Here is a 56959-nt window from a genome sequence, read left to right as displayed (position 1 = left end):
CCGATTCCAGGCGTACTCCTCGACCGCCACCCGGGCGTGCGCGACCGCCGGCTGCGCGTCCACGAAGTGCCGCGCCAGCCGCAGCCCGAAGTTCTCGATCTCCCCGACGCCGTACCGCTTCGCGAACGCGAACACGGTGTTCTTCTGCGTGTCCGTGGGCAGCACCGCCGCGTTGTCGCCGGTCAGATGCACGTCCTCCATGTCGCCCGACAGCAGCACGCTCACGTTGACGTCCTTGATCCGGTGGACGTCGCCGTCCCGGGTGACGCGGACGACCCGCGTCTCCGCCTTCCCGTACCGGTTGTCGCCGAGCACGATCGTCATGCGGTCTAGCTCCCTCGGTAGGTCGAGTACGCGAACGGGCTGAGCAGCAGCGGGACGTGCAGGTGCGCGTCCGGGTCGGCGACCGTGAACGCGACCGTCACCTCGGGGTAGAAGTCCGACAGGCCGGCCGTGTCGAACGTCAGCCGGTGCACGCCCGCGCCCGGCGTGATCCCCCAGTCGCGGACGCGGCCGTCGTCGTCCGTCCGGGTCTCCACCAGGCCGGTCCAGGTCCCGTCCGGCTCCCTGCGCTCCAGCCGCACCCGGACGTCCCGCGCGGGCAGCCCGCGCGACGCGTCCAGCACGTGCGTCGAAAGGCTCACGTCGACTCCTCGATCAGCTTCGCCAACCGCAGATCCACGATCGCGGCCAGCTCCTCCCGGACGACCGCGCGCTCGGCCTCCGGGTCGTTGCCCAGCCGCTCCCGGAGGGCGGCCAGCATCTCCGCCGCGCTCAGGCCGGTCGCGCAGATGAGGAACACATGCCCGAACCGCTCCTCGTATGCGCGGTTGCCCTCGATCAGCGCGTCCCGCGGCCCGGCCGCGGCCGCGTCCATCCCGGACTGCTCGCCCCGCGACCACGCCGACTCGCGATCGTCGCCCGTCACCCGGTCGCCGATCCGCGGATGCGCCGCGAGCGCCTCCTCGACGCCGGCCCAGTCCAGCCCGTCCAGCGCCCGCGCCGACGCCGCCCGCAACTCCGCGGCGCCGAGGCCGCGCACCGCCTCGAGCCACGCGCGGGACGCGCAGCAGGCCCGCAGATCGTCCTCGGTGATCGGCACCCGCACCTCCTCTCGTCCGTCCTGACAGCAGTAGACACAGCGGCGCGCGGCCGGGTCGAGGGACAAGACCTCCGAGATGTGACCCCGATCACGGTCCCGATTTCGTGCATTGCTCCAAGCGCCCCCGCGCCCCCTACACCCCGGCCCGTCCCCCTGGGTTAACTGGCCGTATGAGACTGCGTTCCCTCCTGGCCATGCCCCTGCGGCTGGAGGTCGTCACCGGGGAGGACGAGCTGGACCGGACGATCCGGTGGGTCGTCACCACCGACCTGCTCGACCCCGGCCGCTACCTGCGCGGCCGCGAGCTCGTGCTGACCGGCCTCGTCTGGCGCACCGGCCCCGCCGACTCCGAGACCTTCGTGTCGGCGCTCGCCGCGGCCGGCGTCTCCGCCCTCGCCGCATGGGACCTCGCGTCCGGCACCGTCCCGGACGACCTCGTCGCGGCGTGCGAGCGGCACCGGATCCCGCTGTTCAAGGTCCCCGAGGACGTGGCGTTCGCGACCGTCACCGAGGAGGTCGTCCGGCAGCTGTCGGGCGCCCGCGCCGCCGACCTGACCGCCGTCCTCGACCGGCACCGCCGGCTCGTCGCGGGCCAGGGCGCGGGCCTGGACGCCGTCCTCGACCTCCTCGACCGCGACCTCGGCATGCGCTGCCGGGTGCTCACCCCCACCGGCCGCGTCGTCGCCGGGCCGCCCGCGCCCGCACCGGACGCCCTGGCCCGCGCGTTCCTGACCGCGCCGCGGCTCCCGCACCACCTCGCCGACAGGGGCGTCTCCCTCTTCCCCGTCGCCGAGGACACCACCTCACGCGTCGCCGACTGGTTCCTCGCCTGCGAGGGCGACGCCGCCGAGTGGCCCCCCGAGCGCCGCGCCGTCGCCACCGAACTCGCCGCGCTCGCCGCGCTCGAACGCGCCCGCCTCGACGACCGCCTCAGCATGGAGGGCCGGCTGGCGCAGGAACTCGTCCGCCTCGTCGTCGCCGCCGCGCCCCCCGACGAGATCGTCCCCCGCCTCGAACTCGCCGGCCTCGACCCCGCGGCGTCGTTCGTCGCGGTCGCCGCCACGGGACGCGGGTCGCTGCGGCCCGGCGAGCTCCGCACGCTCCTCGCGGAGGCCGCGCCGGTCCCCCACCCCCTCGTGGGCCTGCTCGACGACGAGGCCGTCGCGCTCGTCCCCACCGCACCGGGCACGGACGTCGCCGCCGGCGTCCACGCCACCCTGCAGGCCCTCGCCCCCGGCCTCGCGGGCTCCGGCATCGCCGTGGGCGTCAGCGACGTCGCCCCGGCCGCCGAACTGCGCGGCGCCGTCGAGGAGGCCCGCTACGCGCGCCGCCTCGCCACCGGCCGCACCGCCCCCGTGTGCGTCGTCCGGCACGACGAGCTCGCCACCCACGTCCTGCTGCTCGCGAGCGTGCCGGACGACGTCCGCCAGATGTTCGAGATGCGGCTCCTCGACCCCCTGCGGACCTACGACGACGTGCACAAGGCCGACCTGATCCGCACCCTCGAGACGTTCCTGCAGAACTCCGGGTCCTGGACCCGGTGCGCCGAACAGCTGCACCTGCACGTGAACTCCGTCCGGTACCGCATCCAGCGCATCGAGGACCTCACCGGCCGCGACCTGTCCCGCCTGGAGGACCGGGTCGACTTCTTCCTCGCCCTCCGCCTCGCCTAGGACCGTCCGGAGCACAGCGCGCGGTCGATGAGCGCGGCGGACGCCTTGGCCTGCTCCAGCGGCGACTCGTCCGGCTCCAGCGCGCTCGCGTAGAACACCGTCACCGAGCGGCGGCCGTCGGCCGTGACGGCGTTGTCGGTCATCGCGTTCCAGCCGCCGCCGCCGTGGAACCAGACCTTCTTCCCGCACGACGTCGTGCGCTGCATCAGCCCCAGCCCGTACATGGGCTCCTTGTAGTACATCTCGAAGCCCGTGGCCTCCACGGTCTTCTGCATCTCCCTCAGCTGCGCCGGAGCCAGCAGCCGCCCGCCGAGCAGCGCCCGGAAGAAGCGGTTGACGTCCTCGGTCGTGCTGATGAGGGACCCGTCGGCCTGCCCCGCCGCGAACGTCGACACGTCCGTCAGCGGGCCGCCCGGGGTCCAGCGCTTGTACGCGGCCAGGCGCGGGGACGGCAGGTGCGGCGAGGCGCCGGGCAGGATCGTGCCCCGCAGGCCGAGCGGCTCGATGACGCGGTCGCGCACCTCCTCCCGCCAGGACCGGCCGGTCGCCTTCTCGATGATCATCCCGGCGAGCACGTAGTTGGTGTTGGAGTAGCCCCACTGCCGGCCGTCCGGCTTGAACACCGGTTCCTTCTGCAGCGCCATGGCCACCAGCTCCTCGGGCCGGAAGGTGCGGAACCGCTCCTGCAGGAACTCCTCGTACGTGGTCGCCCGCTCGAGCGGCACGGAGTCGGCGTACTCGGGGAGCCCGCTGCGGTGCCCCAGGAGGTACTGCACGGTGATCTTCGACCCGTCGTACTCGCCGACGTCGAGGAGGCCGGGCAGCCACTGCTCCACCGTGTCGTCGAGCCCGATCCGGCCCTCGCCCACCAGCTGAAGGACGGTGGTGGCCACGAACGCCTTCGTCGTGCTGCCGGCCCGGTGCCGCGCGTCCCACGGCACCGGGCGGTTCGACTCGAGATCGGCGACCCCGGCGCGCGCGGCCGTCCGTCCCGCGGGCGTGCGCACCTCGGCGAGGACCCCGGTCGTCCCGGTCGCCGCCAGCGCGTCCACGTCCCGCTGCAGCCGCGCCCTCCCGTCCCGGTCCTCCGCGGCGACGGCGACCGACGGCACCGTCACCCCCGCCAGCAGGGCGACCCCGGTGACGGTCAGCCGGCGCCACGTGCGCTTGGCCTTCGTACTGTTGGCCTTCGTACTGTTGGACTTCGTGCTGTTGGACTTCGCGTGGTTCGTCATGCCGCAAGAGTCGCCCGGTCCGCCGCCCCGGGCCATAGGGGATCACCCCGGCATTCCGCGCGCGAACCCCGGTTCGTCCCCGGGGTCGCCCTCAGGGTGCGTCCCCGGCGCCCCGGGCGACTCAGGGCCGCCTCCGGGGCGGAGCCAGACCCGGTAGGCGGTCTGGAGGGCGGCCCGGCGGGCAGGGTCCATGAGGACGTCGACGCCGTCGACCCCCGGACCCGAGCACGTCCGAGCCGGAGCCGAGGCGCGCCGCCGCGTGCGGCAGCGGGTTACGCCGATCATTTTCCGGCGAAGCGGTACCTCGTCTGTCCGTGGGGGTCCTTGGCGAACGCGAAGGCCGTGGCCGGCTCGATCCGGTACACGGCCGCGGCGTCGTCGCCCGCGCCGAAGACGCCGTCGCCGACCTCGAAGCGCCAGGTCTCGCCGTACTTGTCCACGTACGCGTCGGCGAGGCGCCGCAGGGACGGACCGTCGGTCACCTGCACGGCGACGCCCTCGACGACGACGTCGAGGCCCTGCGCCCACGCGTTGTTCCCCGTGGTCAGCGTCACCTGCCGGCTGTGGTCGAGGTTGCGGGCCTTCTGCTCGCGCAGGCCGGTGCAGAAGTGGACGGCGTCCTCGTGCAGCACCCCGATGAGGGGCGTCACGTGCGGCCGCCCGTCCCCTCGCACGGTGGCGAGCCAGTACAGTTCCGCGTCCTGCAGCACGCGCCGGGCGTCGGGCCACGGAGTCGCGCGCGCGGACGGGTCGCTGAAGCGGCCGTCGAACTCGGTGACGGGTGCATCGCCGTTCATGGGATTCCTCGCTTTCAGGCGGTGTGGCGGGCGAGGGCGGGGACGACCGTGTCCCACGTCCGGCCGGGCAGACCCTGGCCGGTGCGCGGGAGGATCAGCAGTTCGGCGCGGGGGATCTCGGCGGCGAGGGCCTCGGCGTTGCCGAGCGGGAAGAACGGGTCGTCCTCGCCGTGGATCACGAGGGTCGGGGCGGCGATGGCGGGGAGGCGCTCGCGCCAGCGGTCGCCGCAGTCGAGGGCGGCGAACACGGTGCCCATCTGGTTCGCGCGGTGCGCCTTGCCGGGGTCGGCGCCGGGGAGCGTGCGGTCGTGGATCCGTTCGATGGCCGCGCGGGCCTCGTCCTCGTCGAAGTCGCGGCCGCCCATGGCGCGGGCGCTCGCGAGCTGGAAGGCGACGACGGACGACCGGTCGGTCCAGTCGACCGGCGGGGCGTTCGTGAAGTGCTCCATGAGCTCGGGCGCGTGGTCGGGGAGGTCGGGGTCGACCGGGCCGGGGGCGACGGGCCGGGTGCCGATGAGGGTGAGGGTGGCGACGCGGCCGGGGTGGTCGAGGGCGAGGAGCTGGGCGATCCAGCCGCCGGGGCCCGCGCCGACGACGTGCGCGCGGGGCAGGTCCAGGGCGTCGAGCAGGGCGGCGGCGTCCGCGACGAGGTCGCGGAGGGTGTAGCCGGGGGCGTCCGGGTCGACGGTGGTGGAGCGGCCCACGTCGCGCAGGTCGTACCGGACGACGAAGCGCCGCAGGGCCGCGAGGCGCGCGCAGAACGCGTCGGGCCACGTGAGCATCGTCCCGCCGATGAGCAGGATCGGCGGGTCGGCGGGGTCGCCGAAGGTCTCCGTGCACAGTTCGACGCCGTTGGCCTTGATGAGTTCTTCCATACCCGTTCGGACCCGCGCGGCGTCCGGAACTCATCGGCCGGCGGCGCCGGGCGGCGCCACCGGCCGGAGCGGTCAGGACTTGAGGGCGTTGAGGGCCGCGGCGATGTTCTCCTCGGCCGCGTCCCGGCGGACGCCGAGGCCGGACAGGACGCCGTCGCCGTCCTCGAGTTCGAGAAGGGCGAGGAGGAGGTGCTCGGTGCCGATGTAGTTGTGGCCGAGCCGCAACGCCGCACGGAACGTCAGCTCCATCGCCTTCTTCGCGTGCGGCCCCATGGGGATCTCGTCCGGCCGGCCGCCGCTCTCGGGCGGCAGCGTCTCCCGGGCGGCCTGCCGGACGGTGTCGAGCAGGACGCCCTGCGCCGTGATCGCCTTCGCGGCGAGCGCGTCCGGTTCGGCGAGCAGCCCCAGGACAAGGTGCGCGGGCTCGATGCGCTCGTTGCCCGCGGCGCGCGCCTCCGTCATGGCCGCCACGACGACGTTGCGGGCGCGCGGGGTGAAGCGCTGGAAGTTCTCGGCCGGGTCGAGCGGCGTCCCCTCCTTCGGGACGAACCGCTTCTGCGCCGCCTGCTTGGTGACGCCCATGCTCTTGCCGATCTCGGTCCAGGACGCCCCGGACCTGCGGGCCTGGTCGACGAAGTGGCCGATGAGGTGGTCGGCGATCTCGCCGAGGTGGTCGGCGGCGAGGACCGCGTCCGTCAGCTGCTCGAGGGGGTCGGTGTGGACCTTCTTGATGGCGTCGATGAGCTCGTCCAGCCGGACGTCGCCGATCGGCCGTCCCGATTCCGTCATACGTCAACCATAGGTTGACGACCTCGGACCGTCAACCGCGCGTTGACGATCACCATCCGGCGGCCCCCGCGAAGGACGTCCCGTGCGGCCGGTACCCGAGGAACGCGCGGGCCGCCGAGATGTCGAGGGTCCGCTCGACCGCGAGATGGCTGATCGCGTACCGGGTGATCCGGGGCGGTTCGGGACGTCCGGCCAGCAGGAACGCGCCCTCGGCGACGGCGGCGACCGGACGGGCGAGGGCCGCCGGGACGTAGACCGGCCTGGCCCGGACGCCGCGCTCGCGCAGGATCTCCCGGAACGCCGCGTCGATCGTGACCGGTTCGGCGTCGGCGACGTTGAACGCGCGCGGGACGACGCCCGGGACGGTCGCGGCCAAAGCGCAGGCCAGGACGAGGTTGCCGATCGACGTGAGGCTGATCCGCTGCCCGCCCGTCCCGACCGCGGGCAGGACCGGCCCCCGCACCGCCGAGAGCACGCGCGGGAGCAGGGTCGTGTCGCCGGGCCCGTAGACGGCGTGCGGCCGCAGGACGATCGCGCCGCGGGCGAGCGCGACCCGTTCGGCCGCCGCCTTCGAGGCCCCGTAGGCGTTCATGTAGCGGCGGACGGGCGCCTCGTCCTCGGTCGCCATGACGCTCGGCCGGAACGGGTCGTACACGCTCGCCGTGCTGACGTGCACGAACCGCGCGTCCGGGAACGTCGCGAGGGCGCTGCGGGTGCCGGTGAGGTTCGCGGCGAACAGGTCGGCCGGGCGTCCCCAGTCGGTGACGCTCCCCGCGCAGTGGATCACCGCGTCCACGCGGGGCGGGCCGGGCAGCGGGCCGCGCACGAGGTCCCACGGCCGGTAGGGCGCGCCGCCCAGGTGCCCCGGGGACACGGCTGGACGGCGGCCGAACGCGAAGACCGTCACGCCCTCGGCGGTGAGCGCGCGGCACACCGCGCCGCCGACGAACCCGGACGCACCGGTCACGGCGATCCTCATCGGGCCACCAGCTCCCGCAGACGATCGCGGTCGAGCTTGCGCGTGCGTCCGGACCGGGGCAGCTCGGGGAGGACGACGACGCGGTCGGGCAGCGCGTCGTGGTCGATGACGCCCGGGAGCGCGCGGCGGAGCCGTCCGGGCAGGTCGGGCGGCCCCACGACGGCCAGGACCACCTCCTCGTCGCCCGTGGACGGGTCGGGGACGCCGACGATCGCGGCCTCGGCGACGTCCGGGAGCGCGGCGATCGACGGCTCGTACAGGCCCGGGTACAGGTTGAACTTGCCGCGGATGAGCATGTCCTTCTTGCGCCCGGTGAGGACGAGCCGTCCGCCGTCGAGGCGCGCGAGGTCCCCGGTCGGGAGTTCGGCCAGGGGGTCGGCGCCGAGGTAGCCGCGGCACAGGTTCGGTCCCGCGAGGTGCAGTTCGCCGTCGTCCGCGAGGCGCGCGGCGACGCCCGGCAGCGGCGCCCCGAGCAGGTCGCCCGGCCCCGCGAACGCGAGCTTCTCCTCAGCCGACGCGATCGCGACCGGGAGGATCTCGGTCATCGCGTACACCGACGCGACCTCGGCCGACGGCGCCGCCGCCATGGCCCGCCGCAGGATCGCGGGCGGCGCCGGGGCCGCGCCGAGCAGGACGTGCCGCAGCGTTCCCGGCAGTTCCGGCGCCGCGTCCAGGATCTCCGCGAGGTGCACGGGGACGCAGAAGGTGTGCGTCGCCCGGCGGTCGCGCAGCAGCCGGGCGAACTCGGCGGGCGGGCGGCCGAGCGGCGGCAGCGACCAGCGGGCGCCGGAGATCAGCGTGGGCAGCCCGAGCATGAGCTGGTCGGTGTGGACGACGTCGCCCGGGCCGAGCGGCAGCCGCGCCCGGAACAGGTCGAGCGCCGCCGCGAGCGAGCCCTGCGTGTGGACGACCGCGCGCGGGTCCGCCGTCGTCCCCGACGTGAAGATCACGGCGGCGGGCGCGTCCGGGTCGGCGTCCGCGCCGGGCTCGGGCGCCGGGCCGGACGCGAGCCGCGCGAACGCGAGGGACCCGCGCGGGACGCCCGGGAGCCGCCGGCCGACGTGGACGTGCCGCATCGGCCCGGCGCCCGGTATCCGCAGGTCCCCGAGGTTCGGCAGCAGCAGCCCGCGGCGCCGCGCGTAGGCCCGGACGGGCCGCAGCCGGCTGCCCGCGTAAAGGACCGACTCCGCCGCCGACCAGCGGGGCCGCGCCAGCCGCAGCCGCGCGGTGAACATCTCGGGCCCGGCGCCCGGGTCGGCGAACACCACCACTCCCCCGGCCGCGACGGCCCCGAGCGCGAGGACGAGCGAGTCGGGCGACGGCCGCACGGAGAACAGCACGCCGTCCCCCGGCGCCATCCCCGCCGAGATCAGCCCGTACCGGACGGCCAGCACGCGCCGCCGCAGCTCCCCGTAGGCGAGTTCGGCGCCGTCCCCCGCGACGAGCGCCACGGCGTCGGGCGTCCGCGCCGCCTGGTCCAGCAACCGCCGAACGAGCGTCATCGTGGGGCCTCCGAGCGGATCGTCAGACGTCGGTAGGTCGGGATCAGGACGTTCCGGGCGGCTGCTCGGTCGACGACGTGCAGGGGCGCGGCGTCCAGGACGGTGCGGGCCACGCGGCGGATCTGGGCCATGGCGAGGGGGTAGCCGATGCAGAAGTGCGGGCCCGCGCCGAACCAGAGGCGGCGCAGTTCGGGCGGGTGCGGGCGGTCGGGGTCGAAGGGGCCGAGGTCGCGGCAGCAGTTGTGCGTGGCGATGAGGATCCGGTCGCCCGGCCGGACGGCCGCGCCGCCGATCCTCGACGCCCGGTGCACGCTGCGCAGCATGACGGGCGTCGGGGTGGTGAACCGCATGGCCTCGTCGATCGCCCGGTCCAGGAAGCCGTCCGAGGCGGCGGCGTCGGCGAGCAGCCCGGAGTCGGCGAGGAGGGCGACGAGGCGGGGGGTGAGCGTCGCGACGGTCTCGGTGCCGGTGAGGAAGAACGCCCCGGCGGCGCCGCGCGCCTCGTCCTCGGACAGGCCGAGCGTCCGCATGCGTCCCATGACGGTCGACTCGTCCCCGGCGGCGTACGCCTTCGCGGCGGCGTCGCCGAGCGGGTCCAGCACCGCGCGGGCGCGCCGGACCTGCGCGGGCGACAGCCGCCGGGTCCGCAGCGAGACGGCCGAGACGACGCGCTCGCCCTGCTCGAACAGCCGCCGGAACTCGCGTTCGGTGCTCAGGTCCAGGCCGATGACCTCGCTGATCACGGCGCCCGCCATGACGCGCGCGGCGTCCACGAGGTCGACGGGCGCGCCGCCCGCGAGCCGGTCGCGCAGCCGGTCCAGCGGGCCCGCGAGGACGCGCGCGCACAGGTCGTCCGCGTAGGCGGGGGTGAACAGGTCGGTGAGGCGGCGCCGGAGCGCCCGGTGCGCGTCGCCCTCCATGTTGAGCAGGACGGACGGCCCCAGCACGGGCGTCCACAGTTCGCCGGGCGATCCGGGGCCGTCCTTGCGGAACGTCTCGCCGTCCATGAGGACGCCGCGCGCGAGGGCCGCGTCGTTCACCACGACGCCCACGCCGGGCACCCGGACGACGGGGCCGCGCCGGGCGAGGCCGCGCAGCAGCGGGTACGCGAACGGGTGCGCGGAGAGGTAGAGGCGGCGTTCCCGGTTCTCTGGACGACCGTTCATCGGATGTCGACCTCCGCGGGCCGGTACCGGTGGTCGGCGTACCAGCCGAGGGTCCGGACCAGGCCGAACGCGCGGAGCCGCCGCACCGACCCGTAGACGATCACGTCGTCGCGCAGCCCGTAGGCGGGGGTGAGGTACCGGACGCGGTTGACGAGCGCGCGGTCCTCGTGGACGTCCTCGATGCGGGTGCGCGGGAAGCCGCCCGCGCGCTCGTACAGGTCGGCGGTGACGGCGACGTTGCAGCCCGGCATCATCACGTAGGGACCGAGGTAGAGGGGGTCCTGGTTCCCCGGGCGGAACCGGCCGAACAGGGCGGCGACCTCGATGACGGCGGGCAGCAGCCGGCGTTCCCAGAGCTTGAGGGGGAACTCGTCGGTGCGGGGCCGCAGCGGCCCGCTGACCAGTTCGAGGCCCTCGGCGAACGCCCGCTTCACGGAGGCGATCCAGCCGGGGTGCGGCAGGCAGTCGGCGTCGGTGCGCGCGATGTGCGTGGCCCCGGCGGCGGCGGCGTGCCGGAACCCGGTGTCGGCGGCGGCGCCGGTGCCCTTCTCCTCCTCCCGGACGATCCGGACGCCGAAGCCCGGGCCGTCCGCGGCGAACTCCTCGACGATCTTCGCGGTGGCGTCGGTGCTGGCGTTGTCGACGACGACGAGCGTGAACGCGGTGTCGGTCTGCTCGGCGAGGCGGCGCAGCGTCGCGCCGATCGAGCGCTCCTCGTTGTAGGCGGGGACGACGACCCAGAGGTTCATGGTCACAGCTCCGCGAAGAGGACGCCGAGGCTGAGGCCGCCCGCGAGCCCGACGAGCGCGACCCGGTCGCCGGGCCCGCAGCGCCCGCCGGCGATGGCGGTGGCCAGTTGCAGCGGGAGGCTCGCGGACGCGACGTTGCCGTGGTCGGGCAGCGTCACGACGAGCTTCTCCGGCGGGATCCCGAGGGCCGCGCGCAGCACCTCCAGGTACGGGACGGTCACCTGGTGGACGCCGACGAACGCGAAGTCGTCCCACGTCAGGCCGGTCTTCTCGAGGGCGGTCGTGAACAGTTCGGTGCCGCCCGCGAGGAACGCGTCCTTGAGGCGGCGGCCGTCCCCGCTGAAGTAGGAGCGCTCGGGGTCGCGGGGGTGCATGGAGCCGCCGCCGGGGAGCGTCCCGATCTCCCACGACGCGGAGATGGCGGCGAAGTCGCGGTAGAAGATCCCGCCGTCGGGTGCGGCCTCGACGAGCATCGCGGCGCCGCCGTCGGAGAGGGTGTAGCCGGCGAACGCGTCGACGAACTGCGCGCGGTCGCGGACGTTCCAGCGGATCGCGCGGGACGGGCTCTCGCCGGTGCAGACGAGCACGCGCTCGTGCTGCCCGGTGCGGATCAGCGCGTCGGCGGTCTGCAGGCCGTTGAGGAAGCTGTTGCAGGCGTTCTTGACGTCGAAGACGGGGCAGGTGGCGCCGAGTTTCGCCGCGACGATGTGGGCGGTGGCGGGCTCGACGAGGTCCTGCGACGCCGACCCGAAGACCAGCAGGTCGACGCCGTCCGGGCGGAGGCCGCGGGCGGCGAGGACGCGGCGGGCGGCGGCGACGGCGAGGTCGGACGCCTGCTCGTCGTCGCGCATGACGTGCCGGGCGCGGATCCCGGTCATCCGCTCGACGATCGTGGGGTGCGGCCGGTAGCCGCGGCTTTCGGCGGCGACGCGCGCCTCGACCTCGGCGCTGGTGACGGTCCGCTCCGGCAGGTGCGCGGCGACGGCGGTGATGCGGGCTCTCATGGGGGTCCCCCGGTTCCTCGTGCTCGGTCGGCGGCCAGGACGGCCAGGTTCGCCGACGTGGGCGCCCTCCGGACAGCGAGACCTTACGGAAAGGCCACCGGGGAAGTAGCCCAGTTCGAGGTGAGTACTACCACTTATCCCGAATGAGCGATACGGGCGGTCCGTCCGGTCGCACCGTCCGCGACAATCACCTGGTGACCAGGACAAAGACGACCAGGCCGACCACGGGGCCGACCACGAGGGCGACCGTGCGGGCGGCGAGACGGACGGCGGCGGAGGCGGAACGGCACGAGGCGCGGCTGCTGTGGCACGGCAACCGGGGGCTCTTCGCGCTCCTGCAGGCCGGGCGGCGCACCGGCCCGGTGACGCGCGTGCCGCGGCTCGGCTGGGTGGTGACCGACCCCGTCCTGGCCCGCCGCGTCCTCAACGACCACGAGCACTTCGGCATGAACGGCGAGGGCGGCGTCGGCCACCTGTGGACGCAGCTGTTCGGCGCGGAGATGGGACAGTTCTTCGGCGGCGCCCGGCACGCCGAGGTCCGCACCGCCGCCCGCGACCTGTTCACCGAGGACGCCGCCCGCGCGCTGATCGACCGGTCGCAGGGCGCCCACCACGCCGACCTGGCCCGCCGCCTCGCCGCCGGCGGGACCGTCGACGTCGCCGACACCGCGCGCGTCCTCGCCGGCCGGATGGTCGCCGACGTCCTCGGCCTCCCCGCGGACCGGCCGGACGGGACGTACCGGGCGCTGTTCGGCGCCGGGGAGCGGCTCGCCGCCCTCGCGCTCGGCACCACGGCCTCCACCGAGCTCGACCCGGCGACCGTCGAGCGGGCCCGCGCGATCGTCGAGGGCATCACCGCGGACGTCCCCGAGGCGTACCGGACGGGCGGGCCGGACACCCTGCTCGGCCGCTGCCGGGAGATCGGCCTCGGCCTGCCGATGGCGCGCGGCCTCGCGACCCTGCTGGTGATCGCGGGCACCGAGACCGGCGCGTCCGGGACCGTCCGGACGGTCGCGCTCGTGCACGACACCGGCGGCCAGCGCGCGCTGCTGGACGACCCGTCCCTCATCGACGGCGCGGTGCGGGAGGGCCTGCGGGTCGCCGCGCCCGCGCCCGTCATCGGACGGCACGTCGTGCGGGACGCGGACGTGGCGGGGCGGACGCTGCGCGCCGGCGAGCGCGTGCTGGTGCTCACGTACCTGGCGACGAACGGCGCGGGGCCGTTCGACGTGCGCCGCCCGTACGTGCCGGAGACGCGGCAGCTGTGGTTCGGCGGGGGCCGCCACCTGTGCCTGGGCGCCGCCGTGGCGCGCGTCCAGGTGGCGCGGATGCTGGCGGCGCTGCTGGCGGACGGGCGCCCGTACGCGATCACGCACCGGCGGGCGGCGCGCCGGGTGCTCGTCCCGTCGTACGCGGAGCTGCGGGCGACGCTCGTCCGCTGACGTCCCCCGCGTCCCGGCGACCACGGGGGCCGCCGGGGCGCGGACGGGACGGACGTGCGGAGCGGGCGGGTCAGACGCGCGGGGGCACCAGCTCGCCGGACGGCTCCGGGGAGGGCGGGGACGGCGCGGGCGGCGACACCGTGGTCGTCGGCGGGGCGGGCTCGCCCCGTCCGGGCGCCTCCATCTCGCGGGACGGCGAGTTCCACCACCACAGCGCGACCGAGATCGCGAGGAGCACCAGGATGCCGCCGACGAGCTGCGCGACCGCCATCCGGTGGCTCGGGTCGCGGAACCGGCGGCCGCGCGGCGGGCGCGCGGCGCGGCTCCGGCGGCGCTGGGCGCGGCGGGTCTCCCGCCGTTCGCGGCGGCTCGGCGGTCGGGCCCGTTCACGTGCCGAGGGCTCGGTGAACGCGGCACCGCGGACGAAGTCTTCGTCGAACACGGGCTCGTCGAAATCTGCGGGCATCGGACGCTCCGGCGCGGGGGGCGGACGCCTCCACGGTAGTTGACTCCGGCACCCATCGGACACCGCGCCGTTTCCGAACGCCGCACAGAACCGATAGTCGACTATCGATTGATAGGGTGAGCAGGTGCCGAGCGAACCCCCGAGACCGCTGCGCGCCGACGCGGCCCGCAATTCCGCGAAGATACTGCGGGCCGCGCGGCAGGTCTACGCCGAGCAGGGCCCCGACGCGCCGCTCGAGGAGATCGCCCGCCGCGCGGGCGTGGGCATCGCGACGCTGTACCGCCGCTTCCCCGACAAGGCCGTCCTCATCCGCGCCGCCCTCGACCAGAGCTTCACCGAGGAGCTCGCGCCGGTCATCGAGGAGGCGCTGGACGACGCCGATCCGCGGCGCGGGCTGGCCCGGGTGATCGAGACGGCCGTGGCGCTGACCGCCCGCGACCACAACATGGTCACCGCGGCTCGGAACGCCGGCGGCTTCCCGATGGACGCGGGCGCCCGGTTCTTCGCGTCGCTGGCCCCGCTGATCCGCCGCGGCCAGGACGCCGGGCTCGTCCGCGCCGACCTGGTGCTCGACGACGTCCGCAGGATCATGTCGATGCTGGTCAGCGTGCTGTGGACGCTCGACCCGCGGGAGGACGGCTGGCGGCGCTACGTCGGGCTGCTCCTCGACGGGCTCAAGCCGGAGGCGGCGAGCCCGCTGCCGCCCCCGGCTCCGCTGCTGATCCGGCGCCCGGGCGGCTGACGAGCCGCCCGGACGGGCCGGGGCGGCGGCTACCCGTCGCCGTGCGCGAGGTCGATGTCGTGGCCGTCCAGCCCGGCCCCGGAGACGGTGACCGCGGTCGCCCGCGGCGGGTAGCCGGTCGCGATGACCGTGTACGCGCCGCCGTCGAGGTCGGAGAAGGCGTAGGCGCCGTCCGGGCCGGTCGTGGTCGTCGCGACCGCGTTCCCGGCCGCGTCGATCAGCGTCACCCGCGCGCCGCCGAGCGGCGCCCCCGCGCCGCGCACCGTGCCCCGCACGTGCGCGCCGGGGCGCAGCTCCACCTCGACCCGGGTGACGCCGCCCGCGCCGACCTCGACGGGGACGGCCTGCGGCCGATGCCCGGGCGCGTTGACCGCGAGGGTCATCGCGCCCGGCACCAGGTCCGTGACGGCGAACTCCCCCGGCGGGCCGGTCTCCGCCGTCGCGAGGACGTCCCCGCGGACGTCCGTCACGATGACCACGGCACCGGCGACCGGCGCCCCGCCATGCGCGGACCGCACGATCCCCGACAGGCCGCTCGTCCCGCCCAGCAGGACGTCGTGGGCGACCGGCCCGTCGCCGACCGCGATCGACGCGGCCTGCGGCTGGTGGCCGTCGGCGGAGGCGATCAGCACGTAGGAGCCGGCCTCCGGCGCGGTCAGGGCGTACGCGCCGTCGCGGTGCGCGACGGCCCGGCCCACCTGGCGTCCCGCCTGCGAGATCAGCGTCACGGCGGCGCCCGCCACGGGCGCGCCCTCCACCCCGCGGACGTGCCCGGTGACGGGGACCCCGGTCGCGCCCGGCCCGTCCGGCGCACCGTCGTGCGCACTACCCGAGGCCGCCGGGGCCGCCGGGGCGGCGGCGCCGGACCCCCGGGCGGCGACAAGCGCCTCCTGCTTCACCTCGGCCGCGGCGACCGGCTCGCGGGCCTCGCCGCCGGGCGCCCCCTCGGCCGCCGCCCCGGGCGCGGGCGGTTCCGCGGCGGGACGGCGGCGCGGGATGAGGGACGCGATGGCGAAGGCCAGCAGGGCGGCGCCCGCCCCCGCGCCCATGACCACCTTGAAGCCGTCCTCGGAGGGCACCGGGACGCCGCCGAGGCTCACGACCATCTCGGCGAGGACGACGCCCGCGGCGGCGCTGGCGATCGACGTGCCGATCGACCGCATCAGCGTGTTGAGGCTGTTCGCCGCGCCCGACTCGGACGCGGGCACCGCCCCCATGATGAGCGTGGGCATCGCCCCGTACGCGAAGCCGATGCCGGCGCTGATGACGCAGGTGGCCAGCACGAGGTGCCAGATCTCCTCCATCAGCAGGATGTTCACCCCGTACCCGGCGGCGACGATCAGCGCGCCGATCATCAGCGTGACCTTCGGCCCCGCGCTCCTGGAGATCGCGGCGGAGACCGGGGCCATCGCCATCATCACCAGGCCGCCGGGCATCATGACCAGGCCCGCGACCAGCAGCGACTCGCCGAGGCCGTGCCCGGTCGCCGTGGGCAGCTGGACGACCTGCGGGATGACCAGCGACATCGCGAACATGGAGAAGCCGATCGCGATCGACGCGATGTTGGTGACGAGCACCTGCCGGCGCGCGGTGGTGCGCAGGTCGACCAGCGGGTCCCGGACGCGCAGCTCGAACGCGCCCCACACCAGCAGGACGGCGGCGGCCGCACCGAACAGGCCGAGGGTCGTGCCGCTCGTCCAGCCCCAGTCGGCGCCCTGGGAGATGGCCAGCAGCAGGCAGACCAGGCCGATCGCCATGCCGGCGGCCCCGACCAGGTCGAACCGTCCGCCGGTCCGCATCCGCGACTCCGGCACCAGGGTCAGCACGAGCAGGAACGCGACGGCGCCGAGGCCGGCCGAGAACCAGAACAGGGCGTGCCAGTCGAAGGTGTCGGCGATGAGCGCGGCGGCGGGCATGCCGAAGGCGCCGCCGACGCCGAGGGAGGCGCTCATCAGCGCGATGGCGGACGGCAGGCGCTCGGCGGGCAGCTCGTCGCGCATGATGCTGATGCCCAGCGGGATCACGCCGGCCGACAGCCCCTGGAGCACCCGGGCGACGATCATCGGGAGCAGGGTGTCGCTGAGCCCCGCCGTGACCGAGCCGACCACCATCGCGGCCACGCTGATCAGCAGCATGAGGCGCTTGCCGTACATGTCCCCGAGCCGTCCGCTGACCGGGGTGGCGACGGCCGCGGCGAGCAGCGTCGCGGTGACCGCCCAGGCGGCGTCCGACGCCGACGCGTCCAGCAGCCGGGGCAGGTCCGGGACGATCGGGATGACCAGGGTCTGCATCAGCGAGACCACGATCCCGCTGAAGGCGAGGACCGCCACGACCAGGTTCACCCGCACGGGCGCGGGCGCCTCCCGCCCCGCGGCCCGGGGTTGCGCATGGGACATGTATCGAGCCTCCGTAGGAGCTTTCGGATGATCACGACGGATCGCGCTCGGTGGATCGGGTGGCGTCCGTCCGGGGACGGCCACAAGTGATACGCAACTATCACTTAATGCTCTGGCGAGGCTAACACGACCGAAAGTGAACTCTCGGTTGTTCCGCCGCAGCGTGTCCGACGCCACACCCTGACTAGAACGTGTTCTATCTAAACCTCGACCGCCCGGTGACGAAGCTCACCGGCACTCCCCCTTGAGATCGACCGTGCTTCCATGGCAGCACACTCGCCGCCCGTTTCGCCTGATGAAAGCCCGTCATACCAAGCAAGCGATTGAATAAGACTCCTGATTAGACTCGAGTCTCATTTTCTCTTGTCGGGCCCGTGGAACGCGTTCTACGGTGGGCTCGAGCAGCAGCGTCGTCGCAGGCAAGGAGCGCCGCCATGACCGCCACCGCACCCGAGACCGCCGCCCCGGAAACCGCCGCACCCGGGACCGCCGTGCCCGCCGGGTTCGACTTCAGCAGCCCCGACCTGATGGCCGAGCGCGTCCCGCTCGCCGAGTTCGCGGCGCTGCGCCGCACCGCCCGCCCGTGGTGGAACCCGCAGCCCCGGGGCACGACGGGCTTCGCCGACGACGGCTTCTGGGTGATCAGCAAGCACGCGCACATCAAGGAGATCTCGCGCGACCACGAGCTGTTCTCGGCGAACGCGAACGGGTCGGTGATCCGGTTCAACGAGCGGTTCGCCCCCGAGGAACTGGACGTCCAGCGCGAGAACCTGCTGCTGCACATGGACCCGCCGACGCACGCCAAGCTGCGCCGGATCGTCTCCCGGGGCTTCACCCCGCGCGTGATCAACGGGCTGCACGACGCCCTGCGGGACCGCGCGGAGCGGATCGTGGCGGACGCGCGGCGCCGCGGCGGCACCGGCGACTTCGTCACCGAGATCGCCGCCGAGCTGCCGCTGCAGGCGATCGCCGAGCTGATGGGCGTCCCGCAGGAGGACCGGCGGCGGCTGTTCGACTGGTCGAACCAGATGCTCGGCTACGACGACCCCGAGTACGACGGCGACCCGGCGTGCGCCGCAGCGGAGATCATCGGCTACTCGATGGAGCTGGCCGAGCAGCGCCGCGGCTGCCCCGCGCACGACATCGTCACGAAGCTGGTCGAGGCGGACGTGGACGGCCGCGGCCTCACCGACGACGAGTTCGGCTACTTCATGATCCTGCTCGCGGTGGCCGGGAACGAGACGACGCGGAACGCGATCACGCACGGGATGATCGCGTTCTTCGACCACCCGGAGCAGTGGGAGCTGTACCGGGCCGAACGTCCCGAGACGGCGGCGGACGAGATCGTCCGGTGGGCGACGCCGGTGACGGCGTTCCAGCGCACGGCCGTCCGCGACACCGAGCTCGGCGGCGTGGAGATCAAGGCCGGGCAGCGGCTCGCCATGTACTACAGCTCGGCGAACTTCGACGAGGACGTCTTCGACGCCCCGGCCGCGTTCGACGTGCGCCGCTCCCCCAACCCGCACCTCGGGTTCGGCGGCACCGGCGCGCACTACTGCATCGGGGCGAACCTCGCCCGCCTGGAGATCGGGCTGATCTTCGACGCGCTCGCCGACCAGATGCCGGGCATCGCCCGGGCCGGGGAGCCGCGGCGGCTGCGCTCGGCCTGGCTGAACGGGATCAAGGAGCTTCCGGTCCGCTTCTGCTGACCCGCGGCGGCGCCGCGCCGCCGCGCCGCCGCGATCTCACTCTCCGGGACCGCCCTTCCGACCCGAACTAGAACGCGTTACATTCGAAAGCGAATCTCGTTCTAGAAGGAGATCGCATGGGGAACCCGGTGATCGTCGAGGCCGTGCGGACGCCGCTCGGCAAGCGGAACGGCGTGCTCGCCGGCCTGAAGGCGCAGGCCGTCCTCGCGCACGTGCTGACCGCCGCCGTCGAGCGCTCCGGCATCGACCCGGGCCAGGTGGAACAGGTCTTCGCCGGGTGCGTCACGCAGGCGGGCGAGCAGGGCGGCCACGTCGGCCGCTACGCCTGGCTGTACGCGGGGCTGCCCTGGCAGACGGGCGTCACGACCGTCGACGCCCAGTGCGGCTCCGCGCAGCAGGCCGTCCACCTCGCCGCGTCGCAGGTGGCGGCCGGGGTCGTGGACGTCGCCATCGGCTGCGGCGTCGAGGTGATGAGCCGCACGCCGCTCGGCGCCAACGTCTACCCCGCCGACCCGCGCCCGGACGACTGGTCGCTCGACATGCCCGACCAGTTCGGCGCCGCCGAGCGGATCGCGGCCCGCCGCGGGTTCACCCGCGCCGACATCGACGCGTTCGGCGCCCGGTCGCAGCAGCTCGCCGCCAAGGCGTGGGCGGACGGCCGGTTCGAGCGCGAGATCGTCCCGATCGAGGCGCCCGTCCTGGACGCGGAGGGCAACCCGACCGGGGAGACCCGCACGGTGACCCGCGACCAGGGTTTGCGCGAGACCACCGTCGAGGGCCTCGCGAAGCTCAAGCCCGTCCTCGGCGAGGACGCGCTGCACACCGCCGGGACGTCCTCGCAGATCTCCGACGGGGCCGCGGCCGTCGTCGTCATGTCCGAGGAGAAGGCCGAGGCGCTCGGCCTGCGCCCGCGCGCGCGCTTCAAGGCCCAGGCCCTCGTGGGCGGCGAACCGTACTACCACCTGGACGGCCCCGTGCAGTCCACCGAGCGGGTGCTGGCCCGCGCGGGGATGACGATGAACGACATCGACATCACCGAGGTCAACGAGGCGTTCGCGTCCGTCGCGCTGTCGTGGGCGTCCGTCCACGAGCCGGACATGGACAAGGTCAACGTCAACGGCGGCGCGATCGCGCTCGGCCACCCCGTCGGCGCGACCGGCGCCCGGCTGATCACCACCGCGCTGCACGAGCTGGAGCGCCGCGACGCGGGAACGGCCCTCGTCACCATGTGCTGCGGCGGGGCCCTCTCGACCGCGACCATCCTCGAGCGCGTCTGACCTCGGACGCATCCGCGCCCGGACGCGTCCGGGCGCGGAGACAGTTGCACCGCCCGCGTCCGGCCCCGGACGCGGGCGTCCCCAGGCGCGAAAGGCGGTCTGCCATTGCAGCCGGAACCGGAGGACCTCGGCGGGGGCCTGTGGAGCGTTCCCGTGCCCATCCCGGGCAACCCGCTCGCGTACACGCTGGTGTACGCGCTGGACGGCCCGCGCGGCCCCGTCCTGATCGACGCCGGCTGGCAGCACGAGGACGCCTGGGCGGCCCTGACGGGCGGCCTCGCGACCTTCGGGATCGACGTCGCCGACGTGCGCGGCGTGGTGGTCACGCACTTCCACCCCGACCACGCCGGCCTCGCGGGCCGGGTGCGGGAGGCGTCCGGCGCGTGGATCGCGATGCACCGCGCGGACGCCGACATCGTGCGGCTGTTCCACTCGGTCGACCGCGCCCAGCGCACCGGCATCGAGCACGACTCGATGAAGCGCGCCGGGGCGTCCGCGGCCGAACTGGAGGGCTTCGTCGGCGGCGGCGGCCGGGTCGACCCGCCCGCCATCCCGGACCGTGAGCTGTCCGACGGCGACCTGATCGACCTGCCGGGACGCAAGCTCCGCGCGATCCACACCCCGGGGCACTCCCCCGGCCACATCTGCCTGCACCTGGAGGACGCGGACCGCATCTTCACCGGCGACCACGTCCTGCCGCGCATCACCCCGCACATCGGGCTGTACCCCTACGACATCCCCGACGTCGACCCGCTCGGCGCGTTCCTCGGCTCGCTCGCCCGCATCGGCGAGATGACCGTGGACGAGGTGCTGCCCGCCCACCAGTACCGGTTCGCCGACCTGTCCGCGCGCGTCCGCGAGATCGTCGAGCACCACGAGGAGCGGCTCGGCGAGGTCACCGCGCTGCTGTCGGCGTCCCCGACCTCGCTGTGGGACGTGGCGGCGGGCCTCACCTGGCGCCACCCGTGGACCGAGATGCCCATGGAGGCCCGCCGGATGGCGACCGGCGAGGCCGCGGCACATCTGCGCACGCTGGAGAACCGCGGCCTCGTCCGCCGCGCGGACGTCGACGGCGTCCTGAGCTTCACCGTGGCAGGCTGATCCGGCGGCTCTCCAGCCACTCCTGGTCGGCCTCGGTCCACAGCATCGGCTCGAGGGTCTCCAGCCCGTCCGCCCACGCGGCGGCCGCCGCCTCGGCGGCCGCCACGGCGCGCCTCCGCCGCACGACCGTCCGGACGACGTCGAACAGCGCGTACACGAGGACCCCGCAGACCAGCACTCCGACGACCACGGCGGGACCTCCCCTCAGGTCGCCCACCGTACGGACGGCCCGGTCGGAACCGGCCCCGCATGACCGGAAGCGCGGAAACCGGCGACGGCTTCTTTACCCAGGGGATCCCCGCAGCGGCGGACTCGAACCTTCCATGATCATGTCCGCTTCCCCCGACCGCCACCCGCACGCCCCGGCGCTCCGGACGCGTCGCGCGTTCCCGCGCGCGCGTCCGGGGGCGATCACCGCCGGTGCGTTCCCGGTCAGTCCGCGCGCAGGTCGAGGCGCGGCCAGGGGGCGACGTCCTTCTGCAGCCGGCGGTCGTGGGTGGCGAGGACGACGGCCGCCGGGGTCGCGTCGAGGGCCTCGGTGAGCTCGTCCACGAGGGCGATCGACAGGTGGTTCGTCGGCTCGTCCAGCAGGAGGACGTGCGGGCGCGCGGCCAGCGCCATCGCGAGGTCGAGGCGGCGCTGCCGGCCCATCGACAGCTCGCGCACCGGCCGGCCCGCGTCCGCCGACGGCAGCAGGCCGAGGTCGCCCAGCGCGACCGCCTCGCCCTCGGCGAGGACGCCCGTGCTCACCAGCCGCCCGACGTGCGCGGCGAACACGTCGCGGGCGCGGCGGCCGCTCGCGCTCGGCGACTCCTGCGCGAGCAGCGCCACCCGCGCCTTGCGGGCGCGCCGCACGGACCCCGACGTCGGTTCCAGGGTCCCGGCCAGCACCGCCAGGAGCGTCGACTTGCCCGCGCCGTTCGGGCCGGTCACGACCAGCCGCGAGCCCGACTCCAGCGCGACCGACGCCTCCCGGTGCAGCCGCCCGTCGACCCGGACGTCCGTCGCGGTGAGCAGCCGGGCGCCCGGCCGCGCCGGGAGGTCCGGCATCCGGAACCGCAGCGGCGGCACCGGCGCGGTCACCGCGTGCCGCTCCAGGTCGTCGCGGCGGCGGTGCACGGACCGGACGAGCGCGGGCGCGCGCGTCGCCCGCTGGTGCTTGCCCGTGCCCTTGTCGGGCCGCCACCCGGTGACGAGCCGGTTCTGCGCCTCCGACAGGTCGCGGGTGAGCCGCGCGTGCTCGGCCCGCTGCCGGTCGTACTCGTCCTCCCAGCGCCGCAGCTCCGCCTCGCGCCCCTCCCGGTACCCGGCGAAGCCGCCGCCGTACACGGCGGGCCGCCCGTCGCGGCTCGGGTCGAGATCGAGGATCGTCGTGGCGACGTCGGACAGCAGCGCCCGGTCGTGGCTCACCACCGCGACGCCGCCCGCGTGGGCGCGCAGCCGCGCGGTGAGGAAGTCGAGCCCGGACGCGTCCAGGTGGTTCGTCGGCTCGTCCAGCAGCAGGAAGTCGTGCTCGGCGCCGAGGAGGCACGCGAGCCGGACCCGGTAGCGCTGCCCGACGGACAGCGCCGCGAGCGGCCGGGTCCGGTCGGTGACGGCGCCGAGGTGCTCCAGGGCGAGGTCGACGCGGCGGTCGGCGTCCCAGGCGTCGAGGGCCTCGGCCGCGTCGAGGGCGGCGGTGTAGGCGTCGTCGGCGCCGGGCCGCCCGTCGGTCAGCGCGGCGGTCGCGTCGTCGAGGGCCCGCAGCGCGGCGCGCGCGTCCGCGAGCTCGGCGTCGATCGCGTCGCCGACCGTGGCGCCGTCCCCGGCGGGCATGGCCTGCTCGGCGATCCCGAGGGTGCCGACGCGCTGGACGTCGCCCTCGTCGGGCGTGAGAACGCCCGCGAGGACGTGCAGCAGGGTCGTCTTGCCGCGCCCGTTCTCACCGACGATCCCCCAGCGCGCGCCGGGCGAGACGGTCATGGTGACGCCGTCGAGGACGGTGCGCCCGCCGCGGGCGACGCGGACCTGTTCTGCGACGAGCTGGGCGCGGGCGCGCGCGGGCAGGGTGATGGAAAGGGTGTTCATTCTTCCTCCGGACGGAGGCGCGCACGTGCGGACGGCACGTGGAAGCGGCGCCTTCGAGCTGGCTGATGGCAGCGTCAGACCGCCCGTGGCTCGCGCTGCGCGAGGGACGGGCCGTCCGGAAGGGGATCAGAGGAAGAACAAGCGTGGCACGGGATCGACGCTACCAACCGTGCCCGGATGCCGCACAACCGAATTTCCGCCCGGCGGATCCGGAAAGCGGCGACGATCGTCGCACTGGGGAACGCGACGATCAGGAGGGTGCGGATGTCAAAGGAATGGCCCGGTTGGCTTGTTCAGCGGCTGGACGGGGCCGTGGCGCGGGCCGCGGAGGACCCGCAGGGCGCGCGGGCGGACGTGCTCCGGGCGGCGGGGGCGCTCGCGGCGGGCGCGGTGCCGGAGTTCCTGGAGCACGCCGCCGGCGTCTTCGCGGCGGCGGCGCCGCCGGAGGAGGCGGCGTTCCTCTTCGGCCGGGCCCGCGACGTGGCGGACGCGCACGCGCGGCTCCTCGGCCTGCCCGCGGACGCCGCGCGGACGCACCGGACGCTCGTGGCGCTCGTCCCGTCCGGGGCGGTCACGGCGAGCCTGCTGCACGACCACCTGCGGCGCCTCGCGATCCTCCCGGAGCGGGAGACGGCGCACCGGTGGGCGCGCGAGGCGGTGGGCGCGTTCTTCGACGCGGGCACCGTCCCCTACCCGAACGTCGTGGGCGACCTGCTGCCGGTGGCGCGGGCGGCGGGGGCGGACCCGGCCGCCGAGGAGCGGTTCGTCGCCGGGCGGCTGCTGCGGGACGGGCTGCTGCCGCGCGCGCCGCTGCCGGTGTGGGAGGCGCTGGACGGGGCGCTGCGCGGGCTCGCCGCGGACGACGAGCCGCTCGACCTGCTGATCGCGGCTCGCCCCGACCCCGCCCTGTACGACGACCCGGAGCCGCGCGCCGCGCACCACCGGCACTGGCTGCGGCTCCTCGGGCTGGTCGGCGCGGGGCGGCGGCTGTCGCGCTCCTGGTTCCGGGACGCGGGCCCGCTCCCGGCCGCCGAGCTGCTGCGGCTGGCGTCCGCCGCGGGCGACCGGCTGTTCCCGCCGCCCGGCCCCTGGTTCGACCCCGCCGCCGACCCGGTCGTGGGCCGGGCCGCCCCGCACCCGCTGACCCCCGTCAAGCCGAAGAGCAGGTTCGACGAGGAGGCGCCGCGCTGGTGGGGCGACACCGACTTCGCCGCGATCGCCGAGACGATCGAGGGATCCCCGGAGGAGCGCCGGAAGCTGGACGCGTTCGTCCGCGCCCTCGGGCACTACGGCAACATCGACTACCCGGCCGTGATGCGCGCGATGCTGGAGCACGGCCCGATCCGGCGGGTGCTCGCGGAGCAGTTCGCCGAGTGGCGCGACGAGTGCGCGGCCGACCTCGACGGGCTGGAGCTGTCGCTGCCCCGGCTCGTCCCGCTGGCCGAGACGGTGCCGGACGCCGAGGTGCTCGCCGGCCTCGAGGTCGCCGACCCGGTGGACGCCGCGTGGCGGGCGCTGCGCGCGGGCCTCCCGGAGGAGCTGCGGTTCCCGAACGCCGGGAAGGGCGCGGTGACGGCCGTCCTGCACGGGGACCTGCTCACGCTCGGGCTGGACGGCGAGCGCATCGTCGTGCACGGCCCCGGCGGGATCGTGCACGAGCGGCCGACGCCCCTGACGCCCGGGACGTTCCCGTGGTTCGACGGCACGGACGCCTACCTGTCGCGGCTGCACGACGGGCGCCCGGAGACGTACCGGATCGTGGACGGCGGCCTCCTCGAGGTCCCGGACGGCGAACGGCTGCGCTGGCCGCAGAGCCCCGCGTCCGTCCCGGTGACGTTCCCCGGCGCCGCCGAACCGGTGCAGGTGACGCTCGACCGGGGCGTCCTGCGGCTGCTCGCGGACGGCCGGACGGTCGCCCGGCGGCGGTTCCCGCACGGCCCCGTGGACGGCGCCGTCCTGCCCCCGCCGGGCTTCTGGCCGCACCTGCCCCCCGCCGACCCGGACGGCTCGGCGGCGCTGCGCCGGCTGGACCGCGACGGCTTCGTCCGGCTCGTCGACGCGGCGCTCGTCAACGCGCGGGAGCTGGACGCCGCGCTCGCCCGCGTCCTGCCCGACGTCACCGACGCCCGGCTCCGCGGCGCCGTCCGGACGCTCGCCGACCGGGCCGCCGCGGCCCTGCGCCGCGCGCTGCGGCTGCGCGACGCGCTCCGCCTGCCGCGCCCGGCGGGCACGCCGGGCCGGGTCGCGAGCGCGGGCGGGCTGCGGCACGGGCGGTACATCGGGGAGGTCCCGGCCATCCGGCACCTCGCGGAGGTGGTGGCGGAGGCGGCCGGGTCCGGCCCGGCCTACGACACCCCGCACCCGCTCGGCCGCGTCGACCTCCCCGTGCCGAACTACCTGCGGTTCGGCGCCCTGGGCGGCGAGGCGCTGCGCGCGTCCCGTCCGTGGACGCCGGAGTACGAGCGCGCGCGGGCCCGCGACCTGCTGGGCGCGCTGGGCGACACGCCGTGGGGCGACGGCAGCGGCCGGTGGCGGCGCCTGTCGTTCCGGGCGAAGGCGACGCAGGACCCGGTCGGGCAGGTCTGGCGGACCCCGAACGGCGCGATGGTGATCCTGTCCTTCCAGGACCACCCGCACAAGGAGGCGGTGGCGATCGAGTACTCCCCCGACGCGTCCTTCCGCGACTTCGTCTTCCCCGGCTGGACGACCGGGCACGAGCCGCGCCCGCAGGGCTGGGGCGGCGCCGACCGCGTCGCCCGCTTCCTGCGCCTGCTGGACGAGCGCGGCCCGGCCCCCTACGACGTGCGGGCGGTCCACCGGCTGGCCGAGGCCACCGGACTGCGCCTGCACACGGCGGCGTCCGCGGCGTACGGGTTCTCGTACACGGTCGGCCGGGACGACGAGTCGTCGGGGTTGCCGGCCGAGGTCGCCGCGCTCTACCGCGACCCGGAGACGGGCGAGCTCGCGAAGCACGAGTCGTGGCAGCTCGACGACGCGCTCCGCGAGGTCCTGATGCCGGACGAGCCCGAGGACCTGTGGTTCGACGGCCTCGCCGTCGACCGGGCCGTCGAGTGGTGGGACCGCGTGGGCCGCCACCAGAACTGGCCCCGCGCCGCCTGACCGCCCCGACCTGTCGGCACCGACCGGCACCGACCGGCACCGAACGCCCGTGAGCGCATTGTGCGCTTACGGGCGTTTTGCGTGGTGACGGTGGGGTGAGAGGGGCGTCACGGCGCGGACGATTCCGGGTTGAGACTCTTGATGAGACTGGAGTCTCATGCTAGAACGTGTTCTAGATCTACGACCGAGCAAGCGCTCAGTCAGAGTCCCGTGCGGCGCGACGCGGGGCCGGCTCTTCACGAAGGGACGACCGTGACGCAACAGGACGTGGCCCTCGCCTCCACCGGCCGGGAGATCGACGTCATCGATCCCGGCGTGTACGAGCGGGGCGGCATCCCGCACGAGCAGTTCAAGTGGTTGCGCGAGAACGACCCGGTGCACTGGCACGCCGACCCGAACGAGGGCGTCCCCGGCTTCTGGGCGATCACCCGGCACGAGGACGTGGTCCGCGCGTCCCGCCGTCCCGACCTGCTGTCCTCGCAGACCCGGACGGCGATGTTCGAGGAGTTCACCGACGACGACATCGCCCTCTACGGGCAGATCATGCTGTTCCAGGACCCGCCGGACCACACGAAGCTGCGCGGCATGGTCAACAAGGGGTTCACGCCCCGGATGATCGGCCGGCTGGAGCAGCACATCCGCGACATCTGCAACAAGCTGATCGACGAGGCGGCGCCGCTCGGCGAGTGCGACTTCGTCGAGAACTTCGCGGCCCCGCTGCCGCTCTACACGATCTGCGAGCTGCTGGGCGCGCCGCTGGACCAGCGGCAGCAGATCTTCCACTGGTCGAACCAGCTCGTGGCGTTCAACGACCCCGAGTTCATCGGCGACCGGTCCGAGTCGCAGATGTACGCGGCCGAGTTCGCCGGGTGGGCCGGCGAGCTCGCCCGGGAGCGGGCGTCCACCCCCCGCGACGACATCGTGACGAAGCTCCTCACGCCGGACGAGAACGGCGAGCGGATCAGCGAGGACCAGTTCGCGATGTTCGTGATCATGCTGTCGATCGCCGGGAACGAGACGACCCGGACGGCGACGGCGGGCGGCATGCAGGCGTTCTTCGAGCGTCCGGAGCTGTGGCGGAGGCTGCGGGAGGACCGGAGCCTGCTGCCGACGGCCGTCGAGGAGATCGTCCGCTGGGTGAGCCCCATCAACCAGTTCCGCCGGACGGCGACGGCTGACGTCGAGATGGGCGGCAAGACGATCAAGGCCGGGGACAAGGTGGTGCTGTTCTACAGCTCCGCGAACATGGACGAGACGGTCTTCGACGACCCGTTCACGTTCGACATCGCCCGCGACCCCAACCCGCACATCGGCTTCGGCGGAGGCGGCCCCCACTTCTGCCTGGGCACCCACCTCGCCCGGATGAACCTGAAGGTCGTGTTCGACACGATCCTGGACCGGATGCCCGACATCCGGCCCGCCGGCGAGCCCCGCCGGCTGCGCTCCAACTTCGTCAACGGGCTGAAGGAGCTGCCGGTCCGGTTCACGCCGTCGGCTCAGCGTGCTTGACTCCACCCGAGACCTGCCCCTGGGACTGGAGGCGCGACGATGACGGTCACTCCCGACATCGACCTGGTCGAGCCGGGCTCGTACGAGCGCGGCGGCATCCCCCACGAGCAGCTGGCGTGGCTGCGCGAACACGATCCCGTCCACCGGCACAAGGGCGACCCGGAGCGGGGCGGCCCGCCGTTCTGGGCGGTGACGCGGCACGCGGACGTCGTCCACGTGTCTCGCCACCCGGAGGTGTTCTCCTCGTACGAGCGGCTCGCGCTGTTCGAGGAGCCGGACGAGGAGCACCTGGCGCTGCAGCGGCTCATGATGCTCAACCAGGACCCGCCGGACCACTCGCGCAAGCGGAGCATCGTGAACCGCGGGTTCACGCCGCGCGCGATCGGCGCGCTGGAGGAGCACATCCGCGACATCTGCCGGCGGCTCGTCGCGGAGACGGTGGCGCGCGGGGAGGAGGCGGAGTTCGTCCGCGACCTGGCGGCGCCGCTGCCGCTCTACGTGATCTGCGAGCTGCTCGGCGCCCCGCCGGAGGACCGCGACAAGATCTTCCACTGGTCGAACACGCTGATCGGCGCGGACGACCCCGACTTCCAGCGGAGCCCGGAGGAGGGGCAGCAGGCCGCGACGGAGCTGTACGCGTACGCGGCGGAGCTCGCGGCGGAGCGGCGGCAGAACCCGCGCGACGACATCGTGACGAAGCTGCTGCAGCCGGACGCCGACGGCGAGGTGCTGGACGGCGACGAGTTCGAGCTGTTCGTGATGCTGCTGTCGGTCGCGGGCAACGAGACGACCCGCAACGCCGCGTCCGGCGGGATGCTCGCACTGCTCGAGCATCCCGAGCAGTGGGCGCGGCTGCGGGCTGACCCGTCGCTCGTCCGGACCGCCGCGGACGAGATCGTCCGGTGGGTGACGCCGGTCAACCTGTTCAAGCGGACGGCCGTGCGCGACGTCGAACTGGGCGGCAAGAAGATCGCGGCGGGCGACAAGGTCGTGGTGTTCTACGCCTCCGCGAACCGGGACGAGGCCGTCTTCGACGACCCGTTCGCGTTCGACGTCGGCCGCGACCCCAACCCGCACATCGGCTTCGGCGGAGGCGGCCCCCACTTCTGCCTGGGCGCCCACCTCGCCCGACTCGAGCTGAGTGTGCTCTTCGAAACACTCTTGGACGCTATGCCCAATATCGAACTCAGCGGTAACGTACGGAGGCTAAGGTCTAGTTTCATCAACGGCATAAAGGAGATGCCGGTGCGTGTGCGACCGGTGTCCCGGGACTGACGGGAGTGGTGCGTGGGCAGGGGCTGGCGTGGGTGAGGCAGACGAGCCGGGCGGTCCACTGCGGGTGGCCCTGCTCTCGTACCGGAGCAAGCCGCACTGCGGGGGCCAGGGCGTCTACCTGCGGCATCTCAGCAGGGAACTGGTCGATCTCGGGCACACCGTGGAGGTGTTCTCCGGGCAGCCCTATCCCGAGCTGGACCGCGACGAGATCGAGCTGACCAAGCTCCCGAGCCTGGACCTGTACCGGGACGAGGACCCGTTCCGCACCCCGGCCCTCGGCGAGTTCCGCGACTGGGTGGACGTCCTCGAGTTCGCCCACATGCGGACCGGCGGGTTCCCGGAACCGCTGACGTTCAGCATCCGCGTCCTGCGGGAGCTGCGGCGCCGCCGCCGCGACTTCGACGTCGTCCACGACAACCAGGTCCTCGGCGTCGGCAACCTCGGCATCCCCAAGCTCGGGCTGCCGCTGGTCACCAGCATCCACCACCCGATCAGCGTGGACCGGCGGATCGAGCTGGAGGCGGCGCAGGGCGTCCGGCAGAAGTTCGGCAAGCGCCGCTGGTACGGGTTCGTGACCATGCAGTCGCAGGTGTCGCGGCGGATCGGGCCCGTCCTGACGGTGTCGGAGTCGTCGAAGGTCGACATCGTCAAGGACTTCAAGGTCGACCCCCGCGACATCGACATCCTGCCGCTGGGCGTCGACACCCGGATCTTCCACCCGCGCGGCGAGCGCGTCCCCGGCCGGATCGTGGCCATGGCCAGCGCGGACGCGCCGATCAAGGGCGTCGACGTGCTGCTGCGGGCGGTCGCGAAGCTCGCCACCGAGCGGGACGTGCACGTCGTCATCGTGAGCCGCCCGCAGAAGGACGGCCCGACCGAGAAGCTCGTCCGCGACCTCGCCCTCGGCGAGCGCGTCCGGTTCGTGAGCGGCATCAGCGACGACGAGCTGGGCGAGCTGCTCGCGTCTGCGGAGATCGCGGTCGTCCCGTCCCGCTACGAGGGCTTCTCGCTGCCCGCGGTCGAGCACATGGCGTCCGGCACGCCGCTGGTGGCGTCCCGCGCCGGGGCGCTGCCCGAGGTCGTCGGGGACGCGGCCGTCCTCGTCGAGCCGGGCGACGTCGAGGAGCTCGCCGCCACCCTGCGCGGCCTGCACGACTCGGCGGACGAGCGCGCCCGCGCCGGCGCCGCCGGTCTCGCCCGCGTCCAGGAGCGCTTCGCCTGGCCCGCCGTCGCGCAGGCCACCGTGCGGCACTACCGCGAGGCCGTCGCGCAGCAGAACTACCTGCGGCTGGCGCGGCGCGGCTGAAGACCCCACCCCAACAGCAAGGCCCGTGGGAACGCCCGCCGGGCGTTCCCCGCATGGAAGGAGCACGACCCTGCTGACCGTGGATTTCCAGCGGTTCCGCGTCGCACCCGGAGACCGCATCCTGGACATGGGCTGCGGAGCGGGACGGCACGCGTTCGAGCTGTACCGCAGGGGCGCGCACGTCGTGGCCTTCGACCAGGACGCCGACGAGCTGGCCGGCGTCGAGAAGATGTTCGGCGCGATGCGGCTCGCCGGCGAGGTCCCCGAGGACGCCGCCGCCGAGACCGTCCGGGGCGACGCGCTGGAACTGCCGTTCCCCGACGACCACTTCGACGCGATCATCGCCTCCGAGGTGCTCGAACACATCCCGGACGACATGCGGGCGATGCGCGAGCTGCTGCGCGTGCTGCGGCCCGGCGGGCGGCTCGCCGCGACCGTCCCGTCCTGGCTGCCGGAGCGGGTCTGCTGGGCCCTGTCGGAGGACTACCACACCGCCCCCGGCGGCCACGTGCGGATCTACACCCGCGCCGAGCTGGAGGCCAAGCTGAAGTCGACCGGCTTCACGATCGGCGGGCACCACCACGCGCACGGCCTGCACGCCCCCTACTGGTGGATCAAGTGCGCCGTCGGCGTGGAGAACGACGGCAACCCGCTCGCCAAGGCGTACCACCGGCTCCTGGTGTGGGACATCATGAAGCGCCCCCTCGCGACCCGGGTCGCCGAGCAGGTCCTGAACCCCCTGATCGGCAAGAGCGTCGTCGTGTACTGCAACAAGCCCGTCAAGACGGGCACGTCGGAGACCCCGGCGGAGGAGACCGCCGATGCGGTCTGACATCCCCGCCGTCCCGGGGGTCCTGACCCGCGGCGACATCGTCGAGACCGCCCGCAGCATCGCCCGCCAGCAGGAGCCGTCCGGCGCGATCCCCTGGTTCGCGCCGATCGACGGCATCGCCGGGCACGTCGACGCCTGGAACCACGTCGAGGCGGCGATGGCGCTGACCGTCGCCGGGATGGGCGACGCCGCCCGCCGCGCCTACGCGTGGCTCGCGGACGTCCAGCGGCCGGACGGGTCGTGGCCCGCCAAGTGGGTGCTCGGCGAGGTCACCGAGCCCGGCGGCGAGTCCAACCAGGCCGCCTACGTCGCGGTCGGCGTCTGGCACGAGCTGCTGATGACCGGCGACGAGGACTTCGCCCGCGCCATGTGGCCGACCGTGCGCCGCGCGATCGACTTCGTCCTCGGCCTGCAGACCCGCCGCGGCGAGATCATCTGGATGCGGACCGAGGACGGCCGCGCGTCCGACCACGCGCTGCTCACCGGCTGCTCGTCGATCTACCAGTCGCTCCGCTGCGCCGTCGCGCTCGGCGAGCGGCTCGGCGAGCCGCAGCCCGAGTGGGAGCTCGCCGCCGACCAGCTCGGCCACGTCGTCGCCGCGCACCCCGAGGCGTTCGCCGACAAGAGCCGCTGGTCGATGGACTGGTACTACCCCGTCCTCGGCGGCCCCGTCCGCGGCGAGGCCGCCGCGCGCCGCCTCGCCGAGCGGTGGGACGTCTTCGTCGTGCCGGGCCTCGGCTGCCGGTGCGTGTCCGACCAGCCGTGGGTGACGGCCGCCGAGAGCTGCGAGCTCGTCATGGCCCTCGACGCGTCCGGCGACCGCGACCGCGCCCTCGACCTGTTCTCGACCATCCAGCACCTCCGCCACGAGGACGGCTCGTACTGGACCGGCTGGCAGTTCGAGAACCGGCGGCACTTCCCGGGGGACCGCTCCACCTACACCGCGGCCGCCGTGATCCTCGCCGCGGACGCACTCGACGGCGCGTCCCCCGGCGCCCGCATCTTCAAGGAGATCGCCGGGCGCCCGCTGGGGCCGTCCGAGGCGTCCGATCCGGCGGCGTGCGGCTGCGCCCTCGTGCCCGTCGCCAACCCGGTCCGCACGCGCCTCTGAGGCGCCGCGGGGGCCGCACCGGACGCCCGTCCGGCACGGCCCCCGCCCTCACGCTTCGGCGCGCGGGTCCGCGTCTGAAACGCGTTCCAGTACGCGCAGCGATCCCTCGACCCGGCGCTCCTCGAACGCGCCGCTGCGCAGCGCCCGCAGGTACACGCGGTACGGCGCCTGCCCGCCGTCCGCGGGGTCGGGGAACACGTCGTGGATCACCAGCGCGCCCCCGACGGCCACGTGCGGCGCCCAGCCCTCGTAGTCGCCCTGCGCGTGCTCCTCGGCGTGCCCGCCGTCGATGAACAGCAGCGCCAGCGGGGTGCGCCAGAACGCCGACACGGTGCGGGACTGCCCCACGACCGCGACGACGTGGTCCTCGAGTTCCGCGGCCCCGATCGTCTTGCGGAAGGTCGGCAGCGTGTCCATCCGCCCCGTGCTCGGATCGACCAGCGACGGGTCGTGGTGCTCCCACCCCGCCTGGTTCTCCTCCGAGCCGTGGTGGTGGTCGACGGTGACCGCGACCGTCCCCGCCGCCCGCGCGGCGGCGCCCAGGTAGATCGCCGACTTGCCGCAGTACGTGCCGACCTCCAGCAGCGGGCCGACCGCCGCGAGCCGACCCCCGTACTCCAGGGCCGTCTCGTACAGGGCCGCCCCCTCGGCGTCGGGCATGAACCCCTTCGCCGCGCGCGCCGCCCGCAGCAGCGCCGCGGGCATCCCGGTCGTCCCCGGCCCGGTGGACGCCTCGCTCTGACTCATCGCCTCGCCTCCGCCGGGCACTTTATCCGACATGCCCCACCCCGCCACGCCGCCCCGGCCCGCGCCGCCTCCACGCAGCGAACCGAGCCCCAGCGCAGGGAACCGGCCGCGCCCGCGCGGCGGCGCCCCTCTGGAGGGCACCACGCGCGGGGGACCAAGCCTCGGCGCCATGGATCGGGGGCGGGCGGCGGGTGCCTCTGGAGGGGAACGGGTCGTCTCCGCGCCGGGTGGCCCGGCGCCGAAGGGCGGCGGGCCACCCGGCGCCTTCACTTGCCGATCAATAGTGGAACGTGTTCTACTTTTCCCTGAGTGCACCTCTCCGAACCATGTTCGGTAGGTTGGCGGCCGAGGACGGCCCGGGTCCGCGCGTCCCGCGCGCGCTCCGGGCCATCGAACGCTCACCGGGACCCCGCGAACGGAGAAGGCGATGAGAGTAGGAGTCGACCCGCTGGTGTGCGAGGCGAACGGCGTGTGCGTCGGGCTCGCCCCCGAGGTCTTCGACCTCAGCGACGACGACGAGCTCGAGATCCTGCGGCCGGACGTGCCCGAGGGCGAGGCCGACCGCGTGCGGCACGCGGTGCGGTCGTGCCCGAAGGCCGCGCTGACGCTCGAGGAGTAGCCGCCGGCCGTCCTCCCGGGCCGTCGCGCGGACCCGCTGTAGGCGGATTCGGACGGATTTCGCGGCGCGGTTGGTCACCGGAACCCCTCGCGTGCCATCCTGCTGCCTGTTCGGCGCGGACCACGAGACGATCATGGAGTTCGGGGTGGCCTACACGGGTGGATCGGGGCGGCCGCGCCGCCCCCGCACGGTCCGGGCGTTCGGCGGGCTCCCCCGGCTCGCGGCCGCGGCGGTCCTCGCCGTCCCGCTGGGCCTCGTCCCGTCCGTGGCGCACGCCGCGCCGCGGCCCGCACGCATCCACGACATCCAGGGCGCCGCGCACGTCTCGCCGCTCAACGGGGCCTCGGTCGTCGGCGTCCCCGGCGTCGTGACCGCCGTGGCCGGCACCGGCTTCTGGATGCAGGACCCGAAGCCCGACCGGCACGCCGCGACGTCCGAGGGGATCTTCGTGTTCACCCGCACGAGTCCGAGCGTCGCGCCCGGCGAGGTCGTCCGGGTGAACGGCCGGGTCAGCGAGTTCCGGCCGGGCGGCGCGGAGTCCGGGGGGCTCACCCGGACGGAGATCGGCGCGACGAAGGTCGCCGTCGCCGGGCGCGCGGACGCCCCGCCCCCGATCCTGCTGGGTCCGAGGGGGGTCAGCGCGCCGACGGACGTCGTCCGCAGCACGCACGGGAACGTCGAGCGCGGCGGCGCGTTCGATCCGGGCCGCAACGGGCTCGACTTCTACGAGGCGCTCGAGGGCATGCAGGTGCGGCTGCAGGACGCCGTGGCCGTGGGCCCGACCCTGTTCGGCGAGTTGCCCGTCCTCCCGGCGGGCGGCGCGGGCGCCGGGACGCGCACCGGGCGCGGCGGCATCCTGCAGCGCGACGGGGACGCCAACCCCGAGCGGATCATCCTCGACGACTCGCTCGCCCCGCTGCCGGTCGTGAACGTCGGCGACCGGCTGCCCGGCGACAGCGTCGGCGTCGTCGACTACGCGCTCGGCCACTTCAAGGTGCTGCCGACCGCGACGCCGCGCCACGCCGCCGGGGGCCTGCCCCGCGAGGCGACCCGCCCGCAGCGGCCCGGCGAGATCGCCATCGCCACGATCGGCCTCGGCGGCCTCAGCCCGAACACCCCCCGCGACCGGTTCCGCGCCGTCGCCGACGACATCGTCACCGGCCTCGCCTCGCCCGACCTGATCGCGGTCGACGACCTCCAGGACAACAGCGGCGCCAGGAACGACGGGACGGTCGCCGCCGACCAGACCGTCGCCGAGCTGATCACCGAGATCAGCGCGGCCGGCGGCCCCGCCTACGAGTGGCGCTCGGTCGAGCCGAAGAACAACGCCGACGGCGGCGACAAGGGCAGCAACCCGCGCGTCGGGTTCCTGTTCCGCACCGACCGCGGCCTCGCGTTCGTCGACCGTCCCGCCCGGTCGGGAACGCTCCCGGACGAGACGCCCGCGAACGAGCCGAATCCCGCGGTGACCGCCGTCCGCGCCGTCGCCCAGGGCGGGACGGCCGGGCTCTCCCGCAGCCCCGGCCGCATCGCGCCCACCGACGCCGTGTGGGCGGGCACCCGCAAGCCGCTCGCGGGCGAGGTCACCTGGCAGGGCGAGCGGATCATCGTCGTGACCGGCGAGTGGTACCCGAGCACCGCCGACGACGAGCCGCTGTTCGGCCGGAACCAGCCGCCGCAGCAGCCGACCCGCTGGCGCCGCGACGCGCAGGCGAAGGTGGTCGCCGGGTTCGTCCGGTCGGTGCAGAAGGTCGACCGGAACGCCAACGTCGTCGTCGCGGCCCGGCTCAACGACACCCCGGAGTCGCTGCCGGTGCAGGCGCTGGCGGACACGGGCCTGACCGACCTGCCCGCGGGGCTGCCGCCGAAGGACCGCTACACCGCCGTGACGGACGGCAACGCGCAGGCCCTCGACCACATCATGCTGAGCGAGTCGCTGAAGCGGCGCAAGCACGAGTTCGACATCGTGCACCGCACCGCCGAGTTCGCCGACCGGCCGGGCGAGCACGATCCCACGGTCGTCCGGATCGACCTGACGAAGCAGGGCGCGCCGCGGGGGGCGAAGCCCGCCCGCTGAATTTGGGACGCACCAAAAGATCGTCAACGGACGTCCCTGTAGGCGTCCGGAGTTATCCCGGCACGGGCCGGGGCAACGGTGGATCGTCAGATTCCTCCGGGAGGAGACGACCCCCATGGCCTACCGTTACCGCCGCACCCACATCGGGCTCGTCGGCATCATCTACCTCGTCATCGGCCTGTTCGTGGCGTGGGACCGCGGCTACATCACCCCCGACCTGCTCGGCAAGCTGCTGAGCGCCGTGCTCGCCGTCGTCCTGTGGTTCCTGGTCCTGCTCGGCGTCGACCTGACCATCGACACCTAGGTCCCCGGCGCGGACACATGCACCTCGCCGCCCCGGCCATAGACCCCAAATCGGCACAGAGGTTACGTTTCGGGCATGACTCAGAAGAACTGCAGTTGCGGACACGGCGGCGGATGCTCATGCCCGAAAGGCTGCTCCTGCGGCTGTAACGGCTGAACACCGCCTCACCCGAAGCCCTGCCGATCGCGGTGGCCCCGGCTCCGGCGCCCGGAGCCGGGGCCACCGCGTGCCGGTCATCCGGCCGCCGGGGAGCTCCCCAGGACGTCCGCGCGCCACAGCAGCGGCGTCACCGCCGCGCCGTCGTCGCTGCTCCCGGTGCCGAGCACTCCCCCGCCGAACGGCGCCAGCGCGGTGAGCCTCCGGTCCGCCGGGCCGTCGAGCCCCGGCACGGCCACGCGGCGCCACCCCCCGCCGTCCGGGGACGCGAACACGACGCCGTCCCGGGCGCCGGTGACGCCCGCGACGACGAACCCGTCCGGCGTCGCGGTCACCGCGGTGGGCGACACGTCCCCCACGCCCCGCGGCGTCCACGTCGCGCCGCCGTCCGCCGACACCAGCGGCGGCACGCCCGGCCCCACCGCCACGACCGCGCCGCCGGCCGCGGCGACGCCGGTCAGCGGCCCGTTCAGGCCGGACGGCAGCCGCACCGGCCGCCACGCCGCGCCGTCCGCGGACGTCCACACGGCCGGCGCCTTCGCGCGCGCGCCGACCGCCACGTACCCGTTCGCGGTCGCCGCCACATCGGCCGCGGCGCCGTCCAGACGGGCGGCCCGCCACCGCTCCAGATCGGCCGAACGCCACGCCGCGCCCTCCCCGACCGCGACGTACCCGGCCGGGCCCGCCGCGACCGCCGCCGGACGCTCCGCCGGGAACGCCGCCCGCCGCCACGCCACGCCGTCGGACGACCGCAGCGCGAGCGCCGCCTCGCCCGTCCGGCCCACGGCCAGCCAGCCGCGCGAGCCGTGCGCGACGTCCGCCAGCCTCCCCGGCGACGCCGGGGCCTTCGCGCGGGCCCACGCGGCGCCGTCCGCCGAACTCCACACCGCCGCGTCCCCGTTGCCCGCGCCGACCGCGACCGCCCGGCCGCCCGCCGCGGCCACCGCGCCGACCGTGCGCCGCACCCGCACCGCGCCCGGCACCTTCCCCAGATCGACGCCGAACAGGTACGCGTCATCGTCGAGCGCCCCGGCGATCGCGAGCCGGCCGCCCTCGACGACCGTCAGCGCCGCGACCTCCGCGCGCCCGACCGTCCCGGCCGCCCGCCACCCGCGTCCGTCCCCGCTCCGCACGACCTCCCGCCGCTTCCCGCGCACCACCGCCACGAGCCCCGCCCGCGACCCGCCGAACGACTCCACGCCCCGGTGCCCGGCGACGCCGAACTTCCCGATCGCGCTCCACCGCGCGCCGTCCGTCGAACCGAACACGATCGCGAACCGCTTCTTCCCGTCCTTCGCGTCCCGCACCGTGTAGAAGCCGCCCGGCCCCGCGACCAGCCCCTTCGTCGCCCCGTGGGACCCGTGGGACTGCCGCACATGGACCGGCCGCCACGTGCCCCCGCCGTCCGCCGAACGCCACAGCCCCTGCGCCGCGACCGTCCGCTCGACCTTCCGGCGACCCTTCCGCTGCACGACCTTCTTCGGGTACGTGCCCTGCGTCACGAGCGCGTCCCCCGACGCCGCCACCCCGTACAGGCCGATGATCCCCGGGACGCCCTCGCCCCGCCGCCACACGCGCCCGTCCGCCGAACTCCACACCACGCCCCGCCCGTCCGCCGCCCCCACGGCCACGAACCCCGCGGGCGTCCGCACCAGGTCGTTCACCTCGTCGGACGCACGGAACGCGGGCCCGAGCGCCCGGCGCGTCCACGCCCGGCCGTCCTCGCTCGTCCACGCCACGCGCTCGCCGTCGGCCGCCAGGCCCAGCGCCGCCCAGCGCCCCGCGCCGCCCGCGACCAGGCGCGGCCGGTCCCCGCGCGCCGGCACGGTCCCGTCCTCCGTCCGCGCCGAGCCCGCCGACCACGTCCGTCCCCCGTCGGCCGACGCCACGAACTCGGCCCGGCCGCCGTCCTCGCTCCCCACCGCGACGACCGTCCCGCCCGCCGCGTCGACCGCCGCGAGCTCCTGCACCAGCCCGTCGTCCGCCGCCCCCGGGTCGAGCGCGAACTGCGCGTCCGCCGCCACGACCCCCGGAACCGACGGCCGCACGGACCCGTCGTCCCCGCGGCCCGCGACGAACACCGCGCCGCCCGCCACCAGCGCGATCGCCGCCACGACCGCACCTCCCGCGAGCGCCCGCCGTCCCCGGTGAGTCCCCGCAGGCCGAACGCCCGCGCCTTCACCACCCGACGTCCCCTCGACGGCCGCAGGCTCGGGGGCCGCAGGCTCGACGGTCTTCACGTCCACGGGCTGGACGCGCACCGCCTTCACGGGCTCGGGGACAGCAGGCTCGTCGGCCTTCACGGGGGGCTCGGGGGCAGCAGGCCCACCAGGCTTCACAGTCTCGGGGGCAGCAGACCCACCAGGATTCACGTCCGCAGGATCGGCGTCGCGCGGTGCCTTCGCGGGTTCGACGTCGCGCGGCGCGTCGATCGTCTTCCGCTTGGCCGCCATCGCGACGACTCCCGGCCCGGCGGGCGCCGCAGCACGCCGCGCCCCACTCGCCGAGGCCGCCTTCCGAGGCCGAACGGAGGCCCCACCCGACCCAGACTTCCCGGGACGAACCTTCGCGTCCGGTTCCGCGCCCCCTGCAGCAGCACCCGGCCCGGCCACGTCGTCGCCCCCAGGGGTCACACCCGCCTCCGCTCCAGCAGCAACGCCCGCATCGGCCGTCCCCGCCCTCTCCCCGGACACCGCACCCGGACCGGACGCGACTCGATCACCGGACACGCCCACCTCCGACGCAGCACCCGTCTCGCCCCGGCTCCCGCCCTGCCCGCCCACCCGCACAGCGCCCTTCAGCCCGCCCTCACCATCCGCCCCCGCCCCACTCGACGCCCGCTCAGACTCCGCGCCGACAGGCTCAGCAACACCCACAGCACCCGGCGCCAACGCACCAGACACGCCCACCGACGCGGGCCGGTCCGACGCGGCGCCACCATTCGCCCTGCCCTCACCCGACGCCCGCTCGGACCCCGCAACCGGCTCAGCGCCACCAATCACACCCGCCGACGAGGGAGACGCCACCGCGCCCTCATCATCCGCTCCAGCGTCACTCGACGTCCGCTCGGACTTCGCGACCGGCTCAGCAACACCCACAGCGTCCGGCGGTACCGAGGCACCCGACACACCCGCCGACGCTGCCTCACTCGACGCCTGCTCGGACTTCGCGGGGGGTTCGGACGGGGAGGTGGGCGCCGACGGGCGGAAACGGGTGCTCTCGCTGCTGTCGGGCTTCGCGGCGGACGGCTCGTCGGGTTCGGGCGCGTGGCGCCACGGGATCCCGGCGGCGCGCCAGGCCCGAAGGGCGCGTTGCCAGGGAGACAGGGACGCCGCGAGGTCGGCGGCGACACCGAACGTCAGGCGGCGCCGGATCTCGCGGGAGTCGGCCGGGTCTTCGGAGCGGGCCTCGTCCTGCTGCGGGCTCCTCGCCGTCACACGCGCTCCTTTTCGGGCCATTGGTGATGGCACACCATCAAACCGCGCCACATGGCGGCCTGTTCGGACATTGAGGTGAACGGCGGCCGATCGGGCCGCGTGAGGGTTCTATCACCTTTCACGGGCAACAGCCGAAATATGCCGAAGAGTCGACCCGAATAGACACACCGTGACCTTCGGCGGCATTAGCGATAGGGCACCCGAGCCGCTCGAATCCGTAGCCACTCGAACGCATGCCGCAATATCGGGCCGTCGAGGCCCTCCACACGCGAGTACGTGACCGGCCACCCGTAGGTCCGCCCAGTCGCCCAGCGGCGGGCGCACCAGGCATGTGCGCGCACCGGGCGTGTGAACACACCGGTTGTGTGGACGCATCAGGCGTGTGGGCGAACCGAAGCTGTGGGCAAACCGGCCTGTGGGGCTGGGCAACCGGAGGACGATGCGGCGGGTGGGCTGTCCTGCGTCCGGCGTGCGGGGCGCGGGGGCGGCACTTGGTGGGGCGGGGGCTTTACCTTGGGCCCGTGTACGTGTGGGTTCGGGTGTATGCGGTGAAGCCCATCGACTCGTACAGACGTCGGGGGACGGGGTAGGCGGTGTCGCCGCGTGCGTAGACGACGGCGCGGCGGGCGCCTGCGGCGGCGAACGCGTGCAGCACCGCGGTGCAGACGGCGCGGGCGAGGCCCCGGCGGCGGTGGTCCGGGTGGGTTCCGACGGGTTCGAACTCGCCGACCGCGTTCGTCTCGTCGTACCAGCCCTGGCAGTACGCGGCGACCTCGCCGTCGGACGAGACGGCGATGAGGTCGAGTTCGGGACGGTACGGCGGGGTTTCGGTCATGCGGGCGTGGCGTTCCGTGGTGATCCGGGTGGACGCGAAGGCGGCGCGGTGGGCGGCCGCGCGGCCCGCGATGTCGGTGACGGCGGGACGCAGGGTGTAGCCGTCGGGGAGCGGGACGACCGGTGGCGCGGCGAGCGGACGGCCGAGGCACACGAGGTACGGGCCGGTGCGGGCGCGGGTGTAGCCGCGTCGTTCGAGTGCGGCGGTCAGGACGGGTTCGGTCGCGGCCGCTTCGACGGTCAGCGGGGGCGATCCGGTGCGTTCGGCCCATGCGAGGACGGCCTGGGCCAGGTCGGGGTGTGCGGGGTCGACCTGGAGTTGGAGGCCGTCCGGGGGTTCGAGCCGGGCCCAGGCGAGGGTGCGGCCGTCGCGGGTCCAGAGCGCGGTGGGGGCGTCGTCGTGCAGGGTCGCGGACCAGGCGAGGTCGCCGATGTGGCGGAAGCCGGTGGCGGGGAAGACGCGGGCGGCGAGGTCCTGCATCGCGCGCAGGTCGTCCGTTGCGGTCGTGCGGGGTCCGTCCACGGCGAGCATACTGCCGGGACGGCCCCGGTCAGGCAACGGAGTATTCGCGGGTCCCGCGCGTCTCGATGCGGCCCTTGTACGCGATTCCCTGCACGCGGACGACCGGTGCGCCGGCGGCCGGGGTGCCGTGCACGTCCGTGGAGACGCCCATCCCGGAGATCTCGACGCGGACGGCCGGCGGGACGACGATCTCGACGGTCGACTTGTACGCGACGACGCGGAGGGTCGTGACGGGTTCGGTGAGTTCGGCGACGCGCAGGTCGAGCAGGGCGCGGCCCTTGTAAACGACGGACGTGAACGTGTCGGGGACGCGCCAGCGGCCGGCGCGCGTGACGGTGTCCTTGTACGCGACCTGCAGGCGGCCCGCTGGGGATCCGGGGCCGGCGGGTGCGGCGGTGCCGGGGAGGTCGGCCGACACGCGGCCGAGGTCGTCGTGGGTGCGCGCGGCGAGGGTCAGGTCGATGCGCTCGTCCAGTTCCGTCTCGCTGAGCCGGCCTTCGGCGTAGGCGGTGTGGAGCCGGACGAGGACCTCGTCGCGGTCGCGGTCGGAGGCGCGGAGGGGCTGGTGCTCGACGCTCATCGCATCTCTCCTTCGAGAAGACGAGATGTATCTTAACCCGGGCGGCTCCGATCATCGAGACATATCGCCAAATCCGGCCACCCCGCCGCGTGATCATGCTCGACGGACGTCCGCCGCGCTAGGTTTCGGACATGCACGTAGCCGCCACCGGGGGGACGCTCGGCCGCGCGCACGGCCCTTACACGCTGTACGACCTGGACGCGCTGCCCGAGGACGGGCGGCGCTACGAACTCGCCGACGGATGGCTGACCGAGCTGCCGGGCGACGTCTGGCACGACCATGCCGCCGACCGGCTGAAGGAGATCCTCAGGGACGCGGCCCGGCAGGCCGACGCGGACGTCCACGTGGCGGGAGCGCCGCAGGACGTGACGACCCGCGCGGGCATCCGCAGGCCGGACGTGTTCGCGGTCGCGCGCGACGTCGCGCGGCTGGCGCTCGAACGCCGCACCCGCACGTACTACGGGCCCGATCTGATCTTCGTCGCCGAGGTCGTGACGCCGCGCACCGGGAACGAGCAGACGGACCGGGTGCGCAAGGTCGAGGAGTACGCGGCGACGGGGATCCCGCACTACTGGCTCGTCGATCTGGAGCCGCGTCCGGCGCTGACGCTGATGGAGCTCGCGGACGGACGGTACGAGATCGTCCGCCGGGTCCGGGCCGGGGAGACGGTCGAGGTGGAGCGGCCGTTCCCGATCGCCTTCGATCCGGCCCGGCTGTCCGAAATGGAATGATCGCCCCGTCGAGGGAAACGAGGGGACGATGAGCGAGAAGATGCGAGCGGTCCGGCAGGACGTGACGGGCGGGCCGGACGTGCTGCGGCTGGTGGAGGTCGACCGGCCGGTTCCGGGGCCCACGGAGGTGCTGGTCCGGGTGCACGCGGCGGGGGTGAACCCGACCGACTGGAAGCACCGGGCCGGCAAGGGCTTCCTCGACCCGCCGTTCACGCTGGGCTGGGACGTGTCGGGCGTGGTCGAGGCGGTCGGCGTCGGGGTGACGATCCACAAGCCGGGCGACGAGGTGTTCGGGATGCTGCGGTACCCGTTCGGGGTCGGCGCGCACGCCGACTACGTGACGGCGCCGTCGCGGACGTTCGTCCGCAAGCCCGCGAACATCGACCACGTGCAGGCGGGCGCGCTGCCGCTGGCGGCGCTGACCGCGTGGCAGTCGCTGGTCGACACGGCCGGGGTCCGGGAGGGACGGCGGGTGCTGGTGCACGCGGCGGCCGGCGGGGTCGGGCACCTGGCGGTGCAGATCGCGAAGGCGCGCGGCGCGGAGGTGCTCGGGACGGCCAGCGGGGGCAAGCACGGGTTCCTGCGGCGGATCGGGGTGGACGAGCCGATCGACTACACCTCGGCGGACTTCGCCGAGGTCGCGAAGGACGTCGACGTGGTGCTCGACCCGATCGGCGGCGAGTACGGGACGCGGTCGCTGCGCGTGCTGCGGCCCGGCGGCGTCCTGGTGTCGCTGCTGCGCAACGCCGAGGAGGGGTTCGCGGGCGCGGCCGAGGACGCCGGGGTGCGCTGGGAGCAGCTTCTTGTCGAGCCGGACCATCACGCGATGCGGCAGATAGCGGCCCTCGCGGAGGCCGGGAGGCTGCACGCCGAGATCGACGCGGTTTTCCCGCTGGAGGAGGCGGCGCGCGCGCACGAGCGAGGTGAGACGGGCCACGTCACCGGCAAGATCGTCCTGACCATGGTCTGACGCCGCCGCCCGACCTCTAGGTTGTGATCATGCTGCTGCTCACGACATTGGACGGCTGGCGCGCGCAGCCGGGACCACGGTTCGTCCTGTCCGAGGCGGGGGGTGTGTGGGCGCCGGAGGAGGAACAGGACGCCCTCGCGGTCGCCGACGACGCGTTCCCGGACGGCCAGGTCCTCGCGATCACGCTCGACCCGGCCCCGGGGATCCGCCCGCCGCAGGCCGTGATCGACCGGACGACCGCGACGTCCGTCCGGTACCTGCGGCGCGGCCCGGACGGACGGCACGCGGCGGTCCTCGACCGTCCCGCGACGGCCGCGGCGCTCGACCTGCTGCCCCACCCGGAGGGCGGCTGGTACCGGGAGACGTGGCGCTCGGACGTCCGGTTCGTCCCGGACGGCTACCCGGGCGAGCGGGCGAGCGCGACCGGCATCTACTTCCTGCTGCCGCCGGGCGAGGAGTCGATGTGGCACGTGGTGCGGTCCGCCGAGCTGTGGCTGTGGCACCGCGGCGGACCGCTGCACCTCGTGCTGGGCGGCACCGGGGAGAGCCCCCGCGAGGACCGGACGGTCGTCGTCGGCGGGGACGTCGCGGCCGGGCAGGAGCCGCAGGCGGTCGTCCCCGCCGGGACGTGGCAGGCGGCGCGGCCGGCGGGGCCGGAGGAGGTCCTCGTGAGCTGCGTGGTCTCCCCCGGCTTCGACTTCGCCGACTTCCGCGCCTAGCCGCCCTCGCGCGCCCTAGTCGTCCTTGGCGAAGGCGCTGTCGAACGACGCCGTCGGCGGCTCCATCGCGTTGAGGGCGCGGACGAACTGGAGCGCTTCGGGCGCGCCCTGCAGGCGGTCCATGCCCGCGTCCTCCCATTCGATGGAGACGGGGCCGTCGTAGCCGATGGCGTTGAGGGCGCGGAACACGTCCTCCCACGGGACGTCGCCGCGGCCGGTGGAGATGAAGTCCCAGCCGCGCCGCAAGTCGCCCCACGGAAGGTGGGACGACAGGCGGCCGCGGCGGCCGTCGCCGGTGCGGACCTTGGTGTCCTTGCAGTCGACGTGGTAGATCCGGTCGCGGAAGTCGAACAGGAACCCCACGACGTCGAGTTCCTGCCAGACGAAGTGGGACGGGTCGAAGTTGAGGCCGAACGCGGGACGGTGGCCGATCGCCTCGAGCGTCCGGACGGTCGAGTGGTAGTCGTAGGCGATCTCGCTCGGGTGGACCTCGTGCGCGAACCGGACGCCGACCTCGTCGAAGACGTCCAGGATCGGGTTCCACCGGTCGGCGAAGTCGGCGTAGCCGCGCTCGATCATCGCCTCGGGGGTGGGCGGGAACATCGCGACGGTGTGCCAGATCGACGAGCCGGTGAACCCGATGACGGTGTCGACGCCGAGTTTCGCGGCGGCCCGCGCGGTGTCCTTGATCTCCTCGGCGGCGCGCGTCCGGATCCCCTCGGCCTCGCCGTCGCCCCAGATCCGCTCGGGCAGGATCGCCTGGTGGCGCTCGTCGGGGATGTCGCAGACGGCCTGCCCGACCAGGTGGTTGGAGATCGCCCACACCTTCAGGTCGTGCTTGGCGAGCGTCTCGAGCTTGCGGGGGATGTAGGAGTCGTCGGCCAGGGCCTTGTCGACCTCGAAGTGGTCGCCCCAGCAGGCGATCTCCAGGCCCTCGTACCCCCAGCCGGACGCCAGCCGGCAGACCTCCTCGAACGGCAGGTCCGCCCACTGGCCGGTGAACAGGGTGATCGGCCGTGCCGCCTTGTCGGGCATGTTGTCCGGCATGTCACGCGTTCCCTTCAACGGTGGGTTCGACGGTGGTCCAGCCGCCGTTCTCGGCGGCGCTGCGCTCGACGGCCGCCAGCACCCGCTGAACCCGCAGCCCGTCGGCGAACGACGGCGCCGGGTCGGTGCCCTCGGCGATCGCGGTGAGCAGGTCGGCCATCTGGTGGGTGAAGGTGTGCTCGTAGCCGAGCATGTGACCGGGCGGCCACCACGCCCCCGCGTACGGGTGCACGTCCTCGGTGACGACGATCCGGCGGAACCCGGCGGTCGCCGCGTCCTCGGCCGCGTCGAACAGCCACAGCTCGTTCAGCGACTCCAGATCGAACGACAACGCCCCCGCCGAGCCGCTCACCTCGATCCGCAGCGCGTTCTTGCGGCCCGCCGCCACCCGCGTCGCCTCGAACGACGCGACCGCGCCGCCGTCCGTCCGGGCCAGGAACAGCGCGGCGTCGTCCACGGTGACCGGGGCCGTCCCGCCGCCCGGCAGGGGCCGCTCGTGGGTGAAGGTCTCGGTCAGCGCGGTCACGCCGGTCAGCAGCTGCCCGGTGACGAACTGGGCGGTGTCGATGATGTGCGCGCCGATGTCGCCCAGCGCGCCCGACCCGGCCCTGTCACGGTCCAACCGCCAGGTGTGCGGGGATTCGGGGTCGGTCAGCCAGTCCTGCAGGTACTGCGCCCGGATCTGCCGGACGGTCCCGATGCGGCCCTCGGCGACCAGGCGGCGCGCCAGCGTCACCGCCGGGACGCGCCGGTAGTTGAACCCGACCATCGACCGGACGCCCCGCTCCCGGGCCCGCTCGGCCGCCGCGACCATCGCCTCGGCCTCGGCGACCGTGTTCGCGAGGGGCTTCTCGCACAGCACGTGCTTGCCCGCGTCCAGCGCGGCGACCGCGATCTCGGCGTGGCTGTCGCCCGGCGTGCAGACGTCGACGAGCTGGACGTCGTCGCGGCGCAGCAGTTCCTTCCAGTCGGTCTCGGCCGACGCCCACCCCAGCGCGCGCGCCGCGGCGGACGTGCGCTCGGCGTCGCGCCCGGCCAGGGCGGTCATCACGGGGGTCAGCGGCGGACCGAAGAACGGCCCGACGCTGCGCCACGCCTGGGAGTGGGCGCGCCCCATGAACGCATGCCCGACCATCCCGACTCCGACGGTCGTCATTTCCTGCTCACCTCTCTGTATCGCCCGGGACGCGCCCGCCGGGTCTCGGCGGGCGCGTCCCGGGACGGCTCGGACGGGTCCGGGACGCGGGCGCGGCCGCCTGCGACGCGCGGCCGCCTACGGCTCGGAGCCGCCTACGACTCGAAGCCGAGCGGCATGTACGTGTCGACGTTCGCCTTGGTGATCGTCTCGGACGCCAGCGTGATCGACTGCGGGACCTGCAGCTCCACGAGGTCGGCCATGCCCTTGCCCTGCGCGATCAGCCGCGCCAGCTTGACCGCCGAACCCGCCATCGTCGGCGGGTAGGTGACGGTCGCCTCCAGCACCCCGCCCTTCTTGATCTCCCGCATGGCGTTGGCGGAACCGGCGCCGCCGACCATGAAGAACTCGTTCCGTCCGGACTGCGTGATCGCGGCGAGGACGCCGACGCCCTGGTCGTCGTCGTGGTTCCACAGCGCGTCGATCTTCTTGTGAGCCGACAGCAGGTTGCTGGTGACCTCGTTGCCGGACTCCACGGTGAACTCCGCGGCCTGGCTGTCGGTGACCGAGAACCCGTAGGTCTTCAGCGTGTCCGCGAAGCCCTTGCTGCGCTCCTGGGTGAGCGGCAGCGTCGCGATGCCCTGCACCTCGACGATCACCGGGTTCGAGACGCCCTCGTCCTTCAGCTTCTTGCCGATGTAGTGGCCCGCGGACACGCCCATGCCGTAGTTGTCGCCGCCGAGCCACGTCCGGTACGACAGCTTGTCGGGGAAGACGCGGTCCAGGTTGATCACCGGGATGCCGGCGTCCATCGCCTTGCGGGCGACCTGGTTCAGCTGCTCGCCGTCGTTCGGCAGGATCACCAGCGCGTTGACCTTCGCCTGGATCAGCGACTCGACGGCGGAGATCTGCTGGTTGATGTCGTTGGTCGGTTCGACCGGCTTCCAGTTCACGTCGGTGTACTTCTTGGCCTGCGCCTCGGCGTCCTTGGCGATCGCCGCCATCCAGCCGTGGTCGGCGGCCGGGGCGGAGAACCCGATCGTGACCTTCTTGCCGGGCTTGTCGTTGTCGCCGGCCAGCGTGCCGGCCCGGGCGGCGGTGTTGCCGTCGTCCGGCTCGGCGTTGCTGGTGCAGGCCGCGGCGAGGGTGCCGGCGGCGACGACGGCGCCGCCGAACAGGACGCCTCTGCGGCTCGGACGGGACGGGCTGCTCTGATCGCGCATGTCGTGCTCCTGATCGGGGGGTGGGGTGACGCGGGATCGGGGCGGGGGGACGTCAGGTGGGCGAGCGCAGCGCCCGGCGCTGCAGCAGCACGGCGACGACGATGATCGCGCCCTTCGCGATCAGCTGGTCGCTGGTCTGCAGGCCGTTGAGGATGAACAGGTTCGTGATGAGCGTGAACACCAGCACGCCGAGGATCGAGCCGATGACGGTGCCGCGGCCGCCGGTCAGCAGCGTCCCACCGATGATCACGGCGGCGATGGCGTCCAGCTCGTACAGGTCGCCGTGCGTGCTCGACCCGGTCGTCGTCCGGGCCATGATGATGAGCGCCGCGACACCGCAGCAGAACCCGGACAGCGCGTACAGCAGCACCGTGTGGCGGCGGACGTCGATGCCGGCGAGCCGCGCGGCCTCCGGGTTGCCGCCGACCGCGAACGTCCGGCGGCCGAACGTGGTGCGGTTCAGCAGCACCCAGCCGGCGGCGCCGACGGCCAGGAAGATGTAGACGACCAGCGGCAGCCCGAGCACCTTCGTCGTGGACAGCTCCACGATCGCGTTGTTCTCCTGCTGCACGAGCTGCGTCTTGCGGTCGGAGAGCCGCTGCGCCAGGCCGCGCGCGGCGACGAGCATCGCCAGCGTCGCGATGAACGGCACCAGGCGTCCGTAGGAGATCAGCAGCCCGCTGACGACGCCCGCGCCGGTCCCGACGAGGATCGCGCACATCGCCATGACCCACGGCCCGTACGACTGCGTCGCGACGGTCGTCGCCCACACCGACGCCAGCGCCATCACCGACCCGACCGACAGGTCGATGCCGCCGCCGATGATGACGAACGTCTGGCCGACCGTGATCACGCCGATGGTCGCGGCCAGCACCAGGATGCCGACCATGTTGCCGGTGGTGAGGAAGTTGTCCGGCTCCGTGATCGCCCCGACGGCGCACAGCAGCAGCAGCGCCAGGACGAGCCCGAGGTGCCGGGTGTCGTCCAGCGGCGGGCGCCGCCACCACGGGACGTCCGCGGCCTTGGCGGCCGGTGCCTCCTTGCCCACCGAGACGGGCGCCTCGCCGCGCTCGTCCACGCCCGCATCGCTCACAACGCGCTTCCTTCCATGATCATGTTGAGTACGGCGGCCTCGTCGAGGTCGCGGGCGTCGCCGGTGTGCACGACCCGTCCCTCCCGGACGACCAAGACCCGGTCGGCCAGCCCGAGCACCTCCGGCACCTCGCTGGACACCAGCAGCACCGCGATGCCGCGCCCGGCCAGCTCCCGGATCACCGCGTACAGCTCCGCGCGCGCGCCGACGTCGACTCCCCGGGTGGGCTCGTCGAGGATCAGCAGCCGCAGGTCGTCGGAACCCAGCAGCCAGCGGGCCAGCACGACCTTCTGCTGGTTGCCGCCCGAGAGGGTCACCACGGGACGCCTCGGGTCGGGCGGCCGGATGTCGAGCGACGCGATCTGCCGCCGCACGTCGTCCTGCTCCCGCCGCCGGTCGAACCAGCCCAGCCGCGAGTACCGGCCGAGCCCCGCGACGGTCACGTTCGCCGCGACGGTCTCGTTCGGCAGCAGCGCCTGGCTCTTGCGCTCCTCCGGCGCCATGCCCATGCCGCGCCGGACGGCCGCGCCCGTGTCGCCCGGCCGCACGCGGCGCCCGTCCACGAGGACCCGGCCCTTCGCGGGACGCCGCATCCCGTAGATCGTCTCGAGGATCTCCGAGCGGCCCGACCCGACGAGCCCCGCGAGGCCGACGATCTCGCCGGCCCGCACCGTCAGCGACACGTCCGCGAACGCGCCCGGGACGGTCAGGTCCTCGACGCGCAGGACCTCCGGGCCGTCGGGCGCCTCGCCCCGCTCGGGGAAGACGTACTCGACGTCCCGTCCGGTCATCAGCGACACGACCTTGTCGGTCGACGTCGTCTTCGCGGGGAGCCCGTTCGCGACCGACCGTCCGTCCTTCAGCACGGTCACCCGGTCGCCGATCTCGCGGATCTCCTCCAGCCGGTGCGAGATGTAGACGACGGCGACGCCCGCCGCCGTCAGCTCGCGGATGATGCGGAACAGGTTGTCGACCTCGTCGTGCGCGAGCGCCGCCGACGGCTCGTCCATCACGATCAGCTTCGCCTCGTGGGACAGCGCCCGCGCCATGCTGACGACCTGCTTGCCCGCCGCCGGGAGCCGGCCGGCCTCCCGGCGCGGCGGGATCTCCCCGTGCCCGAGCCGGCCGAGCAGCTCGCGCGCCGCCCGCTCGGCGTCGCCCCGCCGGGTGAACCCGAACGACGCCTTCTCGTGGCCGAGGAAGATGTTGTCCGCCACCGACAGGCCGTCCACCAGGTCGAGTTCCTGGTAGATGGTGGCGATTCCGGCGCGCATGGCCGCCGTGGGCCCCGCGAGCCGCACCGTCTCACCGTCGAGGACGATCTCGCCCTCGTCCGGCTGGTGCGCGCCCGCGAGAACCTTGATCAACGTGGATTTGCCGGCGCCGTTCTGCCCGAGCAGGCAGTGCACCTCGCCCGGGAGGACGTCGAGGTCGACGCCGTCCAGGGCGCGGACGCCGGGGAACTGCTTGACGATGCCGCGCATCCGCAGCAGGGGTTCGCCCATCGGGACTCCTAGGCGGTGGAGAAGACGTGGTCGCTGATGAGCCGGGCGCCGCCGACCACGCCGGCGGCGCCGGCGAGCTCGGACAGCACGATGGGCAGGTTGCCGGTGGCGAGCGGAGCCGACCGGCGGTAGACGACGCTGCGGATCTCGGCCAGCAGCGTGTGGCCGAGCCCCGCGACGCCGCCCGCGATGATCACCAGTCCGGGGTTGAAGAAGCTGACGAGCCCGGCGAGCACCTGGCCGACGTGGCGCCCACCCTCGCGGATGATCCGCACCGACGCGGGATCGCCCGCCGCCGCCGCGATCGACACGTGCTCGCCCGTCAGCTCGCCGTGCGTCTCCAGCAGCGCCGCGAGATGAGCGGACTCGCCCGACGCCGCGGCCGCCGCCGCGTCCCGCGCCAGCGCCGCGCCGCCGAAGTACGCCTCGAGACATCCGGCGTTGCCGCACGCGCACACCGGCCCGTCGTCGTCGACGCGGATGTGCCCGATGTCGCCCGCACTGCCCGAGACACCCCGGTAGATCGCGCCGTCCACCACGATGCCGCAGCCGATGCCCGTCCCGATCTTGACGAGCAGGAAGTCGTCCACCGACCGCGCCACCCCGGACGTCAGCTCGCCGAGCGCCATCAGGTTCACGTCGTTGTCGACGAGCACCGGGCAGCCGAGCTCCTGCCCGATCGCGTCCCGCACCGGGAACCGGTCCCAGCCGGGCATGATCGGCGGCACGACCGGCATGCCGTCGCGGAAGCTGACCGGCCCCGGAACGCCGATGCCCGTCCCGTGCACCTGCCCGTCGATGAGCCCCTGGTCCCGGAGCTTGCCGAGCAGGTCGAGCGCCCGGTCCAAGACGACCGTCGCGCCCTGCCGCACGTCGCACGGCTCGTTGACGTGCCCGAGCACCTCGAGCTCCCCGTCGGTGACCGCGACGTCGATCGACGTCGCGCCGATGTCGAACGCGACGAACCGCAGCCGCGGCGACAGCCGCACGATGCCCGACCTGCGCCCGCCCCGCGACGCCGCCAGGCCCGCCCCCTCGACGAGCCCGAGCTCCACGAGCCGGTCCAGCTCGACCGCGAGCTTGGACCGCGAGAGCCGGACGACGTCGCCCAGCTCGGCCCGCGACCGCGGCCCCTCGTCGCGCAGCAGCCGCAGCAGTCGTGCCTGATGCACGTTCTGCGGACGAGCCGTCATGCGCATCTCGCCGTCCCTCCGGGTCCACGCAGCACCGGACTCACGGACCCGGCCCCCGAACGGGCCGGCCGCGCCGGTCGTGCCGAGAACGTAACCGGCTTTCGCCGCGTTGAGAAGACCTTTCCGCGAGATCACCCGAACTTTTTCCACTCAAAAGACAAAGCCCCACCGCCGCCGCGTTCGCCGCTCCCGCCTCGCCCGCCGCCTCGACTCGCGGCGCCCTCGGACGATCACGGCCCCGCGGCGCCCACCGACCACGCCCGACGACCGCACGGCCGATCAGCCGCCGTCATGCCGCCCAGTCATTCCGGCCGCCGCAGAACCGGGCGACGAAGTGCGGCGCGGCGGCGTCTGCTCAGCGGCGCCCGACCAAGGCGGCGCACCGAACGCCCGCCAGCGCGCGGCAACATCGCGACACGGCCGCGCAGCACGGCACGGGCGTCAGTCGGCGCAGAACGGGCGGCACGGCACGGCGCGGGGCGGCGCGGCACGGCGCGGGGCGGCGCGGCGCGGAACGGGTGGGGCGCGGAACGGGCGCGGCGGGTAGGCGCGCGCGGGCGGGCGCGCGCGGGTGGGGGTGGGCATGGTGGTGGCGGCCTCGGCGGTGGGTCCTTTCGGGCCCGGGGCCGAGGCCGCCGTGGTGCGTCACCCGCCGTCGGGCGAAGCGGCGTCGCGGGTTCGCGCGCTGGGGGCGCGCTTCCCGCGTGTGGCCATGCCGCCATCGGCCGTCACCCTGGCCCGAGCGGGCCCGGGCCACTGCGATCGCGACCGAAGGCGGGTTCGAGCTTGCGAGAACCTGATCGCGCAGCGAGCCCCTGGGCGAGTCGGAGCGATGCAGCTATCGCACGCGCCGCCCGTTGCAGGAAGGCCGCCCGGCGGCCTGACGCCGAGGGTGGTGCTAGTGAGACACGGCGCGCTGGGTGCTCATGGTTCGCATGATGTGTTCGACCAGGGTGATGAGAACGCGCTTGGCGTCCTCCCGGTCCCGGACGTCGCAGGAGATCACCGGGACGTCCGGGGGCAGGTCGAGCGCGTCGCGGACCTGTTCGGGCGGGTGGTGCCCGGCGCCGTCGAAGCGGTTCACCCCGATGATGAACGGGACGCCGCGCCGCTCGAAGTAGTCCACGGACGCGAAGCAGTCGGCCAGCCGGCGGGTGTCGACCAGCACGACCGCGCCGAGGGCGCCCTTGGCCAGTTCGTCCCACATGAACCAGAAACGGTCCTGGCCGGGGGTTCCGAACACGAAGAGCACCAGGCCGTTCGGCAGCGTGATGCGGCCGAAGTCCATCGCGACGGTCGTCGTCGTCTTCTGGGAGACGGCGCTGGTGTCGTCGATCCCGATGCTCTTCTCGGTCAGGGACTCCTCGGTGCGCAGCGGCCGGATCTCGCTGACGGCGCTCACCAGGGTGGTCTTGCCGACGCCGAAACCACCGGCGACCAGGATCTTGACGGTCAGCGCGGAATCGCCCGCCGAGGCGACCGCGTCAGAGCGCACGGATTCCATCGATCACTTCCTTGAGTACGCGCTCGCTGGGGAACTGCGCCACCGGCGCGGGGCGTCGAACCTCGATCAGCGAGTGGTCGAGCAGGTCGCCGAGCAGGACCCGGACGACTCCGAGGGGAAGTTCCAGATCCGACGCTATCTCGACAACCGACAACGGGGTGCGGCAAAGCTCCAAGATCATGTCATGTTCCGGCTCCGGCGCCCACCCGGACGCGGGGCCGCGGTCGCCCTCCGGGTCGCCCGCCGGGCGCGGTGCGGCGACGATCAGGGCGACCATGTCGAACTGGTCGGCGTCGTCGTGGTGCGTCCGTCCGCCGGTGAGCGCGTACGGGCGGACGACGGGCCCGGCCGCGTCGTCGTACCAGCCCGCCCCCTCCGAGCGTTCCATGTCAGCCGCCGCCCGGCTCGACCGCCGCGACGCGGGGGTCGGCCGACAGGTGCTGGCCGACGCGGGTGACGAGCATCGCCATCTCGTAGGCGATGATCCCGAGGTCGGCGTCGGCGTCGGCGAGCACGGCCAGGCACGCGCCGCGCCCGGCGGCGGTGACGAACAGGAACGACGACTCCATCTCCACGATCGTCTGCCGGACCGGGCCGCCGCCGAACGACTCGCCGGCGCCGCGCGCGAGGCTCTGGAAGCTCGCGGCGACGGCCGAGAGGTGGGCCGACTCCTCGTCGGCGAGCCCGCGCGACGCGGCCATCAGCAGCCCGTCGCTGGACAGCACCACCGCGTTCTGCACGGGCGCGACACGGTCGACGAGGCTGTCGAGCAGCCAGTTCAGGCCGCCGCCAGCGGGCTCCGCGCCGGAGTGCTGGGCATCTGTCATGGGGTGTCGTCCTCCTGGTCGCCTCGGTTCTGCGAAGTCTGTTCGCCGGCCGCCGACTCGTCGCGGCCGCGCTGCCAGCCCTGCTGCATGGCCGACATCATCGACCGCAGCGCCTCGGGCGAGCGTGCTCCGTCGGGCTCGTCCGGCACGTCGGCGGGCGCGGCGTCGGCGGGGACGGGCGCGGGCAGCGGCATGTCCGGCGGCGGCGCGGCGTGCCGGCCGACGGACGGCGGCGCGGACCAGCCGGGCGCCGGGGACGGCGCCTCCTGCGGCGCGGCGGGTTCGGGGGGCGTGCGGCCCTGGGCGGCGAGGTGGGCGTCGACGCGTTCCTTGAGCTGCGGCGCGAGGTGCGTCTGCCGCCTGCGCTTGGGCAGTTCGCCCTCCTTCAGCGGCGGCTCGGGTTCGGGCTCCGGCGCGGGTTCCGCCCGGACGGGCTCGGGTTCGGGCTCGGGCACGGGCACGGGCTCCGGCCGAACGGGTTCCGGCCGGACGGGCTCCGCCTCGGCGACGAGCCGGACGACGCCGCCCGTCTCCTCCGCGGGGCGCGCGCCGGCGGTCAGGGCCGCGGTCGGCTGCTGGATCGCGGGCATGGGCCCGCTGGTCCTGCGCTGGAGCCGCTCCTGCTCGGCGGGCTCCACCAGGAGGGAGCCGGGGATGAGCGCGATCGCGGTCGTGCCGCCGTACGGGGACGGCCGCAGGGTGACCTTGACGTCGTGCCGTGCGGCGAGCCGCGCGACGACGAACAGGCCGAGCTGGGCGCTGTCGGTGGGGTCGAACTCGGGCGGGTCGGCCAGCCGGGCGTTCGCGGCGCGGATGGCCTCCTCGGTCATCCCGAGCCCGCGGTCCTCGACCTCGATCGCGAACCCGTTGGCGACGGGGTGCCCGCTGACCCGCACCGGCGACTGCGGCGGCGAGAACGTGGTGGCGTTCTCCACGACCTCCGCCAGCAGGTGGACGACGTCCGCGACGGCGGAGCCGAGCAGCGCGACGCGCGGCAGCGGCTGCACCCGGACCCGCGGGTAGTCCTCCACCTCGGCGACCGCGCCGCGCACGACGTCCACGAGCGGGACGGGACGGCGCCAGCCGCGGCCCGCGGTCTTGCCCGCGAGGATCACCAGGCCCTCGGCGTGCCGGCGCATGCGGGTGGCGAGGTGGTCGAGGCGGAACAGGTCGGACAGCTCGGCCGGGTCCTCGGTGCGGCGCTCCATGGTGTCGAGGAGGCTGAGCTGCCGGTGCAGGAGCGCCTGGTTGCGGCGCGCGAGGTTCACGAAGACCTCGCTGATGCCGCGCCGCGCCGCGATCTCGCCCTCGGCGGCGACGATGACGGCCTCGTGGGCGCGGTCGAACGACTCGGCGATCTGCCGGACCTCGTTGATGTGGAAGTGCTCGTCGCGGAGGGTGCGGGCCTCGGCGGGACGGCCGGCGCGGATCTGCTCGGCGAGCTTCGGCAGCCGCCGCTGGGTGAACTCGACGACGGCGTCGGCGAGCGTCCGGCACTCGCGGACCAGCCGCCGGGAGACGCGGGCGGCGATGAACACCGACAGCGCGACCGCGAGCAGGCCGAGCCCGGCGGCGGCGCCGAGCCGGACGAACACGTCCGTGGCGATGTCGCGGGCGCGCCCGGTGAGGTCGTTCAGGACCTGGTTCTCCAGGCGGAACAGTCCCGCGTTGGCGGCGTCGGCGGCGGCCCGCCAGTCGGCGGGGTCGACGGGCGACGCGGCCCGGTTCCCGGCCGTCCCGGTCGCGTTGCCGGCCGTGCGGGCGGCGCGGACCTCGCCGCGGACGACGCGGTCCTCGAACTGGCGGAAGCGGCGGAACTCCTCGGACGCGGCGAACCGCTCGTACTGCTCGCGCCCGGCGCCCGGAAGGTTCTTGACGTTGTCCTCGTACAGGTACCGCTGCGCGCCGACGAGCTGGGCGAACTCGCCGCGCTCGGCGGCGGTGAGGCGCCCGTCGGCGAGGGCGGCGGTCAGCAGCGCGTCCTCGCGGGCGAGGAACTCGCGGGCGCGGCCCATCAGCACGAGCGTCTGCGCGTCGGCGGTGATCTCGCCGTTGCCGGGGGTCGTGGCGGTGTAGACGGCGAACCCCGCGTCGATGAGGGAGGTGTAGTCCCGCAGGACGGTCGCGCGGTCGTCGGTCGCCTGGTCGACGCCGGCGCGGATCGAGTCCAGCGACCGCAGCGCGCTCACGAGCGCGTCCCACCGGGCGACCACCTGGGGCAGCAGGTCCTCGCGCAGTCCCTCGTCCCGGGCGCCGGAGGCCACGAAGGCGGCGGCCCGGTCGGTGGCGAGCCGCTGTTCGCGCAGTTCCGGCCCGCCGTTGCCGATCGAGGTCATCGACAGCCGCCGCTCCTTCTGCAGCGCGTCGATGAGCCGCTGCGTGGGCTGCACCGCCTTCTCCTGGAACGCCCGCGCCTGCATGAGCTGGTTCGCGTCGCCGTAGGTGACGGCGGTCAGGAACGCCCACAGCGACGCGACGGCCAGCAGCGGCGCGAGGAGCAGCAGCGTGATCCGCGACCGGATGGAGGAGAAACGCGAGGTCGTCACGGTCGACAGCCCCTGCTCGCGGGTTCGGGTCTCGGCACTCGGGGGTGGAACATGCGGGGGGAAACCTCCCGATGCGTCGTGTACGGGGGTCTGCGGAGCCTACTACGTCACGGGTTCGGGGTGATCGACGACCGAGCGTCATCGGATTCGTGTCGGCGTCCCGTTACGGAGGGTTCCCGCGATGATAATGGGACCGGTCATTTCCCCCGTGACCCGGTACTACGCGTCTGTCTCCCCTCCCTCACGACAGGGTCACAGATACCGCCTCATCAGGCCGGGACGCCGACAGGTGCGGCGCGGGACGTTACGATGCCCGCCGTGAGTCCCGAAAGCCAGGCATCCGAGGCACTTCCGTCGCGACGCCGCCGCACCCCCCGCGGCGGCCGCCATCGCGGCGACGAGTCCTTCCTGCTGCCCCCCGGATCCCCCGCGCTGGTCCTGGCCGTTCCCGGCGCCCGGCGCCCCGGCACGGAGGTCGCGGACGAGCTCGCCCGGCTCGTCGAGATCGAGCACACCGGCCAGCGCGCCCACGTCGGGCACCTGGAGGGGGCCGAGGCGTCCCTGCACGGGGTCCTCGCCGGGCTGCCGCGGCAGGAGGGGGAGCTCGCGGCGGTGGTGGTCCCGCTGTCCACCGGTCCCGACGCGGCGCTGGACGGCGCCGTCCGCGCGGCCGTCGCGAACGCGCCGGTGCCGGCCGTCGCCGCCGAACCGCTGGGCCCGCACCCGCTGATCGCCGAGGCGCTGCACGACCGGCTCGCGGACGCCGGTCTCGCGCGCGCCGACCGGATCCGGATGATGACGATGGTGACGGCCGCGTCCGGGTTCGTCGTCGCCACGCCGGGCGGCCCCGACGCCGTGCGGCAGGCGGAGGCCGGGCGTGAGGTCGGTCAGTTGCGCCCCGTCGTGCAGCGCGTCGTTGATCGCCCCGAACTCGGCGCTGCGCAGCGCGACCCGCTCGAACTCGC

General features: G+C 74.4%; 49 protein-coding genes and 1 pseudogene (1 of these 50 cut by a window edge). 19 read left to right on the top strand and 31 right to left on the bottom strand.

The features are described from left to right. The 3 genes in view from pucL to uraD are tightly spaced (at most 5 nt apart) and all read right to left on the bottom strand, a layout consistent with a single transcriptional unit that may run on beyond the window. Positions 1–324: the 5' end (the start) of a factor-independent urate hydroxylase gene (gene pucL / locus AB0L25_RS20045; RefSeq protein WP_500174140.1), read on the bottom strand. It extends 543 nt beyond the left edge of the window; only the first 324 of its 867 coding nucleotides appear in the window; it begins with the start codon at positions 322–324; its stop codon lies off the left edge, out of view. Positions 325–329: 5 nt separating this feature from the next. Continuing rightward, a complete protein-coding gene (gene uraH, locus AB0L25_RS20040) occupies positions 330–644 on the bottom strand; it encodes a hydroxyisourate hydrolase (RefSeq protein WP_500174139.1) in 315 nt (104 codons plus the stop codon). Next, on the bottom strand, positions 641–1102 hold the full coding sequence (gene uraD, locus AB0L25_RS20035; RefSeq protein WP_500174138.1) for a 2-oxo-4-hydroxy-4-carboxy-5-ureidoimidazoline decarboxylase: 462 nt from the start codon (positions 1100–1102) through the stop codon (positions 641–643). Before uraD ends, uraH begins: the two co-directional genes overlap by 4 nt. A 170-nt stretch (positions 1103–1272) precedes the next feature. Here uraD and AB0L25_RS20030 point away from each other — a divergent pair, with 170 nt between their 5' ends. Next, positions 1273–2775: a PucR family transcriptional regulator gene (locus AB0L25_RS20030; RefSeq protein WP_500174137.1), complete on the top strand. Its 1503-nt coding sequence runs from the start codon at positions 1273–1275 to the stop codon at positions 2773–2775. Here the strand turns inward: AB0L25_RS20030 and AB0L25_RS20025 are convergent. From AB0L25_RS20025 to AB0L25_RS19985, 9 genes are all read right to left on the bottom strand, one after another. Further along, positions 2772–4010 carry a serine hydrolase domain-containing protein gene (locus AB0L25_RS20025; RefSeq protein WP_500174136.1) on the bottom strand — a complete coding sequence of 413 codons (1239 nt, stop codon included), beginning with the start codon at positions 4008–4010 and terminating at the stop codon, positions 2772–2774. The genes AB0L25_RS20030 and AB0L25_RS20025 overlap by 4 nt on opposite strands. Before the next feature lie 281 nt (positions 4011–4291). Beyond that, positions 4292–4807 (bottom strand): pyridoxamine 5'-phosphate oxidase family protein, encoded by a 516-nt coding sequence (locus AB0L25_RS20020; RefSeq protein WP_500174135.1) that lies wholly within the window; start codon positions 4805–4807, stop codon positions 4292–4294. Positions 4808–4821: 14 nt separating this feature from the next. Further along, a complete protein-coding gene (locus AB0L25_RS20015; protein ID WP_500174134.1) occupies positions 4822–5682 on the bottom strand; it encodes an alpha/beta fold hydrolase in 861 nt (286 codons plus the stop codon). A 72-nt stretch (positions 5683–5754) separates the two neighbouring features. Continuing rightward, on the bottom strand, positions 5755–6471 hold the full coding sequence (locus AB0L25_RS20010; protein ID WP_500174133.1) for a Clp protease N-terminal domain-containing protein: 717 nt from the start codon (positions 6469–6471) through the stop codon (positions 5755–5757). A 49-nt stretch (positions 6472–6520) separates the two neighbouring features. Beyond that, on the bottom strand, positions 6521–7450 hold the full coding sequence (locus tag AB0L25_RS20005; protein WP_500174132.1) for an NAD-dependent epimerase/dehydratase family protein: 930 nt from the start codon (positions 7448–7450) through the stop codon (positions 6521–6523). Further along, positions 7447–8952: a class I adenylate-forming enzyme family protein gene (locus AB0L25_RS20000; protein ID WP_500174131.1), complete on the bottom strand. Its 1506-nt coding sequence runs from the start codon at positions 8950–8952 to the stop codon at positions 7447–7449. The genes AB0L25_RS20005 and AB0L25_RS20000 overlap by 4 nt, the downstream gene beginning before the upstream one ends. Beyond that, positions 8949–10118: a cytochrome P450 gene (locus AB0L25_RS19995; RefSeq protein ID WP_500174130.1), complete on the bottom strand. Its 1170-nt coding sequence runs from the start codon at positions 10116–10118 to the stop codon at positions 8949–8951. Before AB0L25_RS19995 ends, AB0L25_RS20000 begins: the two co-directional genes overlap by 4 nt. Continuing rightward, positions 10115–10867, bottom strand: a complete 753-nt coding sequence (locus AB0L25_RS19990) for a glycosyltransferase family 2 protein (RefSeq protein ID WP_500174129.1) — start codon at positions 10865–10867, stop codon at positions 10115–10117. Before AB0L25_RS19990 ends, AB0L25_RS19995 begins: the two co-directional genes overlap by 4 nt. A 2-nt stretch (positions 10868–10869) precedes the next feature. Then, entirely contained in the window at positions 10870–11871 is a 1002-nt protein-coding gene (locus tag AB0L25_RS19985; protein ID WP_500174128.1) for a 3-oxoacyl-ACP synthase III family protein, read from the bottom strand. Positions 11872–12065: 194 nt separating this feature from the next. Here AB0L25_RS19985 and AB0L25_RS19980 point away from each other — a divergent pair, with 194 nt between their 5' ends. After that, entirely contained in the window at positions 12066–13313 is a 1248-nt protein-coding gene (locus AB0L25_RS19980) for a cytochrome P450 (RefSeq protein WP_500174127.1), read from the top strand. Between the two features lie 70 nt (positions 13314–13383). Here AB0L25_RS19980 and AB0L25_RS19975 read toward each other — a convergent pair whose 3' ends face one another. Beyond that, positions 13384–13779 (bottom strand): SCO2583/SCO2584 N-terminal domain-containing protein, encoded by a 396-nt coding sequence (locus AB0L25_RS19975; RefSeq protein WP_500174126.1) that lies wholly within the window; start codon positions 13777–13779, stop codon positions 13384–13386. A 124-nt stretch (positions 13780–13903) separates the two neighbouring features. Between AB0L25_RS19975 and AB0L25_RS19970 the strand changes: the two genes are divergently transcribed. Then, positions 13904–14521: a TetR/AcrR family transcriptional regulator gene (locus tag AB0L25_RS19970; protein WP_500174125.1), complete on the top strand. Its 618-nt coding sequence runs from the start codon at positions 13904–13906 to the stop codon at positions 14519–14521. Positions 14522–14550: 29 nt separating this feature from the next. Here the strand turns inward: AB0L25_RS19970 and AB0L25_RS19965 are convergent, their stop codons facing one another. Further along, complete coding sequence (locus AB0L25_RS19965) at positions 14551–15420, bottom strand: MSCRAMM family protein (protein WP_500174214.1); 870 nt, start codon at positions 15418–15420, stop codon at positions 14551–14553. Between the two features lie 36 nt (positions 15421–15456). After that, positions 15457–16917 (bottom strand): annotated as a pseudogene (locus AB0L25_RS19960) (MFS transporter); the annotation flags it as partial. Between the two features lie 434 nt (positions 16918–17351). Between AB0L25_RS19960 and AB0L25_RS19955 the strand changes: the two are divergent. The 3 genes from AB0L25_RS19955 (at position 17352) to AB0L25_RS19945 (ending at position 21004) form a co-directional block, all read left to right on the top strand. Beyond that, positions 17352–18626, top strand: coding sequence for a cytochrome P450 (locus AB0L25_RS19955; RefSeq protein ID WP_500174124.1), 1275 nt, complete (start codon positions 17352–17354; stop codon positions 18624–18626). A 116-nt stretch (positions 18627–18742) separates the two neighbouring features. Next, positions 18743–19903, top strand: coding sequence for a steroid 3-ketoacyl-CoA thiolase (locus AB0L25_RS19950; RefSeq protein ID WP_500174123.1), 1161 nt, complete (start codon positions 18743–18745; stop codon positions 19901–19903). A 153-nt stretch (positions 19904–20056) separates the two neighbouring features. Next, positions 20057–21004: an MBL fold metallo-hydrolase gene (locus AB0L25_RS19945; protein ID WP_500174122.1), complete on the top strand. Its 948-nt coding sequence runs from the start codon at positions 20057–20059 to the stop codon at positions 21002–21004. Here AB0L25_RS19945 and AB0L25_RS19940 read toward each other — a convergent pair. Both AB0L25_RS19940 and AB0L25_RS19935 read right to left on the bottom strand, forming a co-directional pair. Further along, positions 20988–21194, bottom strand: a complete 207-nt coding sequence (locus tag AB0L25_RS19940) for a hypothetical protein (RefSeq protein ID WP_500174121.1) — start codon at positions 21192–21194, stop codon at positions 20988–20990. The genes AB0L25_RS19945 and AB0L25_RS19940 overlap by 17 nt on opposite strands. A 242-nt stretch (positions 21195–21436) precedes the next feature. Beyond that, positions 21437–23071, bottom strand: a complete 1635-nt coding sequence (locus AB0L25_RS19935; protein WP_500174120.1) for an ABC-F family ATP-binding cassette domain-containing protein — start codon at positions 23069–23071, stop codon at positions 21437–21439. A gap of 264 nt (positions 23072–23335) precedes the next feature. Between AB0L25_RS19935 and AB0L25_RS19930 the strand changes: the two genes are divergently transcribed. The 6 genes from AB0L25_RS19930 to AB0L25_RS19905 all read left to right on the top strand — a co-directional run bounded on the left by AB0L25_RS19930 (position 23336) and on the right by AB0L25_RS19905 (position 32224). Next, a complete protein-coding gene (locus tag AB0L25_RS19930) occupies positions 23336–26191 on the top strand; it encodes a hypothetical protein (protein ID WP_500174119.1) in 2856 nt (951 codons plus the stop codon). Between the two features lie 252 nt (positions 26192–26443). After that, positions 26444–27700, top strand: a complete 1257-nt coding sequence (locus tag AB0L25_RS19925) for a cytochrome P450 (RefSeq protein WP_500174118.1) — start codon at positions 26444–26446, stop codon at positions 27698–27700. A 39-nt stretch (positions 27701–27739) separates the two neighbouring features. Continuing rightward, positions 27740–28975, top strand: coding sequence for a cytochrome P450 (locus AB0L25_RS19920; RefSeq protein WP_500174117.1), 1236 nt, complete (start codon positions 27740–27742; stop codon positions 28973–28975). A 28-nt stretch (positions 28976–29003) separates the two neighbouring features. After that, on the top strand, positions 29004–30281 hold the full coding sequence (locus tag AB0L25_RS19915; RefSeq protein ID WP_500174116.1) for a glycosyltransferase family 4 protein: 1278 nt from the start codon (positions 29004–29006) through the stop codon (positions 30279–30281). Between the two features lie 70 nt (positions 30282–30351). Continuing rightward, on the top strand, positions 30352–31113 hold the full coding sequence (locus AB0L25_RS19910; protein WP_500174213.1) for a class I SAM-dependent methyltransferase: 762 nt from the start codon (positions 30352–30354) through the stop codon (positions 31111–31113). Further along, positions 31103–32224 carry a prenyltransferase/squalene oxidase repeat-containing protein gene (locus tag AB0L25_RS19905; RefSeq protein ID WP_500174115.1) on the top strand — a complete coding sequence of 374 codons (1122 nt, stop codon included), beginning with the start codon at positions 31103–31105 and terminating at the stop codon, positions 32222–32224. Before AB0L25_RS19910 ends, AB0L25_RS19905 begins: the two co-directional genes overlap by 11 nt. 48 nt (positions 32225–32272) lie before the next feature. Here AB0L25_RS19905 and AB0L25_RS19900 read toward each other — a convergent pair whose 3' ends face one another. After that, on the bottom strand, positions 32273–32971 hold the full coding sequence (locus AB0L25_RS19900) for a class I SAM-dependent methyltransferase (protein WP_500174114.1): 699 nt from the start codon (positions 32969–32971) through the stop codon (positions 32273–32275). 427 nt (positions 32972–33398) lie between these two features. Here AB0L25_RS19900 and AB0L25_RS19895 point away from each other — a divergent pair, with 427 nt between their 5' ends. The 3 genes from AB0L25_RS19895 (at position 33399) to AB0L25_RS19885 (ending at position 35971) form a co-directional block, all read left to right on the top strand. After that, positions 33399–33590: a ferredoxin gene (locus tag AB0L25_RS19895; protein WP_500174113.1), complete on the top strand. Its 192-nt coding sequence runs from the start codon at positions 33399–33401 to the stop codon at positions 33588–33590. 91 nt (positions 33591–33681) lie between these two features. After that, on the top strand, positions 33682–35667 hold the full coding sequence (locus tag AB0L25_RS19890; protein ID WP_500174112.1) for a DUF8508 domain-containing protein: 1986 nt from the start codon (positions 33682–33684) through the stop codon (positions 35665–35667). Positions 35668–35782: 115 nt separating this feature from the next. After that, positions 35783–35971: a hypothetical protein gene (locus tag AB0L25_RS19885; protein ID WP_500174111.1), complete on the top strand. Its 189-nt coding sequence runs from the start codon at positions 35783–35785 to the stop codon at positions 35969–35971. Between the two features lie 233 nt (positions 35972–36204). Here the strand turns inward: AB0L25_RS19885 and AB0L25_RS19880 are convergent, their stop codons facing one another. The 3 genes from AB0L25_RS19880 to AB0L25_RS19870 form a co-directional block, all read right to left on the bottom strand. Further along, positions 36205–38241 (bottom strand): hypothetical protein, encoded by a 2037-nt coding sequence (locus AB0L25_RS19880; protein WP_500174110.1) that lies wholly within the window; start codon positions 38239–38241, stop codon positions 36205–36207. A gap of 1831 nt (positions 38242–40072) precedes the next feature. After that, positions 40073–40921, bottom strand: a complete 849-nt coding sequence (locus AB0L25_RS19875; RefSeq protein WP_500174109.1) for a GNAT family N-acetyltransferase — start codon at positions 40919–40921, stop codon at positions 40073–40075. Positions 40922–40949: 28 nt separating this feature from the next. Next, complete coding sequence (locus AB0L25_RS19870; RefSeq protein WP_500174108.1) at positions 40950–41501, bottom strand: DUF1707 SHOCT-like domain-containing protein; 552 nt, start codon at positions 41499–41501, stop codon at positions 40950–40952. Between the two features lie 131 nt (positions 41502–41632). Here AB0L25_RS19870 and AB0L25_RS19865 point away from each other — a divergent pair, with 131 nt between their 5' ends. From AB0L25_RS19865 to AB0L25_RS19855, 3 genes are read left to right on the top strand one after another with little or no spacing between them, the layout of a single operon-like run. Continuing rightward, positions 41633–42232 carry a Uma2 family endonuclease gene (locus tag AB0L25_RS19865; RefSeq protein WP_500174107.1) on the top strand — a complete coding sequence of 200 codons (600 nt, stop codon included), beginning with the start codon at positions 41633–41635 and terminating at the stop codon, positions 42230–42232. Between the two features lie 28 nt (positions 42233–42260). Then, entirely contained in the window at positions 42261–43202 is a 942-nt protein-coding gene (locus AB0L25_RS19860; RefSeq protein WP_500174106.1) for an NADP-dependent oxidoreductase, read from the top strand. A 29-nt stretch (positions 43203–43231) separates the two neighbouring features. After that, positions 43232–43921: a cupin domain-containing protein gene (locus AB0L25_RS19855; protein WP_500174105.1), complete on the top strand. Its 690-nt coding sequence runs from the start codon at positions 43232–43234 to the stop codon at positions 43919–43921. A 15-nt stretch (positions 43922–43936) separates the two neighbouring features. Here the strand turns inward: AB0L25_RS19855 and AB0L25_RS19850 are convergent, their stop codons facing one another. The 10 genes from AB0L25_RS19850 to AB0L25_RS19805 all read right to left on the bottom strand — a co-directional run bounded on the left by AB0L25_RS19850 (position 43937) and on the right by AB0L25_RS19805 (position 55994). Then, complete coding sequence (locus tag AB0L25_RS19850; protein ID WP_500174103.1) at positions 43937–44968, bottom strand: sugar phosphate isomerase/epimerase family protein; 1032 nt, start codon at positions 44966–44968, stop codon at positions 43937–43939. A gap of 1 nt (position 44969) precedes the next feature. After that, positions 44970–46124 (bottom strand): Gfo/Idh/MocA family protein, encoded by a 1155-nt coding sequence (locus AB0L25_RS19845; RefSeq protein WP_500174101.1) that lies wholly within the window; start codon positions 46122–46124, stop codon positions 44970–44972. Positions 46125–46258: 134 nt separating this feature from the next. Further along, positions 46259–47326 carry an ABC transporter substrate-binding protein gene (locus tag AB0L25_RS19840; protein WP_500174099.1) on the bottom strand — a complete coding sequence of 356 codons (1068 nt, stop codon included), beginning with the start codon at positions 47324–47326 and terminating at the stop codon, positions 46259–46261. A 52-nt stretch (positions 47327–47378) separates the two neighbouring features. After that, positions 47379–48419, bottom strand: coding sequence for an ABC transporter permease (locus tag AB0L25_RS19835; RefSeq protein WP_500174097.1), 1041 nt, complete (start codon positions 48417–48419; stop codon positions 47379–47381). Continuing rightward, a complete protein-coding gene (locus tag AB0L25_RS19830; protein ID WP_500174095.1) occupies positions 48416–49924 on the bottom strand; it encodes a sugar ABC transporter ATP-binding protein in 1509 nt (502 codons plus the stop codon). Before AB0L25_RS19830 ends, AB0L25_RS19835 begins: the two co-directional genes overlap by 4 nt. A gap of 8 nt (positions 49925–49932) precedes the next feature. Beyond that, positions 49933–51117, bottom strand: a complete 1185-nt coding sequence (locus AB0L25_RS19825; protein ID WP_500174093.1) for an ROK family transcriptional regulator — start codon at positions 51115–51117, stop codon at positions 49933–49935. Between the two features lie 898 nt (positions 51118–52015). Continuing rightward, positions 52016–52621 (bottom strand): GTP-binding protein, encoded by a 606-nt coding sequence (locus AB0L25_RS19820; RefSeq protein ID WP_500174092.1) that lies wholly within the window; start codon positions 52619–52621, stop codon positions 52016–52018. Further along, positions 52602–53009: a DUF742 domain-containing protein gene (locus AB0L25_RS19815; protein WP_500174091.1), complete on the bottom strand. Its 408-nt coding sequence runs from the start codon at positions 53007–53009 to the stop codon at positions 52602–52604. The genes AB0L25_RS19820 and AB0L25_RS19815 overlap by 20 nt, the downstream gene beginning before the upstream one ends. 1 nt (position 53010) lies before the next feature. Further along, the gene (locus AB0L25_RS19810; RefSeq protein WP_500174089.1) at positions 53011–53448 is read right to left on the bottom strand and encodes a roadblock/LC7 domain-containing protein; all 438 of its coding nucleotides are present in this window, start codon (positions 53446–53448) and stop codon (positions 53011–53013) included. Continuing rightward, a complete protein-coding gene (locus AB0L25_RS19805; RefSeq protein WP_500174087.1) occupies positions 53445–55994 on the bottom strand; it encodes a sensor histidine kinase in 2550 nt (849 codons plus the stop codon). The genes AB0L25_RS19810 and AB0L25_RS19805 overlap by 4 nt, the downstream gene beginning before the upstream one ends. Before the next feature lie 318 nt (positions 55995–56312). Here AB0L25_RS19805 and AB0L25_RS19800 point away from each other — a divergent pair. Further along, positions 56313–56959, top strand: a 647-nt coding sequence (locus AB0L25_RS19800) for a CbiX/SirB N-terminal domain-containing protein (protein WP_500174085.1), incomplete at its 3' end; no start/stop codon positions are given.

It is taken from the genome of Spirillospora sp. NPDC052242 (assembly GCF_040679555.1).
Lineage (GTDB): Bacteria > Actinomycetota > Actinomycetes > Streptosporangiales > Streptosporangiaceae > Spirillospora.
This window is presented reverse-complemented; position numbering and strand designations above follow the sequence as displayed.

Excerpts from the sequence above, each read along its gene's own strand:
- AB0L25_RS20030 (WP_500174137.1), top strand. The coding sequence starts at position 1,273 with ATGAGACTGCGTTCCCTCCTGGCCATGCCCCTGCGGCTGGAGGTCGTC.
- AB0L25_RS20025 (WP_500174136.1), bottom strand. The coding sequence starts at position 4,010 with ATGACGAACCACGCGAAGTCCAACAGCACGAAGTCCAACAGTACGAAG.
- AB0L25_RS20020 (WP_500174135.1), bottom strand. The coding sequence starts at position 4,807 with ATGAACGGCGATGCACCCGTCACCGAGTTCGACGGCCGCTTCAGCGAC.
- AB0L25_RS20015 (WP_500174134.1), bottom strand. The coding sequence starts at position 5,682 with ATGGAAGAACTCATCAAGGCCAACGGCGTCGAACTGTGCACGGAGACC.
- AB0L25_RS20010 (WP_500174133.1), bottom strand. The coding sequence starts at position 6,471 with ATGACGGAATCGGGACGGCCGATCGGCGACGTCCGGCTGGACGAGCTC.
- AB0L25_RS20005 (WP_500174132.1), bottom strand. The coding sequence starts at position 7,450 with ATGAGGATCGCCGTGACCGGTGCGTCCGGGTTCGTCGGCGGCGCGGTG.
- AB0L25_RS20000 (WP_500174131.1), bottom strand. The coding sequence starts at position 8,952 with ATGACGCTCGTTCGGCGGTTGCTGGACCAGGCGGCGCGGACGCCCGAC.
- AB0L25_RS19995 (WP_500174130.1), bottom strand. The coding sequence starts at position 10,118 with ATGAACGGTCGTCCAGAGAACCGGGAACGCCGCCTCTACCTCTCCGCG.
- AB0L25_RS19990 (WP_500174129.1), bottom strand. The coding sequence starts at position 10,867 with ATGAACCTCTGGGTCGTCGTCCCCGCCTACAACGAGGAGCGCTCGATC.
- AB0L25_RS19985 (WP_500174128.1), bottom strand. The coding sequence starts at position 11,871 with ATGAGAGCCCGCATCACCGCCGTCGCCGCGCACCTGCCGGAGCGGACC.
- AB0L25_RS19975 (WP_500174126.1), bottom strand. The coding sequence starts at position 13,779 with ATGCCCGCAGATTTCGACGAGCCCGTGTTCGACGAAGACTTCGTCCGC.
- AB0L25_RS19955 (WP_500174124.1), top strand. The coding sequence starts at position 17,352 with ATGACCGCCACCGCACCCGAGACCGCCGCCCCGGAAACCGCCGCACCC.
- AB0L25_RS19950 (WP_500174123.1), top strand. The coding sequence starts at position 18,743 with ATGGGGAACCCGGTGATCGTCGAGGCCGTGCGGACGCCGCTCGGCAAG.
- AB0L25_RS19935 (WP_500174120.1), bottom strand. The coding sequence starts at position 23,071 with ATGAACACCCTTTCCATCACCCTGCCCGCGCGCGCCCGCGCCCAGCTC.
- AB0L25_RS19930 (WP_500174119.1), top strand. The coding sequence starts at position 23,336 with ATGTCAAAGGAATGGCCCGGTTGGCTTGTTCAGCGGCTGGACGGGGCC.
- AB0L25_RS19920 (WP_500174117.1), top strand. The coding sequence starts at position 27,740 with ATGACGGTCACTCCCGACATCGACCTGGTCGAGCCGGGCTCGTACGAG.
- AB0L25_RS19905 (WP_500174115.1), top strand. The coding sequence starts at position 31,103 with ATGCGGTCTGACATCCCCGCCGTCCCGGGGGTCCTGACCCGCGGCGAC.
- AB0L25_RS19900 (WP_500174114.1), bottom strand. The coding sequence starts at position 32,971 with ATGAGTCAGAGCGAGGCGTCCACCGGGCCGGGGACGACCGGGATGCCC.
- AB0L25_RS19895 (WP_500174113.1), top strand. The coding sequence starts at position 33,399 with ATGAGAGTAGGAGTCGACCCGCTGGTGTGCGAGGCGAACGGCGTGTGC.
- AB0L25_RS19885 (WP_500174111.1), top strand. The coding sequence starts at position 35,783 with ATGGCCTACCGTTACCGCCGCACCCACATCGGGCTCGTCGGCATCATC.
- AB0L25_RS19870 (WP_500174108.1), bottom strand. The coding sequence starts at position 41,501 with ATGAGCGTCGAGCACCAGCCCCTCCGCGCCTCCGACCGCGACCGCGAC.
- AB0L25_RS19865 (WP_500174107.1), top strand. The coding sequence starts at position 41,633 with ATGCACGTAGCCGCCACCGGGGGGACGCTCGGCCGCGCGCACGGCCCT.
- AB0L25_RS19860 (WP_500174106.1), top strand. The coding sequence starts at position 42,261 with ATGAGCGAGAAGATGCGAGCGGTCCGGCAGGACGTGACGGGCGGGCCG.
- AB0L25_RS19855 (WP_500174105.1), top strand. The coding sequence starts at position 43,232 with ATGCTGCTGCTCACGACATTGGACGGCTGGCGCGCGCAGCCGGGACCA.
- AB0L25_RS19850 (WP_500174103.1), bottom strand. The coding sequence starts at position 44,968 with ATGCCGGACAACATGCCCGACAAGGCGGCACGGCCGATCACCCTGTTC.
- AB0L25_RS19845 (WP_500174101.1), bottom strand. The coding sequence starts at position 46,124 with ATGACGACCGTCGGAGTCGGGATGGTCGGGCATGCGTTCATGGGGCGC.
- AB0L25_RS19840 (WP_500174099.1), bottom strand. The coding sequence starts at position 47,326 with ATGCGCGATCAGAGCAGCCCGTCCCGTCCGAGCCGCAGAGGCGTCCTG.
- AB0L25_RS19830 (WP_500174095.1), bottom strand. The coding sequence starts at position 49,924 with ATGGGCGAACCCCTGCTGCGGATGCGCGGCATCGTCAAGCAGTTCCCC.
- AB0L25_RS19825 (WP_500174093.1), bottom strand. The coding sequence starts at position 51,117 with ATGACGGCTCGTCCGCAGAACGTGCATCAGGCACGACTGCTGCGGCTG.
- AB0L25_RS19820 (WP_500174092.1), bottom strand. The coding sequence starts at position 52,621 with ATGGAATCCGTGCGCTCTGACGCGGTCGCCTCGGCGGGCGATTCCGCG.
- AB0L25_RS19815 (WP_500174091.1), bottom strand. The coding sequence starts at position 53,009 with ATGGAACGCTCGGAGGGGGCGGGCTGGTACGACGACGCGGCCGGGCCC.
- AB0L25_RS19810 (WP_500174089.1), bottom strand. The coding sequence starts at position 53,448 with ATGACAGATGCCCAGCACTCCGGCGCGGAGCCCGCTGGCGGCGGCCTG.